This is a genomic window from Paraburkholderia bengalensis, assembly GCF_037126505.1.
Classification (GTDB): Bacteria; Pseudomonadota; Gammaproteobacteria; order Burkholderiales; family Burkholderiaceae; genus Paraburkholderia; species Paraburkholderia bengalensis.
In genome coordinates, this window is record NZ_JACFYJ010000064.1 from 1 (window position 1) to 49,699 (window position 49,699).

The window sequence follows — 49,699 nt, forward strand, 5'->3', positions numbered from 1 at the left end:
TTCTCGTCCACACAGAACACTGCCGCATGAGCGGGAGGGTTCAGATAGAGGCCTATCACGTCTGCAGCCTTGGTCTCGAAGTCAGGGTCGTTCGAGACCTCTGCGCTATCATCTCGGCCTCGTAACTCCGAACGATGACCGTTGCGCTATCGTTGTAGACGGCATTGCATATTCGTGGCGCGACGGTGAAGACGTGGTCTTTGATGAAACCTATATGCACCATGCTGCGAATGAAACCGATCACGACCGAATCATCCTGTTCTGCGACATCGCACGGCCGATGAAATATCCCTGGGCTCAGAGCATCATCAATGTAGTTGGCAATTTCCTCATGCGTGCCGCAGTGTCACCGAACGAGATCGGTGATCGTACAGGTAGGCTCAACCATGCGTTCCAGTACATCTATGTCGTTAGACGAGCGACAAAGGCGCTTAAAAGTTGGAATCGCACCGTGTACTATGTCGCCAAATGGTGCCTGTTTGGCACGATTGCCTTGGCCATTTTCTGGCGCTGAAGAGCGCGTGAACGCTCGCCCAACAATCTGCTTATTGTCGATGAGCGCCGGCTGGGATGGTTGTATGTCGCAACACCTGGCAGGTCCAGCCCTATAGGTTCTTGCTGATAAAGGCTTGCTGGACCAAGGCGAACTCGCGTTCTGCATCAGTTATAGAACAGGAGACAAATCGTGCCGCTGAGTCAATTTGACCGCCCGCCCTCTGATCGCTATTTTGAGGACTACGTCCCAGGCTTGACTTACGAGTTTGGACCAATTTCTGCTGATGAAGAGGACATCATCAATTTTGCCAAAACGTTCGATCCTCAATACATCCACACTGATCCCGTCGCTGCTGCAAATGGACCATTCCACGGCCTGATCGCAAGTGGATGGCACACTGCCAGTCTCATAACCCGACTGTTCATCGAGCATTTTCTTACATCGGTCGCGAGTCTTGCGTCACCCGGTCTGGACGAAATTCGGTGGCTCTCTCCGGTTCGCCCCGGAGACCAACTGCGACTCCAGGTAGCTGTCGTCGATAAGAGGATATCGCGATCAAAACCCGACCGAGGACTTGTTTACACGCCCCTGGAAGGACGAAACGACAAGGGCGAGTTGGTGATCACGATGAAGGGAATCAACTTTGTGCGCGTTCGCCCCTGAAAAACTGCGCACACGCTGGCTGAACGCACGTCCAGTAGCCCGGTAACATAACGGGTTTATGCTATATAGCCTGGTTCACCGGTCAACCTGTCGACATAGCGAATCTCGACGTCTTCCCCTGGCGTGCTGAGATAGTAATATGCTCTCCCGGTGCAGTCGCGCCCACCGACTGCCGTCGATTACTAGGCTTAGCCAATCACGCTGCCAAATGCGAGCGTCGACTGCAAAGCGTGGAGGCGCCTCTGCTGCACCCGCTCAAATTTAGGCAAAAAAGCGACCTGAGTTGTGGATTATCTATATACTCCAACACTCAAGGTTGCCAACGGATCGGCGCTGACGCCCGCTTCATCGATGTGGAAAATTCAGCATCACCGATATGTGTGGCAACCGCCAGAAACCACTTTATTATCGGGCTTACTATGCATCTGTTTCAAGCAATTCGCGAACGCCGGTCAATCAAGAGCTTTGATCCCGCACACCGATTCAGCAAGGACGAGGAGGATCTCTTGATCGACCTGGCTGTCCAGTCCCCTTCATCCTTCAACGCTCAACATTGGCGTCTCGTCAACGTCAAAGATGCGAGCTTGCGCGCACAGATTCGATCTGTCGCCGCCGATCAGTCACAGGTAACCGATGCTTCGCTGCTTTTTGTTGTGTGCGCTGATCTCAAAGCCTGGCAGAAAGGTCCCGAACGGTACTTCCGGAATGCACCCCAGGATATCCAGGATCTGTTAGTGCCCTGGATGGGAAAATTTTATGAATACAACGACCTGTTGCAAAGAGATGAGGGGATTCGCTCGGCAACCTTCATTGCGCACACGATGATGTTGTCGGCGAAAGCGATGGGATATGATTCGTGCCCTCTAATCGGCTTTGATCCTATCGAAGTATCCAAACTCGTTAAGCTGCCGGACAATCACGTTATAGCAATGATGCTTGCCATCGGCAAGAGTACAAAACCCGCATGGCCGAAGCCTGGTTACGTCGACCGTTCGGAAATACTCTTCGAAAATACATTCTAGTTTTTCGAACGGAGGCGGCCAGCCAATGTTGAGTTTGACCGCCCCGGATCCGATGTAATCTCCTTGAGCCACTTCGACAGCGGACTGTCGATTCTCCTGATCGGCTGAGCGTTTACAGCGAAAGCCGGTACCAACCAGGTTTCAGTTTCATTAGAATGGCTTCCCTGTTAAATAGGTTTGACAGCAAGGGAGCAGTAAAAAACTCCTAAACGGGGCAGTCTTCGACGCAAAGCGACGCCATGCTAAACGGAAGGCACGAAACGGCGGCTTTTCGTAGAATTTGTGTGTTAAACACTCGTATCGAGACAACCGTGAAAGAATCGTCCAAGCTCAGCGGCACACTATGTCCAGTCTCGCGTTCACAAGCCATCGTTGGCGATCGTTGGTCTCTCGTCATCATGCGAGAGTTGTTTATGGGTAATCGACGATTCGATAGTCTGATGGCGCAAACGCAGGCTACACCGCAGATGCTTGCGACGAGACTCAAAAAGCTCGAGAAAAGTGGGATGATTCGGCGGAAGCCGTACATGGTACGGCCCCCGCGATACGAATATCACTGCACTGAGATGGGGCAGGCTTTCTATCCAATTATTCGTGCTTTACGCGAGTGGGGGGAAAACTGGTGCAAATCGAAAGGCGAGCCGATTACCGTACGCTATACGCATAAATCCTGCGAGGGGAATGCCGGATTAGGCGCCGTGTGCGAGACGTGCGGGGAACTGCTCACGCGCGCAGATCTTATTCCAAAGCTAAGCGCTCCTTATGCGAGCGAACGCGCAGCTCGCGAGGCGGCCTAGCAGCGCATCCAACCATCATGTTGCAAGCTCCATGAGACACCGCATTCGAGTCTGCCACGCAGTGCGCCCGCCAGACGCGAGGGTCTGAGATCCCACTGGCCGCGCCACGGCCACGCTTGCCCGAACTCACATCCGGATAACGTCCATTACCGTCTTCTTCTTGTCCTTGAACTGGTAGATCGTAATTGCAGCATCTTTGAGATCACCGTTCGAATCAAACGCAATTCTTCCGATGACCCCGTCAAATTGCGTGACGGGCATCGCAGCAAGGATTTTCTGGCGATCGGTCGAGCCAGCACGCTTCATGGCGTCATAAATCACGTAAACGGCATCGTATGCAAAGGGTGCATACGCATCAATGGGAGTCTTGAAGCGAGCAACATATCTTCTGTCGAAATCCTGCCCTTTCGGCATCTTTGACAATGCGAGCCCCGCTTCTGAACACACGACGTTGTCAATTGCATCGCCCGCCAGAGCGATCATTCTGCTTGTACAAGCTCCGTCGCCGCCCAGCACGCTCGCTGTAATTCCAAGGCTGGCCGCCTGTTTTACAAGTGGGCCCGCTGTAGCATCCGAACCACCGAACATGATGACATCGGGCTGTAGACCTTTAATTCTGGTCAGGATCGCACGGAAATCTGTTGCTTTATCATTCGTCGCTTCTCTAGCGACAATCGTGCCGCCGTTCGCCTTCGCGGCCTTCATGAATTCGTCCGCGAGACCTTGCCCGTAAGCGGTCGAATCGTCGACCACTGCGATGCGGCGTGCATGCAACGAGTCGATGGCGTAACGGGCAAGCGCTGGCCCCTGAAGCGCATCTGTCGCCACCACACGGAACGTCGTCTTGTAGCCTTGGCGAGTGTACGTCGGATTTGTGGAGCCCTGCGATATCTGCACAACCTGCGCTTCGCTATATACCCGTGATGCGGGAATTGACACGCCAGAATTGATGTTGCCGACTACCGCCACTACGCCATCATCGACGAGCTTTTGGGCAACTTGCGTGCCCGTGCGCGGGTCAGCTGCATCGTCCTGCGAATCGAGCTTCAAAACAACAGGCTGCCCGCCTATCACGGGATGCTGAGCGTTAATTTCATCGATTGCGAGACGGGCTGCGTTCTCACTGTCTTTTCCCATGTTTGCAAGCTGTCCGGTGAGCGGCGCAGCGTGACCAATCAGGACCTGTTTCGTTGTCGAACCGGTCGCATGAGCGCATACGTGTACAACAGTCAGAGCAAAAATACTTGCAAGATAGCGCGATAAGGAATTCACCGATGGCCTCACTCAAATAAGGTATGTCCGGCAGCGTTTCAAGTATTTATTCTCTAGATAGCAAATAATTGCTATCCATTGTTCAATTTCAACGCCAATTCTGCGCCACAGATAACGATACCTTACGCCATCGCAATTTGTCTGCTTGTGCGCAATAAAGCTTCGATGCTTCGTCCGATCGAAAGTATGGACGCATCAGCCAGAGCGGGTCCACAAATCGAAATACCAACCGGCAGCTCATTCTCCTGGTGGCACGGCACAGTAAGCGCGCACCCATCCATAAAATTGACTACACTCGTGTTGCGCAGAACCTTGGCGTTCACGGAGAAAAAGGCCTCGTCGTCGAGCTCGACACGCGCTACTTCCGGCGGGACGACCGCAACGGTTGGCATCAGCCATGCGTCGAATTTCGCCAGGCGTGACTGTGCCTGACGCACAAATCGTTTGCGAGCAGCGAGCAACTCAATGTAGTCTGCGGCGCTGCGTCCCTCCCCGGTGCGCAGGCGCTTGAGTACCCGGGCATCGTAGCTATCCGCATCTCGCGCAACATGGTCTCGATGCCACGCCCATGCCTGAGTCGAGGTAATGCTGGCAAGCGGGAAGCGGCCACCGAGTTCAAACAACTCCGGAAATGCAAAACGTTCAATCAATGCGCCAGCGCGTCTCAACACACCAATCGCCCGGTTGAACGCAGTGCTCACCGTCTCATCCAGATCATCTCCGACGTAGTCCGATGTGATGCCGAAGCGCAGCCCCGTCAATGGACGCGCGGTCGTACCGAGGGTGTGCCCTGAGATCACACCATCCACCAGTACACAGCAGTCGACACTTCGAGCGATCGGGCCAATCGAATCGAATGATGGTGCAAGTGGGACAACGCCATCAAGCGAAACACGACGAGCGGTCGGCTTGAATCCCACGAGGCCACAAAACGCGGCCGGTATGCGAATCGATCCCCCCGTATCCGTGCCCAATGCGGCTGCGACATGTCCAAGTGCGACAGATACCGCTGCGCCAGAACTTGAACCACCAGCAAGAAGACGAGGATCAACCGGGTTGCGCGGTGTGCCGTAGTGCGGGTTCAACCCGAGGCTGGAGAAAGCAAATTCGCTCATATTTGTCCGCCCAACGAGCACAGCCCCAGCTTCGCGCATTCGTGCCACTGCGACCGCATCGCGCACCGCCGGATGTGAACTTCGTAATACCCGGGAACCCGCCGTCGTTATCTGCCCTTTTACATCGAACAGGTCCTTAACCGAAATGGGGACACCAGCGAGCACAGAGGGTACATATCCTCGCGAGCGGAAAGCATCACTGCCTGCCGCAGCTTCGCGCGCTGCCGAGCGATCGACCTGGGTGTAAGTTGCACCTCCGTGATCCGTGTCAACTTCAATAGCAGCCAGACTGGCGTCGACCAGCTCCACCGTGGACATTGCCTTAGACGCAAGCATGTTGCTAGTCTCACGAATTGTGCGCATTATTCCCCCACAATATCCACGCATAGCCACGGAAGACCCATGTTGACCGGCACTGGTCTCTAGACTGAGCCTCATCGCTTCGACGCAACGTTTCGCCCGTTCGAGGCATCTGAGCGGAGCGTGCCACTCGCGTCACTTTTTTGAATTCTTGGTGGATCAAATAAGGCTGTCCAACAAAGAAAAATTGTCACGCTCCAGAAAATTTTCTTGTCACGTGGCCACGAAAATAGAGTTAGACTGTCAGGTTATCAAAAATATTCTTGCCGAAAACCTCTATCAGGATGATGAATGAATCTTCGGTTTCTTGAGACGTTCGTCTGGCTAGCTAAGCTCCGCAGCTTTCGCCTGACAGCGGAGCGGCTACATGCGACACAGGCTGCTATTTCCAGCCGAATATCTGCGCTGGAACAGGAGCTTGGGGTACGCCTGTTTGAACGAGGGCCAAAGGATGCGACGCTCACTCAAGAGGGCACAAAAGCATTGCCGTTCGCGGAACAGATGTTAAAACTTAACCTGGCGATGGTATCCAGTGTGCGTGATCGTTCGAAGGTGTCAGGCCTGCTACGGATCGGAGCAATTGAGTCGATCGTGCATACATGGCTACCAGACCTGCTCAAACGCGTTCGGGATGAGTATCCGAATCTTACGATCGAACTGACGAGCGATACGTCGTACAATCTCTCAACGCAATTACTAAATGGTCATATTGACGTATCGTTTCAGATGACGAACGTCGGTGGCTCGGACATGGCTAACATTGCGCTCGGTAGCTTGACAATGCGCTGGATGGCAAGCCCCATGCTCAATCTTTCAGCTCAGCCTTTGACCGAAAGCGAACTTGCCGTCTTTCCCATTGTTAGTTTTGCCCGTCATTCTCCACCGCATAAGTTTTTGGAGAATCTGTTTTCTGAAAATGGCGATACACAGGTGCAAATCAATTGCGTAACGTCCGTTGCGGCGATAATCAGGCTTGTCGTCGATGGATTCGGCATCGCAGTTCTCCCCCCGGCTTCCATTGCACGGGAGCTCGAGACCTCACAATTGCAGTTCTTGCAGGTCACGCACCGCATTCCCCCGTTACAGCTGGTCGCTGCCTATCGACGGACAGCAGACAGTCTTATTCCAGAGTCCATCGCTCGCCTGGCGCTGAACGTAATGCTCGAATTCAGCCTGCAGCACGGGCCTGAGATCGCGCTATTCCCTTTCACCGACCCAGAACTCACTCGCGAGTGAGCGCGCAAGCTGTCAATCTGCGCTGGCCGAATACATCGAGATGGCGCATGCGCATATACATGATGCAATCAAAACGCCATCTCGCTAACATCAATAGCTCCGATCAAACCTCACCTCTTTCGTGGCCACATCTGGGCCGCAGACCTCCATCAGCTTACCTTTAACACGGTTTTCCCGACCAGATGCCCTTGAGGGATTTTTTCTAACGCCTCGATGGCGCGCTCCAACGGAAGGACGGACGAAACCTCAACCTTTAGCGAGCCATGGTGGATCAGGCCCGCAAGATTTTCCAGAGCGACATAATCAGGCTCCGCAACAAATGAGGAGCCTCTGACACCCAGTTTCGCTGCCGCTTCCTGAATCTCGGCTATGTTCGGCAGTTTTCTTGCACTAATGAGAAGACCGCCTTTGCGCAGCGCTTTAAGCATCGGAATGGTCGCATCCCCTCCAGCTAGCTCGATTACTACGTCCGCGTCAGTGATTTCATCAGTAACAACCGATGTCGTGTAGTCGATTAATCGATCTGCGCCGAGTTTTCGTACAAGTTCGTGCTTTTCCTTTCTTGCTACACCAACTACGTAAGCGCCCAGTGATTTGGCAACCTGAACAGCCAGGTGGCCGACACCGCCGGCAGCGCCGTTGATTAAAACTTTTGTGCCCGGCCCAACCTCAGCAACGTCCGCAAGCATCTGCCATGCGGTCAAACCTGCCAAGGCGATGGCAGCGGCTTCTTCAAAGCTCATGTTTGCAGGCTTGAGAGCGAGCTGTCTTGAAGGTGCAGCGGCATATTCGGCGTATCCCCCTACTGCTCGCGGAAAACGCGGAAAGCCAAAAACTTCATCCCCCACTTTGAAGCGAGTTGTTCCAAACCCCACCTCTTCAACAATGCCAGAAATGTCCCAGCCCGGGATATGAGGCAGCGTCAGCGCATTCATGTAGCCTCTGCCCACTGCCGTGTGGTAATCGATTGGATTGACCCCGACAGCCTTTATTCGAACGAGTACCTCTGTCGGAAGAGGCTCCGGTCGGGGGACTTCTACCAATTTCATCGAATCAAGTGAACCCCACTCAGTCTGCTGAATAGCACGCATCATCGCTTGATTGCTGGACAAGATCGCCTCCGTAAGTCAATACCTGCAACAAACAGCCACGTAACGCCAGGCAAACGGCCGTTCAGACCTATCGGCCTTCTCATTTGACTGATAGTCAAGGCATGCCCAAACTACGCACTACACTTTCGTTACAACCAACGCTTTTAGGCAAGCTTCGACCACCCACATGGCAATTGCACATTCACGCTGAGATCCTGGGATCCTTGTGACCCACAACTGAGTTCGCTATCAGTGAAACAGGGCGTAGGGAGGCTTTTGGCCGGGATGATCGCTTAGCTCACCTACCACTCTCTCTGCATCAGCCACCTCTCCCATCTCTGCAAGAAATTTATCTCTCGGGAAGTCCCCTGTTACGCAGCCTTGAATCAGGATCCATCGTTGATAGACCGTGACCCACAAGGTACTTTGTTTCCACGCTGGTAATGTCGATGACAGCCACTCCAAACGTCTGCGAGTCGCATCTGCGATTTCGTCATCGTAGTCAAATGCATTGGGAAGTCGGCAACGGCCCTCGATCCAGCAGTGGTTACCGTGCTCTATGCGATGATGCGATTGACTCATCCACTCCTCGTGGCTCACTCTTGGACCAGCAGGCTCAGGACAGTTCTTGATGGCAGCAGAAATCTGGAAAAATGGATCGTGTCCGCGATTCTCCAGGCGCTCCTGCGCACCAAGAAGAAGCGGCGAGACAGCGACTAGCATGCCTACGATACACTGGATGAAGATGGACATTTTATTGCACGCAGCAAAACGACTGGCAGCAGTCAACCACTTCCGACTCGACATACACATACGAATGCGTCTGTGCAATATACGCACGCAGATGACAGAGCAGCGTCGCTGCGATCGCATCAATCCTCAACAGGTCCGTTTGACCGGCATCACTTTCGTGCTACTGGACTGTTTTATGTTTCTCCGTCTTTTGGATATCAAACGCTATCTTGATTAGACAGCGCCGTCAAGCTGGAGATGCAGGATCTACGTCGGCGCATAGACGTGATAGCTCGCCCTCTTCATTCGACAGTGGCCAGGTTCGAGACTCACTCCACACTATCTAGTGCCCATGTCCTGGCGCGAGAATAATCGTGTGCAACCAGCGCCTCGACACATTTTCGCACCCGGCGCGGTGGTTAGAAAGCGGATCCAACTGACGGCTAGCCATCGACCACTTTCAGATGCACGTAAAATCGTTGCCGCTCCTCCTCGTTGAGTTTGCGCAGCAGTGACTCGGTCTTCTCGTTTATGAGGCGCTCGACCATCTGTGTCATCGTGCACCCGAAATAGTCGGACAGCCGTTCGACATTGCGCTTGGTCGTAATAGAGACGAAACAACTCAGGCGTTCATAACGCCCGCCGGCGCCCAGCTTACGTTTTCGATATCTACGCTGCCGCTCCGAGTTAGAAAGTGCCATTATTTGATGAGAAAGTTATCGGTCACAAAATGAGTTACATGACTTCGGCCGGCAGAATCTGACATCTATGACATCTCTCTGCCACAGGCGGAATCTGTAGTGATAAACCGAACGTATATGTGGCGCTCATGTAACATCTCGAAATATTGTGACATGTTGGCAATTTTTATGCTTTTTGAGGCCCACCTTCCGTCTCGCCCACCCCTCCTTTTCACCACGATGTGATGCGCTCGATCGACCGCATCTGCCGTAGATGCACATCAATACTTTAGTATCAGATCGCCACACATTCACATGCGGCGACCTCACGGTCACGCCGCAATCAGATTTTTTCAAGATCAACGTGATGTTCGCTCCGTGGCGAGCTGCGTTGGTTCCTTCAGCTCCTTCAGGACGGAATGACGTCGGTCAAGGCAAGCGTCCTCCACTGGCTCTGGCTCGCGCCGGCGGGATCGGTCGACGGCATTGATATTGGTCCACCGGATATCGCGTGGGTGACGACCGACGAGGTTGGCCTGTAGCCTTCGCGACCGGGGCGACCGGTCGCGACTCCCAGACTGACGCGCCCTCCACCTCTTAACTACCTTTCAGTATGCGATACCACGTCGTGGTCGGCACAGAATTCGGCAGCATCCATTCGAGAGGCTCGCTCGACGAGGTCGCTTGCACGCCCCGTCAGCGGTCGCAGTCTTACCGCTGCGCAACGCAATGTCGGGTGCGCTGTCCGTTTTGGCATGCCGCGCAGGCAGCATCATCAGGTCGGTGCCGCCCAACGGCGATCGCTGGCGCCGCATTGCGTGATATGCATATGCGTCCAACCTACCTCATTACGCTTCTGGTTCGCTGAGGCCGTTGTATGGACTATTTGATTTCAGGTAAGTCTCCGAAATCCAGTATGCAATTTTGTATTCCACGAATCACATCAATCGCTTGGGACGCTCGTCATACTGCCGCGTAGCCCAGCTGGTGGACACATGCCGTGCGGCTCAGGCGTCAGTAGTCACCCCCGTTAGCAAAAAATATCTTGACAACTTAGGAAAGAAAACTTAACTTTCGTTTAGTGAATTACACTTAACTAAACGAGTCTTCCTGAGGCGTGCGACATGGCGGCCAGCGCCGGGAAGAAAGCGAACCCAGATGAAGGCAAATTGAAAGCAATGAGCGGTTGATGTGCTTTTACGGCAGGTTGCAGGGATGAAGGCATAGACGGCGAAAAGCGGCACGGTCTGGTCGTTCGTGACGAGGAGCCGTGCGGTAACGTACCAACGACATTCGATGCAAAAATCATTTATTTCGCATTGCTACATTGGTTTATAGGTCAATTTTCGCGCAAGACGTTATTATTTTTCAGGAGATTTAAAGTGTTCACATTCACTCACCGCAATCCCGAGATGCAACTCGACAAAGGTCACACTGCACTCGTTTTGGCAGATATCCAGAATGAATTTTTGTCTGAAAGCGGAAGCTACTACCCGATGATCGAGCACAGTCTGAAGGCTAACAATGTGCCCGATCATATTGAGGAATTGTTGCGCGCCGCCAAAGAGTACGGCCTTCCAGTAATTCATTCTCCGCACTATTACTTCCCAACCGATCGCCAATGGGTAGCACCCGGCGGCGCCATCTCCGACTATCTCGCAACTCAGATCAGCTTTGTTGGCCGCAAGGACCCGGTTGATCTCGAAGGCTTCGTCGGATCCGGTGCTGACTATCCAGAGCGCTATAAGAAATATCTGCAAGATGGGAAAACCGCCAACACGTCGCCTCACAAGGGGGCGTCGGCTCGCACCAACGACCTGATCAAACAACTGCGTATGCGGCGCATCGAGAAGGTGATCATGGCAGGTCCCGTTGGAAACATCTGTCTTGAAGGTCACATGCGCGACATCATCGAAGAAGGCATGGAAGTGGCCATGGTCCGGGATGCCATCGCCGGTGGGCGAAACGAAGAAGGTGATGCTTACCTGGCCGCGATGATCAATTACCGCTATCTGGCGAACGCAGTTTGGACAACGCAAGAAGCGGTTAGCCGCATGAAAGCGGTGGCAACGGCCACGACAGTTTAATACCAGGCAAGCAAGAATTTTTTAACTAACAGAGAGAAAACATCATGTTGCTTAATGGAAAACGAGCGCTCGTTACGGGTGCAAGTCGCGGAATTGGCGCTGCTATCGCGCGTAAGCTTGCACGTGAGGGCGCGGATGTGGTTATCACCTATGAGAAAAGTGCAGATAAAGCGAACGAAGTCGTTCAGGAGTTGAAGGGGTTCGGCCGCAAGGCAGCGGCCATCCAGGCTGACAGCGCGATTCCGGCCGACGTCAAGCGCTCGGTCGCAGAGGCTCGGGAATTCCTTGGGGGTCTGGACATTCTGGTCAACAACGCAGGCATTATTCGCGTTGCTCCTGTCGAATCGATAACTGACGAAGACATCGATGCACAGCTTGGGGTGAACGTGCGCGGTCCGATCGCGGCAAGCCAGGCAGTGATCCCGCACCTCGGCAAAGGTGGCCGGATTATCACAATTGGCAGCTTCTTTGCAAACAACGTTTACTGGCCAGGCTTGGCAGTGTATTCGACGACGAAGTCTGCCCTTATTTCGTTCACCAAGGGACTCGCCCGTGAGCTGGGTGATCGAGAGATCACGGTCAATCTGGTCCAACCCGGCGCGATCGATACCGATATGAATCCCGCAAGTGGCGATTTTGCAGCGATCACGAAACCGTGGATTCCCGGTGGCCAATATGGCACAGGCGATGACATTGCAAACGCCGTGGCGTTTCTGGCAAGCTCGGATGCCAAGTATATCAACGGCACAGAGCTCACGGTCGATGGCGGTCTGACGGCTTAATCGGGCCCGGAAGGCTGTGATCGCACACTGGCAGCTGGAGTCGATGACATTCAGACCAGCCGGGTGCGGACAGGTCTGATATCAATTGTGCAGTCGAGCTGTGAGGCGGTCTGCCCATTCGGGCCAGCGACTTTTCGTGCAGTGACGTCGTTGTCCGAGTGGGCCTGCCAGTTCTCACGCTTGTCGAATTTCGCCGTATCAAGCCTGTCTCGGGTACTGCAGGTTCGACACGAAACCCGTTCAGTGGTGAAGCCAAGGCATTGAACTAATCAATTCAAAGGACTCTACTACATGTCAACGTCGTTGCCCTATCAAGACGCGAGCGCGTCACCAGCTTCGTCGTGGCTGGGCGTCTGGGCCATCGCGCTCGGTGCTTTCGCGCTCGTGGTAACCGAGTTTCTTCCCGTTGGACTGCTGCCGGGCATCATCAAAGGTTTTGGTATTTCTGAAGGAACTGCAGGTCTGACAGTGACCGCGACAGCAGTTCTGGGTTTCGTGGCAGCCCCGCTGACGGCTCTCCTTGTTGGCAAATTGGACCGTCGCGTCGTCCTTCTGAGCCTTACTGCGCTTGTAATTCTTTCGGGTGTGATGTCGGCTGCGGCGCCGAACTTTACTGTTCTGGTCGTAGCGCGATTGTTACTGGGAATTGGCGTTGGCGGCTTCTGGTCAATCTCTATTACAGCCGCTGCACGACTCGTGCCGAAGGAACAGATCTCCAAAGCTTCATCGTTAGTTTTTTCGGGAATCTCGGTTGCGTCCGTTGTAAGCGTCCCAATGGGCTCTTATATTTCGTCGCACTATGACTGGAGAGTTGCTTTTGTAGTTGCCAGCGTGCTGGCGGTGCTAGTGTTTCTTATGCAGATTTTCTCGCTTCCCAAAATCACCATGGAGCGTGGCTCAACACTCGCGGATTTCATCAGCCTCTTCAAGTCACGCAAGATCGTCGCAATCTATCTAACAATAGTCTTCATCGTCGCTGGTCAGTTCTCCGGGTACACGTATGTGACACCCTATCTTCAGCAACTCGCGAACTTCCAGTCGAACTCCATCAGCTTACTGCTCCTGGCTTATGGTGTCCTCGCCGTCTTCGGAAACTTTCTGGGTGGTGCACTAGCCGGCCGCGATCTGCATAAGACGGTCTATGGCAATGCCGTGCTGTTCTTCGCCGCATTAATCGTGATCTCGGCACTGCCGCATCACCCTGCGGTCGCTGTCACCAGCCTGCTTGTATGGGCGCTATCCTGGGGTATGGCTCCGGTGGGAACCCAGCTCTGGCTCTTTAACGAAACCCAACACGCGCCCGAAGCAGCACAGAGCATGAATACGTCGGTGTTTCAACTCTCAATCAGCCTTGGCTCTCTGGTTGGAGGCGTTGCGGTCGATCGAATCAATCTGCATGCGTCCATGTGGACAGGCGCGTCAATCTTCGCTCTCGCTGTCATGATGGTTGTTATCGTGGGTCGCATGGACACGTTGCAAGATGGCTCGCCGTCTTCGAAGTGATGCCTCCGCATCCTGGCCTGGTTGCGGTTTGCCACGACAGCCCGCCTGTGACCTGTAGCGCACGAATGAGTCCTCCGCCCGGCGCCCGGTTTCAATCCATGTAGCAAGGTCCGTTCATGAAGGCTGCCGTTTAGTTGATTTTTATTCTCTAAATCGTGCTACCATTGTTTCAAGTGGGCTGAGCAATGTCCCGGAAGGAGTGTCAATGAGGAAGTCAAGAGCAGAAACCGCAGAAACTCGCAAACATATCATCCAAATCGCGTCGAAAATGTTCAAAAGCAATGGCATTGGAGCAACGGGCGTTGGTGAAATTATGGTTGCTGCCGGTCTGACGCATAGTGCGTTCTATCGGCATTTTGCGTCCAAGGAAGAACTGGTCAGCGAAGCAAGTTCGGCGAGTATTGGTGTATTTGTCAAAGCTGCAGAGGAAGCAATGGCAGCCGGGCCAAATGCGTTCACGAATTACCTGCAGAATTACCTTTCCTCGGAGTATCGCAATGGCGAACTGGGTGGTTGTCCAGTGGTTCAGACCGGTGGAGAACTTGCTTTGGCTGACGCTCCGGTTCGCCAAGGCGTCTCCGATGGGTTGGAACGGTTGCTCGAAATTGCGCTAAATCTAACTGATGGCAGTCCTGAGGCCGAGGCAGAGACGATCTTCACTATGTCGGCAATCGTCGGCGCTATAACTATCGCGCGGTTGATCAACAACCCTCAACTCTCCGAACATATCATAGAAGTGGCGAAGCGCCGCGTGGCATTCCGGCCAGACCAGTCCTCGAAACGCCCAGAATCAGCTACCAAGCGTCATCGCGTTACAGCACACGCCTCGTAGATCACGTTCTGCGCCATGCCCAATAGTTTAGAGTTCCGCGTTCATATGTTGAACAAAGGCACGGAGCACGATCTTGTTGCGCTTAAAGCAGACGGATGCGCTCACTCTCCTAGACGTTACCAAGCCGGCACGGGTCAGAACTGAAAAATGAGCAGAAACAGTTGACTGCGCGAGCCCACATCGCCGGTCGATGGTAGCTGCGTAAACGCCTAGCTCGAGCGGTATTTCCTGATCTGGAAAGTACACCTCAGGCGTGCGGAGCCAATGCAGGATTTCACGCCGGATCGGATTCGCCAGTGCCTTGTGGATCAGGGTCACATCGATTTTTTCCATGATGAGCGTTCGCCCATGCTGACGTATGAAGCTATAACGCGGCTAGCACCGGGCAAAAAAGATTGTGATCATAATCTATCACATTTCCGATATTTTCTCCTGGCGACTACGGCGTTGTTGCCGCAAGGTTTTGAGAAAATCTCCGATGAAGAGATGCGTCAGCCACCAGGGTGGCAGCGCATCACTGCGCCAGCGCTCAGGCGTTTCCACATCCACACCGATCACTGACGAAGGCGTGTACATCGCCAGCGAATCGACCTTCGCCCGCGTGCTGCGCGAGCATGGGCAGATGACGCGCCGTGCCGTTGCCGGAGCGCCTTTGAGCGCACGGTCGCCGACCACGCACGTCGCAGCGGCGCCGCGCCAGGTGTGGTGCTGGAACATGACGTTTCTGCCGGCGACGGTACCGGCTCGATGGTTCTACCTGTATCTGATCCTGAACCTGTACAGCCGCAATGGAAGTACACGGCGACGACGCTGCCGAACATCTCGCAACGGCCGATAGCGCAAAGTACGACCAAAAATCCATCGCTGTAACCAATTCGCCTTTCTCGGCGAACTACATTGAGATCCATGCTTCACTCCAGCTGTTCATGGCGAATGTCGGTGCAATTAAGAAGACGAACAGTTGAAGCGATTGAAGTCGCGAACTCTTTCTGGTATGCACAAATCGGCTCACGCGTTTGTCTCCGAAGTGGCAATCTTCGGTGCCTACCGTGATCCGGAGTGCGAGCACTACCACCAGTGGCGCCTCCTGTGCTCTGGCGCAATTGCCATCGCTGGATTTGTAACGTCCACTGCGCTTCGCCCACTACTTTTGATGAATCAGAACAGGAACCTTTTGGTAATGAAATTTCCCATTTTGGCCGTCGCAGCCACCCTGATAGTCAGCCAGGCAGTCGACGCGGCGCCGCTTGAGTCCACATCCGCTACGATCACATACCATCGTGTGTCGGTCGATGGCGTAAATATCTTCTACAGGGAAGCCGGTCCTAAAGGCGCGCCCACGATTGTTCTGCTGCACGGCTTCCCTTCGTCGTCACGTGAGTTCGATCAGCTCATCCCTTTGCTCGCTACGCGTTATCACATTGTTGCGCCTGACTTTCCGGGGTTTGGCCAAAGTGACGCGCCGCCGCCGTCTTCGTATGCTTACACCTTCGACCACCTGGCTCAAACCACGAACGACTTTCTTGAGCAGGTTGGCGCCACTCGATACTCTCTCTACCTCCATGACTACGGCGGTCCAGTCGGCTTCCGGTTGATGGTGGCGCATCCGGAGCGCGTGCACGCACTGGTGATTCAAAACGCAAACGCCTACAAGGAAGGCCTCGGTCCGAAGTGGGCGAGCATCGCGCAGTACTGGGCTGACCGCAAAGCGCATCCCGAAGTGCTCAATGTGTTCATGTCGCCAGCGGCTACTGAGCAACGCCATACTGCTGGCACCTCACATCCAGAACGCTACAATCCGGACACCTGGACCGACGAGTCGGCCCACCTCGCACGACTGGGTCAGTATGAGATTCAAGGGGACCTACTGTATGACTACAGGACCAATGTTGCTTCATACTCAGACTGGCAAGCATGGCTGCGGACGCATAAACCTCCGACGCTCGTTCTATGGGGGCGAAATGATCCTTCGTTTTTGGCTGCCGGTGCTGATGCATTCAAGCGCGACATACCAGACGCCGAAATTCATCTGCTAGAGGCCGGACACTTCGCATTTGACGAGCAGAATGACGAAATCGCGCGGCTCATACTGACGTTTCTGGACCGACAACCGCTAGCTTGATAGTGCTTAAATGTGTCTCAACAGATTTGGGGCGCAGGAGTAACCGTGGTCCTGCTAAGGGGAACGGTGTTCCCACCGTTACCAGTGGTGTGCCCTTCGCACCCCGGCGCGGCAAGCGTCGCCGGGTGGCGAGCCAACGCTCGCGCACCACACCATTGAACGCTGCATGAACGCTGCGCCAGGCCCCCACAGGCGAATCCGCGCCTTTCCTTGCAGGAAGCACGAGGGCGTGATGACCACCCCGCACCGATACACGGATAGTCGCGCTGGAACCACGGATGGGCGCGCCGATCGTTGATGACGAACTGTGAGCATTGATCGAGCCATTGCTGCCAACGCTAAAACCAGGGCGCAAGAAGTATCCAGTCCGGCTGCCGGTTGCGAACGCGGTTGCACTGAACAGAATCCTGTCTGTTCTCAAGACTGGTATCCGCTCGCACGACCTGTCAACAAAATTGAGATTCGGCTCGGATCGGTCAATAATTTTTTTGAGGAACGGGGGAGCTGCTGGCCAGACATTGGGGCGCAACGCGATAAGGCACACGAAGCAGACGACTCGGAAGCTGACGGGGAATCGTGCTTATCGATTCCCCGCTGGTCTTGTGTAACGAGCAGTCAGGTCTCGTCACCTGTCATCGCATCAGCTTCCGCTCGCGTAGCGTCTGTTTTCTTCAAAGCGCGCCACGAAACAGGTTCAAGACGTTCACGGTTAACTTCCAGCGAGAACACATCAAAGCGGTTGTAGTATCCGACTACGTCATGAAATTGCTTGGGCTCGACGCAGCGGTTCAGATCGAACTCAGCGTATGCAATTCCCTCCTCGTCCCTGATCATGTCACCGATCTGGGCGCCTGTTGGATCGACGAACATCGTCGCTGCGCGAGGCGAGCCATCAAGCACAGCCGCAGCGGCTGGATCTCTTGCAACCAGAAAATCGCGCATCTCGGCGTCCATGAAGCCGGCGCAGATAATTCCGAATGCTTTTGCTTCAAACGAATGTGCGCCGGCGCGCAACCGGTTTGCCGCAAGATTATCGAAGTTCCCGCCTGTGACCGGTCGACGGGTCGGCCACAAGGCGGGCCAGCTTGAAATATGGATTTGCTCGCCTTGAGCGATAAGAGAGTATCGAGCAAGCGGATTAGTGTTTTCGCCGCAGATGAGACCGCCGATGCGTCCAATGCGCGTGTCCGCAACCTGCAATCCTGCGCCGTCTCCAGCTGCCCACACGAGCTTCTCATAGAAGGTCGGCACGAGCTTACGATGATGGTTGGCGATTTTGCCACTGTCGTCAATCAGGATATTCGAGTTCCACAAGCACCCAACACTTGCATGCGTACGCTCGCTAAATCCCATCGATACGAAAACGCCACAGCGCGCCGCCTCGGCCGCGATTTCCTCAATCTCTGCTCCATCCGCGTACAAACTCTCACCGGCAAATCGCTCAAAAAGATCGTGATTGTCGATGGGTGCCCACAACGAAGCCCACACCGGAAAGGCTGGTATATAAGACTCGGGAAATGCGATGAGCTGCGCTCCGTGCCGGCTTGCCTCACGAATAAGAGACACAGCTTTAGCGACTGTTGCCTGCTTGTTGAGAAATACGGGCGCCGCATGAACGGCTGCGACTTTTACAACGGGAAGATAAGACATAATGTGCACTCGCTTGTCAGAAGACGCTAGCCGCGTCAATGATCAACCGCCGTTACAGCGCCGAGACCTGTTTCCCGCCTGACCACGAGTTCTGCCCACCGGCCGCGAGCAACGGAATCGTTGGTAAGAAGGGAAACAATAATGACCAACAGAAAGCCAATAGGTATGGATATGACACCCGGGTTACGCAGAGTAACCAGCGACTCCTTGAGTCCAACGAGACTGGTCGCGTTTTCAGGGATTTTGGCTGCGGTTGCAAGCGCGCTGTCTCGTCTTTGCTCAAGCTTATAGCGCGCACTCGGATCCGTTGTTTTTTGCAGTTGTGCGTCTAACCGCAGCGCGGAAGTCAGCGCCTCTGTCCTCATGGCCTGGGGATACGACATATTGGGCGACACGAGTACGAGCACTATCGCAGTGATCGTTCCGCCAATGATACCCACGAGTATGCCCTGAGTCGTTGTGCGACGCCAATAGAGCGTAAGAACGAGCGCAGGAAGGTTCGCAGACGCAGCGACGGCGTAGCCAAGGCCGACGAGTTGTGCAACGTTCTGGCCGCGTTCGAGGATGCTAACGCCAATGGCAACCACGCCAACAGCTAGTGTTGCGATCCGGGCAGCGATAACCTGCTGGCGATCAGTCGCTATACCGTTTTTGACTGCACCTACGTACACATCATGTGCGATCGAGGATGCCGCCGCTAACGTCAGGCCTGCCACCACTGCCACGATGGTAGCGAAAGCGACAGCAGCAATGAATGCGAGCATGAGGTCGCCTCCGATACTGCCCGGCCCACCAGTCAAAGCCTGCGCCAGCAAGGGTGCGGCAAGATTGCCACCTTTGTCCATCGACGAGATTAGTGACGCCCCAACGTAGTAGGCTGCAGCAAAGCCGATCACCACGATCGCGAGGTGACAAGCACCAATTCCGAGCATGGCCCACATGACCGAATGTCGAGCCGCCTTCGCGTCCCTGACTGTGAAGAAGCGCATAAGGATGTGCGGCATGGCTGCCGTTCCCAAAACAAGCGCCAGCCCGAGCGAAAAAAGCTCGAGGGGTTTGTTCAGAAAAAGCCCTGGTTCGAGGAAACGCCAGCCCAACTCGTCGCCCTGAAGGCCGTGCGCCGCTGCCAGCGTACTCACGTGTGCTTGCACAAACTGACTGTGCACGATTGCATCCATGAACGCCGGCACTCGAAAGCCGAAAGGTAGCCACGCGAGGATCACGAGGATGAATGACGCGCCGATGAGCAGAATCGCCTTGATCACCTGCACCCACGTGGTCGCCTTCATGCCGCCGAAAGCAACATAAATGAGCATCAGCACGCCAACTCCAACTACCGACACGTTGTAATCGATTCCAACAAGTGCCTGGACAATAACCGCACCGCCGACAATCTGGGGAATCATATAGGCGAGAGCTACGACGACGCTCGATACCGCTGACACAGCCTTCGTTGACCGAAAGCGGTTGCGCATCGCGAGTACGTCTCCGATCGTATATTTACCGAGATTGCGACACGGCTCAGCGATAAACAGCAAGACAGGAATGAAAGCGGCGAAGAATCCAACGAGGTAAATCATCCCATCAAAACCGTATAGCGAGATGAGTCCCGATGCGCCGAGAAACGCAGCGGCAGACAAATAATCACCTGCGATGGCCAGTCCATTCCTCGCAGGACTGATCCCACCTCCAGCCGTATAAAAATCACCCGCTGTACGGTTCGAGCGTGAGGCAAACCACGTGATGAGAAGCGTAGAGACAATAACAAGCCCAAAAACCACAAATGTCATCAGATGATGCGTGATTGTGGTGGGAGCACCGGGTTCGGCTGCAAGTGCTGGCCCGACCAATGAAGGAAAACTGGTAATGGCCACCGCGACACGCTTAATATGCATGGCTCTTGCCTCCCATCCCAGCGGCAGGTGCGGCTTGCTCCTTGATACCTGTCGAAACCTGATCAATCCGGGCAGTCTGACGCAGAAACACGTAGGCAATCAATCCGCCGAATGGATACTGAGAGATTGCGAAAACAGTGCCAAGATTGATCCCCGATGCGAGGCGGATCGTAAAGAATGCGGGAAACCAGGCGATTAATGCGGAGATCGAGAAGTAGTAAATCGCCGCAAGCAATCCCAAACCGATAATGGTGTTTCGGCGTCGTCGCACCAGATGCCTGAAGCGCTCGCTCGCAAGCACTGCATCCCAATCTATATCCGCGTCTGCCATCGTTACCTCCGATCCAGGTTGCCGGCCGGGTAACTCCCGGCCGAGTAACGACAAGTCTACGAATGCCAGGTTTCCTTCCGAAACTGGAAAAGAATCTCTGGCGTGTGCAAATTTGCACAGCGACAATGATCACCTGTTTCTACGGAAGGTACCGATGAACCTGAATCGTATGGATTGGAACGATTTACGGGTATTTCTGGCAGTGGCGAGGGCGGGAAATCTTTCCAAGGCGGGGCGTGACCTGGGGATGGACCACGCAACGGTAGGCCGGCGGATCTCGGCGCTGGAATTTGCCCTTGAGACGCCGATCTTCGAACGTGATCGGCAGGGATACCGGCTCAATGAGCACGGTCGTGCCATGCTGGAATACGTCGAAGCCGCAGAGGCAAATATCATGACACTCGGAGATGCCCTCGACGGCAACAGCCCGGGACTGTCAGGTCATGTCCGGGTTGCGACCATGGAGGGCATCGCATCGCTTTACTTGAGCGAACAGTTTGTTGAACTGCGACGCCGCCAGCCGGGGATCACAATTGAGCTGGTCACGTCGTCGACCAGCGTTCGGATTTCACACCGGGAAGCAGATCTTTTTCTGGGGTTCTTTCAGCCAGCAGATACAAGCCTCCAAATCGACAAGATCGGCGAATTTCAGCTACATCTGTACGCGAGCTCCGGTTATCTCGACGCGCACGGAACGCCAGCATCTGTTGCGGAACTACGTAACCACAGTTTCGTCGGCTACATTGATGGCCTCATTCAACTCGACTCCGTCCGCTGGCTTGAAGATGCGATTTCCGATCCACCGGTCGTTTTTCATTCCTCCAGCATGCTGGCACAAATGTTTTCGGCATCAGCCGGTGGTGGCATCGTCATGCTCCCGACCTTTGCGCGGGCAGAGCGTTTCGGACTGGTGCAGGTGCTTCCAGGACAAATCGATGTCAGTAGGTCTATCTGGATGAGTTCGCATCAGTACATACGACGAGTCCCCCGCATCCGTGCGGTTGCCTCGTTCTTGACAGATACACTCTCGCGCGATTACCCAGTCATGGCTCGAACCGAAAGATGAGCCGCACGACTGACTCGCGCGCTTCCCGGAGCTCCTCCTGCACTTGAGACATCATACAATAGGTTGAGCGAGATTTCGCAAGCCCGGGCCCCCTAACCAGACCCCAGACCCCGTGGAAGAACCGGGTTAACCACTGCCAGTTGCTGTCGCTCGGCGAGCACGCCGTGAATCTGCGACACGACGGCCGCGCCCTCTCCAACGCCTGCCGCGACACGCTTCGTCGAGCCTGACCTCACATCCCCGATTGCGAAGACACCCGGGACACTGGTCTCCAGCGTCTGATCACCGTCGTCGGGCCGCCGATGAGCGCGGGAACCTGTCAATACAAAACCTTTTTCATCCGTCGTTACATTGCAACCCTCTAGCCATTCGGCGTTCGGAATCGCGCCCGTGAAAAGAAACAGATGTTTGACCGGGAACGAAACACGACCGCTGGCTGTTTTACCTTCCACCTGCGTCAGGCCCACCTCATCGCCAGACAGTGACGTGATTTCAGTCTCCACATGCAGGGTAACATTAGGTAGCCGCCCTATCCTGTCTGTCAGATATCGGGACATGCTTACCTCCAGGCCTCGTGCTCGAACGAGCAGATGAACATGACGTGCATGCGACGCCAGAAACACCACACCTTGACCCGCTGAGTTACCACCACCAACCACCACAATATCGAGCCCCCGGCACAGTTTTGCCTCGATCGGTGACGTACCGAAGAAGACTCCACGTCCAATGAAGCGTTCAAGCCCATCAATGTCTGGCTTCCTGTAGGTTGCTCCCGAAGCTATCACAACCGTGTGTGCTGCGATTGAGCGGCCGTCTTCGAGCTCAATTTCAATAGGCGTACGCTCACAATGTAATGCTTTCGCCTGGGATGGGATACTGATGTGTACGCCGAATTTTTGAGCCTGCACAAATGCTCTACCCGTAAGCGCCGGGCCAGATATTCCAGTCGGAAATCCGAGATAGTTTTCAATACGTGCGCTTGCACTGGCCTGTCCGCCTGGGCCGCGACTGTCAAACATGGCTACCGATAGGCCTTCGGAGGCAGCATAAACCGCTGCAGCCAGTCCAGCCGGCCCTGCTCCAACAATCGCAACATCGTAAACATGCCCAGTCTCAAAAACGGGCAGCCACCCCAACAGTGTCGCCAGATGGTTCTCGTCTGGCGCCCGTAAAACCGTGCCATCTGGGCAGACCACGATAGGAAAATCCGATTTCGATGCTGCGATCCGCTCCAGAAGCTGCAGCGCTTCTGGGTCGTCGCGAGCATCAATGACCGAATGAGGGTAGGCATTTCTTTGAAGAAGACGCTGCAGCGAAATCATGCGTGGATCAGCCGTATCACCGACCAGCACAGGTCCACTTCCGTTCTCGATCAGCGCAACGCGTCGAATAATCAACGCTCGCATGATCTTTTCTCCAATCTCGGCTTCCATCACAAGCAGGCTGCGCAGGCTCGCGGAGGCGATCACGATACCCTCGGTATCCTGGATCGCCTCACCGTCACCCAGACAGGGATGTCCGAATAGCTGTGCGATCTCACCGAGGAAATGCCCCGCGTGTTGTTCAACGACACGGTGCACCCTGCCTAGTGCATCCCGCCGCGAGACGCGTACCAGTCCGCTCAGAATGATTACCAGTCCCGGACTGGGATATCCCATTTCAAATAGCGTCTCGCCCGCTTTCCATTTAAGGACCGATCCGTACGCGCGCGCACGTTCTACCTCGCGATCAGACAGCGACGGAAACATTTGATGAAGCCGACTTGACAGCGGTGAGAAAGCTGCGTCGGCTGCGATTGCGTCTATTTCGGCAGCACTGTGCTGCGAAATAAGGTTGGACGCATCTCCGAGATAACGCCTCCCGAGGGGCTCCAGGTCATCTAGGGCAGGCCCCGAAACCAGAGATGTTACCGTCCGGTCGTCAAGATCTTGATTTGCCATGAAAATCTCTCTGAGAACTCGGAAACAACGAACACAAGGTAAATGGCAATCTCACTGCTGTACGCATGTTCGCGGTCATCAAAAGTACTAAGCAAACTTCGCTTGATCAAGATACAGTTGCGCCATTGCGGAAAACCGGACGCCATCTAAATTTGCCCGTGTCACGACGAGTGAGTCAGCAAAATACGGAATGATGACCGGCGTCTCATCCGCCAGAAGGCGCTCGATCCGGCCGGCAATGCGCTTTTGTTGCTGGACTTCCAGCGTAGACATGTAGCTTTTGACCAACTCATCGTACTGCGGATTCGCGAAGTGAGCTGCGTTCCACGCGCCACCGGTCATCAGCGGGCTCCTTAGAAACGAATCCGGTACACCCCGGTGACCGTAATCGGTCATCCCCATCGGAGAATCAAGCCAGTCCGACTTCCCGGTCACGCCTTTTCCATAGTAGGCTTCTTGCGACTCGACGCGCAGCGCGATGTTCGCGCCAATTGACTTTGCTGCGTTCTGGACGACCACTGCGAGATCGGGCATTTCAAGGAACGACTCCGTCGTAAGCGTCGTAGAGAAACCATACGAAAACCCAGCCGCAGCCAGCAGGGCCTTCGCGCCATTGACGTCCTTCGGCTTTTGCGGGATTGACGGATCGAATGTCGGGAATACCGGAGCGAAGGGGTTGTCGTTGGCCACGACACCACGACCTCCGAGTAGCCCACGCACCATCGCATCGCGATCGAGGCTGAGGGCTATCGCCTGCCGGACGCGCTTATCCTTGAATACACCTTGATCTGTGCGCATGTGAATTTGACGGTGCGTGCTCGAGCGTGTGCCCAATATCTTGAACTCAGGATTGTTCAGCAGCGCAAGCCCGCCATGCGCGGTGAAGCGCGTGAGGACGTCGACTTCCCGCCCCTGCATGGCCAGCAGCTGCCCTTGCTGCTCACCGTAAAATTTGAATTCCACTCGCGGCACACTGGCTTTCTGACCCCAATAGCTTTCATTCCGAACGAAAGAAGCTCCGACTCGCGGCTGGAAATGCTCAATCCTGTACGGCCCGGTCCCGATGAAAGAGCCTTCATATGCGCCCTTGAAGTTCGACGGCAAAATCACAGCATTGACAGTATCGGAGGAGACGTACCACGGGAATGACCCGTTTGGCGACTCCAGATGAAACTCAACTGTCTCGGCGTCACGTGCCTGGGTACCACCCTTCGACAACACGCCTTTGAACGTTCCGAGAGCTGCGGAACCGGTATCAGGGTCGGTCAGTCGATCGAACGTAGCGACTACATCAGCGGCGGTCAACGGCTGGCCATTCTGAAATCTCACGCCGCTGCGCAGTTTGAAGGTCCAAATGGTGCCGCTGGAATTCGGGCGCCAGGACGAGGCAAGCGCTGGTTGCAGGGAAACCGTCTCGCTGTTGGCATTTACAAGATATTCGCCGCTCTGGTTCAGCAGCGCAGGACTTGCAACATCAAATGCAGTAAGCGGATCAATCGCGCCCGACGGCATGGGGTGCCCTACCCGGATTGTCGCGACCGACGAAGTCGCAGCCCGTGCTGATGGCGCATTGAACAACCCTGCTCCGCCCAGCGTCCACAATCCAAGTATGCTCCCTGTCCGCAGTAACTCTCTACGGGACAGGCGCCCGGCAAGAAACTCGTCGACGACATGATTTTGGATGTCGTCCCCGTAGTCTCGAATATTTCGAAATAAATTCCTTTTATTGTTCATAATTTCTAGAATAAATTGTGCCGGACTGAAGTAGGATGACTCGATTGTAAGGTCCACACGAAGTTGAGGCTTATCAACGTCATCTAGCGCGTCGCTTACCTCTCAAGTACCAGCCTGTTAGCTGGTCGCAGCAGGCCGAGCTTGTCTCGCAAAGTGCCTTCGCTATAGCTCGATTGCGCAAGACCACGCCTTTGCAGTTCGGGCACAACGTGATACGTGAAATTTGCCAGATCCTCAGGCATTACCGGGAACATAAGGTTAAAACCATCACACACGCCTGCCCGGTACCACTCTTCCATGAAGTCCGCGATTTCGACTGCCGTACCTGCTACCACCGGGGCGGCCCCTGAAATGGACAGTTGACGTGCGACCTGTCGGATTGTCATGTTCTGTGCTTTAAACGACTTCAATCGTGCGAGATTGGTACGTTGCCCGTTGTAGCTGCCTTCATCTGGCAGGTCAGGTAACGGTCCGTCGATCGGTAGCCCGGAGAGATCCATCTCGCACCAGCTCGATACAAGGTCGACCCCCAGGCGTTCGGGTATCAGCGAATCCAGAATTTCACGCTTCTCCTGCGCTTCAGCGGCAGATGCAGCCAAAACCGGTTGTATGCCCGGCAAGATCTTCAGGCTCTGCGGGGCGCGCTCGTAGCGCTCGAGACGCTCGTTAAAATCGACGCGGTAAGCGAGACCTTCCTCGACACTGCGGCACATTGAGAAATGCAGGTCCGCGTGCGCGGCTGCGAGATTTTTTCCGTCATTCGACGAACCTGCCTGAACAATGACGGGGTGACCTTGTGGCGGCCTTGGAACGTTCAGAGGCCCGCGTACATTGAAATGATTTCCACGATGCGCGATCCGGTGTACCTTTGTCGCGTCTGCAAACTGCCCGCTCTCACGATCGAGTTTCAGGGCTTCATCTTCCCAGCTGTCCCATAACGCCTTGGCGACGTCCAGATATTCGGCCGCCCGTTCGTAGCGATGCGCATGCTCCACCGTCGCATCGCGTCCGAAATTCATCGCCTCTTCGTTCATGCCAGAGGTAACGACATTCCAGGCCGCACGACCGCCACTCAGATGATCCAGGGACGCGAACATGCGGGCAACGTTATATGGCTCGCTGTATGAAGCAGAAAGCGTGCTGATCAAACCCAGATGGCGCGTTGCCGCCGATAGCGCTGCCAGCACGGTTATCGGTTCAAGCCGGGCGTTTGCGTAATGTGCGACATTGCTTTCGTATGTGTCCCATATGGCCACGTGGTCTGCAATGAATAGCGCATCAAGGCACGCGGCTTCTGCCAGGCTGGCGATATCACGGTAGTACTGAAAGCTGAAAACTTCAAACCCGGGTGCGCTGGGATGGCGCCAGGACATTCTGTTATCGCCTTGTGGGTTGAAGAAAAATGCGCCCAGAATCATGTGCTCCCGACCCATAACTGCTCCATCTATACGTTGTAGTTTGCGATCGGCTCCGCTTATACACTGTCACGAACCTGCCTCGCGCAGAATAAAATTCAATGGCCAGTTTACATGCGCCCCGTACTGCCCGTGTAACCCGTCATCGCCAGGTAACCAGTATCCTGCCAGGCCAGAACCAGTGGTCATACTGCATACCCTGTTTAATTTTCGCGTCATGCATCTGGACCAGACTTTGTGTGAAGACATACCAAGGTTATCTCACGAGCCTCACGATCTCACAAATATTGAGCCTCAACCGATACCTTCGTCTAATTGTTCTGGTCAACAGACTGTGGCGTAATGGAACCGTCTGATCTGTCACGAGCGAGGGTTAGACGAGTGCATGGTAGGTCTGGGCGCGGAACCCCGTCCGATGCGCCCAGTGGTCATCTTGGCAACGCGAAGGAAGTCTCCTCCTGTCCTTCCCTTCCTGTGCCGGGCACGGCATTTTGCCGTGCCCTCTTTTTCCATAGAAATCTCGGTTCGCATTTCCCCTGATGGCAAATGATTCAGATACCGAAAAGATTGTTTCGGCTTATAAACCTGCGACCTTCTAATGATAGTGATCAACTGAGAAAGGTGTTACGCCCGGAAACAATCATGTACTAACGCTTCCGACGAGGTGTGCACTACACGACCGGTATCTTTCTCATTCGTACATATATGTCTGTTCGTATAGACTCATTTTGAACTGCGTCCTATCTGCAGTCACGATTCGACGGGCGACCGGACCGAATATCAACAACGCGGGGACGCACGCGGTCGGTGTCTCTATGACGCAGCGTGAATGCCACCACGGCACGTCTTCTTTGGACCTCTCAGCCGCACAAAGTGATAGGCGCACCGAAACGTGGCTGCGACTAGCTCGGCCACAGTGGCACACTAAACAGCGTCTGTTGCAATCAAACAACAAAGAGAAACTAACGCTGACAAAAGCGCCCCCAAGTTTCGTGACAAATGCCCTTCGCATCGAGGATTTCGCCCATACGCCTCATTATAGCAATTTTAACAATACATAGTTTCGATATGAGAAGCGGGTGACTTCTGCCTCGCATCTCTACACTTGCTTGTCCGGGGAGCGAGCGCGACGAGATCCTCGTGAATCGTTCGAATCGCCTCTCGCAGTGATCGTTGTGGCATTTTACAATCCCGGATTTCTGACACTCAATCTGTTCTCTCGGACTTATAACGATGAAAAAGACTCTCCTGGTTGCGGCACTTGCAGGCGTTTTCGCAACCGCTGCACACGCTCAAAGCAGCGTCTCGCTGTATGGCCTCATCGACGCCGGCATCACTTATACGAATAACCAGCGTTCGGCAACGCCAGGGCAAGGTCATAGCAACGTTCAGATGACAACGGGTCAGGTTAACGGTAGCCGCTTTGGTCTACGTGGCGCCGAAGATCTCGGTGCTGGCTTCAAGGCAATTTTCACGTTGGAAAATGGCTTTGGTATCAATGATGGCACTCTGAAGCAAAGTAGCCGTCTGTTTGGACGTCAAGCATTCGTTGGTCTCGCAAGCGACCAGTTCGGTGCCGTGACGCTCGGCCGCCAATATGACAGCATGGTTGACTACGTCGCTCCGCTGACACTGTCGGGCACCCAGTACGGCGGCACCCAGTTCGCACACCCATTCGATAACGATAACCTCAATAATTCGTTCCGGGTGAATAACGCCGTCAAGTATCAGAGTATCAACTACAGTGGCTTCAAGTTCGGCGCGTTGTATGGCTTTTCGAACCAGGCTGACGGCTTCTCAAACAACCGGGCATACAGCGCGGGCGCTTCGTACAAATTCCAGGGCTTGAATGTCGCTGCTGCATATCTGCAACTGAACAGCAACGGAGTGACGGGAACCAACGCGGCGTTTAACTCGGCCGGCGCTATCAACGGCGATAACACGTTCTTCGCGGGCCGTCAGCAATCGTGGGGCGCGGGCGCGAACTACGCTTTCGGCCCGGCGACGGTGGGTCTCGTGTACTCGCAAACAAACCTATCGAATTTTGCTGGCATCAATCAAGGTGCTTCTGGCAACCAGGGCTTGCAAAACAAGTTCGGTGGCGGCAGTGCTCACTTCCAGAACTACGAAGCGAACGCACGTTACGCACTGACACCTGCGATCAGCATCGCCGGTGCGTACACATACACACGTGCTAACCTGAGTGGCGAAGCGCTCCACTGGAACCAGGGCAGCGTGCAAACGTCGTACGCACTGTCAAAGCGTACCGACGTGTATCTGCAGGGCGAGTACCAGCAAGTTAGCGAAAACAAGCTTGGCATCAGCGCTGTCATCAATGGTCTCAACGCTTCGGCAACCGACAAGCAAGCCGCAGTCACGGCCGGCCTGCGCCATCGTTTCTAAGCAAGGTTCGGTAGGCATATTTGTAACGAGACACGTTCTGGCAGACGCTACGTCGGCGGGTTGACGCATAGATCAAAGCTGTGCTTCGAACGGAGCACAGCTTTCTTCTTATCGACATGCCGTTAGTTAGCTTGTTGCGCGATTGCGATTCGAGATGCGAAAGATGTGGGCATGCCCTTCGCATCGGAATTTCTTGCCAAATAAAAACCTCAATAACGGAACCACAGGCCAGGTCACTTATCATGCTTCAATTGATTTGTGCACGACCACGCCTTCTTGACAAACTCACTTTGAAAACTTGGAAAACTAACCATGAATGCAGTAATTGCTGGCTACGTTCGCACACCATTTACCTTTGCAAAAAAAGGCGCATTAAGGGACGTTCGCCCCGATGACCTCGCCGCAACAGCAATGTCAGCATTGCTCAAAAGAACTGACATCGACCCGATGCTTATCGAGGACGTCTTGATGGGCTGTGCGTATCCCGAAGGCCCACAAGGAAATAACATTGCACGAATCGCGGCCCTTCTCGCCGGACTTCCGATAGAGACAGCAGGTGCAACGATCAACAGGTTCTGCGGCTCCTCGATGTATGGGATTCACGTGGCAGCCGGTCAAATAGCGATCGGAGCTGGCGAAGCGTTCATAGTCGCAGGTGTTGAGAGCATGTCGATGGTTCCTCAAGGCGGGCTCAACTTCAATCCGAACCCGCGCTTTGCAAGCGCGGATAATCCGGAAGCAGAAGTCGCCATTCGCGCCTATACCTCGATGGGCGCTACAGCCGAGAACGTAGCCAAGCGGTTTGGCGTTACGCGCGAAGATCAGGAGCGGTTCGCCTTCGCATCCCATATGAAAGCCGTGAAGGCGCGCGAATCAGGGAAACTCTCGGATGAACTGACATCCGTCTTGCTAAAAGATGGAACGATCATTGATCGTGACGGTTGCATTCGCCCCCAGACAACCCTGGAAGCACTTGCGAGCCTCAAACCTGCTTTCGGGGAAAACGGAACTGTCACAGCGGGTACTGCTTCACCGTTGACAGATGGCGCGGTCGCATTGCTCATCACTTCAGAAAAATTCGCTCAAGCCCACAATCTTCCTGTTACCGCACGAATTCGAACGTCGGCCGTTGCTGGCGTGTCGCCAGAGATTATGGGCATGGGACCCGTGCCAGCCACGCGCAAAGCCCTGAGCCGTGCAGGTCTCACGATCGACGACATCGACGTCATTGAGATCAATGAAGCGTTCAGCAGCCAGGCTATCGCTTGCATGCGCGAGCTCCAGATGGATCCGGCAAAAACCAATCTGGACGGCGGGGCACTCGCGCTGGGTCACCCATTGGGAGCCTCTGGAGCACGAATCACTGCAAAGGCGGCTCAGATCATGGCGCGCGAAGATAAAAAAATCGCGCTCGCAACTCAATGTATTGGTGGTGGTCAAGGTATCGCGACCATCCTCGAGAGCGTACGGTAGAACCCGAACTTCATTCAATCGTTGTCGCATTGCCAGCGCCCAACCGGGCGCTGCACATTGCATCTGCTAGAAATGCGCTTGTCTTTCTTGCCTCGTCGTCACGCATGCGCATGAAGCGCTTGCGAGTACCAGGGCAGCTGAACACGCCACGACAATGCGAAATGCATCGACAACCGGCGAGTCGAGTAGATTCTGGATAGAGGCGTTGGCGCCCCTCATCGATACAAGCATGGACTTTTGTCGGTCAATATTGGTGAATTAACGCACCAGCCACTTGCGAACCTATAAGCAAAAAACTCCGGACGCCTGCTGAATGATTTCCCTTCAGTCCTTGAATGCCATCGCAAGCAATTGATCGATGGAGATCTTCCCCGGTCCCCAAGCTACGATACCCAAGGCCATAGCTGCCCAGGTGAGATGAATTGGCCAGCCGTCCGGGACGGTCAACTCGATTATGCATGTCATGAGTAAAATTCCGACCGCAGCAAAACGTGTTCCAAAACCCAAAACCAGCAGAACAGGAAAGAAAACCTCACCACAGCCCGACAGGAACGCGAATACAGCCGGCGCCGGAAAAGGATAGGGTCCACCCGGAAGGTGCAACTTGAACTCACCTGTAAAGAGATAAATGGCGGTTTCGTTTAGCTGAAGGAATCCGTGCCATTTGAGTATTCCGGATTTCCAGAATGGCACCGAAAGTGCGATCCTCAGAACAAGTTGCGTCAACCATGGTTGCGCGAGCGACTGTACGATGCGACTCAGCCGGCCAATAATAACAACCGGAGAAGACACATCAGGCGATGTTTCTATTCTGTTTGACATTTCAGTAGACTCAACGGTTAATAGCTGTGAACACACCTGCTGAAAGCATCCCGGCCAGGTTGGCTTGCAAATCAAAAGAAGTAAACTCTGAAAATGCTGCATCAATTGCTTGACACAGCGTCTCACCTTCTATCAGGTGGGCGAGGAACGTCGCGCCGCCTGCCGGCAGGTGAGACACAAGAACCTCATGACCAGGCCGAGTTACAAGTGCGTCTTCGCTGTCCCCAGACGAAAAATGTGGCACAGGCTCTTCCCGCCTGTTCATGGCAAATATGGATACTGCGGGGAAGCGAGATCGGATAATCCTCGTCGCCGGATGTGGTTCGAAACACAACTCACCGAGCCGCTCTGGTTCAAGGGCCGCGAGCATGTCCGCAGATATGGTCGGGAAGTCTGCCGCATGATACGCGTCGAGCCAGGCGCGCTCAATTCGGGCAACGTCGGCGAGCCAAGGCAACTCTCGCGCGAATTCGTATGCCTCAATGAATGCCGGAAAATCCTGGCCATAATTGAAGAGTAGCGGAGACGTCGGCGGTGAGGCTCGCACATGAAAGCGAGCCATTGCACGAAAAAAGTCGGTGCCGGTAATGCGTTGGATTGCCGGATATACCGAGGCTAATGCTTCGATGAGACTCACAGTGACGTTATTACGGTACACGTTATATCGCGACATACTCGAACTACCCGCCCCCGCACACACGTCAGGCGGCAAGAAAGCCAGTGGATCAAGCAACCCTTGCGCGAACGTACGCTCGGCACTGCAGGGAGACAGCGGTCGGCAACCGTCAAGAAGCATAGCGAACCTCCTCGAGTTCTCGCGCTGCTACGTATTCAAGTCGAGTCTGAGTGGCAAGCACCTCAGACCAGAGCACCGACCAGGCGGGCAGATCGCTATCCCACTCTACCAAAGTGGCAACTGGCCCGATCCGCTCCAGGATGCTCTCGTACAGCGCCCACACTTCGTCCGAGACAAGGCCGTTATGGCTATCGATTAGCAATGGCGCACCTTCACTATCCAGTTGACGCGTATGCCCGCCCAGATGAACCTCCCCGACTCGTCCAAACGGGAACGAATTCAGATAGCTCTCAGGCGAGTAACCGTGATTCGTTGCTGAAACAAACACGTTGTTCACGTCCAGCAGCAGCCCACACCCTGTACGTTCCGTCACCGCATGCAGGAACTCCGTCTCGTTCATCGTTGACGATCTGAAAGTGACATACGTAGAGGGATTTTCCAGCAGGATTGGTCGACGGATTGCTTCCTGAACCTGTTCAATATGCCTGCATACACGTTCAAGCGTCACCGATGTATAGGGGAGCGGTAAAAGGTCATTGAAGAAATTTCCACCGTGCGAAGACCAGGCCAGATGCTCCGATACGAATTCCGGCTCATACCTCAACAAGACCTGGCGAAAGCGTTCAAGATGAAGTGCGTCCAATTCATCGGCGCCTCCAATCGACATGCAAACTCCATGGATGGAGAGCGGAAAGTCACGGCGAATCGCCTCAAGCATGCGGTGCGGCGGTCCACCATCGCCCATGTAGTTTTCTGCATGGACCTCAAAAAAAGCGCCCTTCGCCCCCTCTTGCAATATCGATGAGAGATGTTCCGGTTTGAAGCTGGCACCGGCCAGCTCCAGAGCTTCCGTCGTTGGGAAACGAAGACGACGACCCTCCGCGCTTGTCGATGTGCTATTGAATAAGGTCATCAGGTCCTCCTCTCCCGAATCGAGTCGCGTTGATTACGACTTCTGAGGCGTCAGCGAACCATGACCGCCGCCAGGCACCGTGATGTTTGTGCACGTACCGCCTTGCACAAACTTCCAGGAATTGCCTTGGAAATCGACAGACGACGTGCCCTGGCAGGTCGTCCCGGGACCCGCAGCGCAATCGTTTTGACCTTTCAACGCAACGCCATAGCACTTTTCCTTATGAGCAGCGACCGCAGCTTGCGCTTCAGCCGACGTCAGTGGCGCAGCGCTCGCGACCGATGACAGAAGGCTTGCAACGGCGCCAGCCAACAAGGCTGCATTCACAACGGTTTTTGCGGACATGGATCATCTCCGGATGGATGGTTAGTTTGGGGTACCCGAGTCGAGTACACAAACTAATTCGCGCATGCAGAGTCGTGGGTTACACCGACTCGCAAATTTTCTTCGCCGCGTTCACCGGTAGCTGTGATGTTCTTCCGACCGCGACCGCCAGCCGATACACGTCGGTGAGGCAAACGTCCCGGTGACCGTGCCACGCCGTTGATTGCGGCGACGGCTGGCTCTCCCGTCGAATCGACGCCGATACATATTGATAGACACCAACAAGACTTCCCAAGGTCGTGAAGAAAGCCGCCAATGGCGGCTGTTCATGTCTCTTTCTCCGAAAGGCCTGCTTGATGCGCCAACAGACCCGCGAAACGCGAGACACGCCATAGATGACCGCCCGTATATGATTCCCCCGCTTCAATCCATGCCAGTGAAAGCAGGCTGGTCAGGACTCTATCGTCGGACGAGGAGACGGTCTTGATTCCAGATATAGCGTTCGGAGACGTGAGACTTTCATGACGTGATGGTGTTTTGCCTACCAGTGCAGTAAGCGGGGACCGAGAAGCGCGCCAAGTGCAGCCGAAAGACCCATGCCGACGACGTACCAGAGCGCCCAGAAGGCTGGACTCATTTCGGGGCAGTGCAGGCAATAGACAACGGCCCCTGTTGCCCCTGACAGCAATCCGGTGGCCGCTCCGGCAAGCCTAAGGCGCGTTGGAGCGAGGCTTTGAACGGTCCGCACAAGAGCAAAAAAACTAGGACCGGAGACGAGCGCAATGTTCAGTGCGCACGTGCGCCAGGTGCGTCCCAGAAGAACAGGAACGCGATTGTCCGACGGCGTGGCCCATAGAAGCACTGCGCCCCAAAGTAGTACGATTGCGAGAGCGGCCGCAAGCAAGATCGCAGAATATCCGAGGGCAATCCCGGGGCATGACAGGCGCGCTGATGCGATAAGAGCGAATCCCGCGAGCGTTGCCGGAAACGCCATCTTCGCCCAGAACAGCGGTGTAACCAGCATTTCGCTGATGTCGGGGCGAAGACCGCAGCAAAGTGTCACTAGACAGAATGACCCCGCGACTGCGAAGACCAGCGCTCTCGCGAAACGTCGACCAGCGACGCACCGATCGACAGGATCGACGTCTGAGGCGAGTAATGAAATTAGCGTGTCGGTCTTCATTCCAGGCTCGTGCACCTTGTCCTGCAGCAGGAATTTTCTTTGACCACGAGTGCGACCAAGATGCCATCTTTCCGGTTTGCACAAGCTACTGTTACCGCTCGGTTGAAGCTAAACCGAGCCGGATGCCCACTTAGCCTAGTTCGTTGCATTCGCCCCGAAGGTTACATGCCGATGCAACAGATTCGACCGGCCGATCAGTTATGTCGGATGTCGCACGCTGAAACGCCGTCTGGGACCCCATCACGAACTTTTCGTCCAGACTCAGGAAGCCCTTCAAGCCAACGCGCCAGCTCCGCGCCCTCGACATTCATCGACGGCAGAATGATGTTCACGCAAGCACCACGCTGCGACACATCGATATTACAACCTCGTTACCGTCAGCACAGCGTAACTGGAGCAGCAAAGCCGTGCAGGACTTGTTTCCCCTGTCTTTGGCTGTATTTTTTTGCTGGATGTAACCGGCCGAACCCCGTGCACGAACTAGTTTCGTTGGCCAGGACACCCGTGGCATCGGCCGGGGATGTTCAGACATCCATCACGCAAATGACAACGGTCCTATCTCTACAACAAAAAGGTCGTTGCAAGAAGCGTGGCGAAAACAATTTTGTCAGCGGGGTGAACATGAGGTTTCCAGCTCAAAGCGTGCGCGCGACCGTCATAACCGGCTTTGGTGTCGTGATCGTCGCCCTCTTAACATTGGCCGTGATATCCATCGTACAAGTCCAGACCATCCGCGAAAGGCTCGACGACATCATCGACCTGAATGGAGTCAAGGAGCGGTATGCAATCAACTTCCGTGGAAGTGTTCACGATCGCTCGATTGCCCTACGCGACGTGACACTGGTTGGGAAAGGTGAATTGCCCGCCGTTGTCCAGAACATCAGGAAGCTGCAGCGCGACTATGACCAGTCTGCAGAGCCTCTTGAAAAGATCTTCCTGGAGGGCTCGAATGTCAACGACGATGAAAAATCCATCTATTCAGGTATCAAGGCAGCTAAGACTCGCGCCCTCCCGTTGATCGACCGCGTCATCGACCTCCAGTCAAGCGACCGTGCAGACGAGGCTCGCAAAGTCCTGCTGGACAGCGCGCGGCCCGCATTCGTCGCGTGGCTGGCAGCCGTCAATACAATGATTGACTATGAAGAATCACTCAGCGACACGGAGGGAATCGAGGCGCGGCAAATCAGTATTAAATTCAGAATACTGATGGCTTGCTTCACGGCGGCGGCGAGCATACTAAGCCTGGGCGTTGCCTGGTACGTAACTCGCAAGATTTGGCGAACGCTCGGCGCCGATCCACGCGCGATGATCGATTTCGCCGAAGCGATTCGGGATGGTGACCTCTCCCGACGTTCTCCAGCCCGCTCGGATGATGATAAGAGCGTCATGGCAACCGTTGCAGCAATGCGCGATAGCCTCACAAGTATCGTGAATCAGGTACGCGTTGCAGCGAACGGTGTTGTGCAAGCAAGCCGGGAAATCGCTGACGGAACAACCGATCTTGGTGCGCGAACAAACAGACAAGCCGCAGCGCTTGAGCAGGCGACCAATGCATTGAGCGAATTTGACTCTAGCGTTTCTGCCAACGCCGCGAACTCCGGGCAGGCCGACGAGCTCGCGAACAAAGCTTCCCTGACTGCGGGCAACGGAGGAGACGCAGTCGGACGTGTCGTCGAAACCATGCGTGGCATCGACGCATCGTCCCGACGCATCGGCGAAATCGTTTCTGCGATTGATTCCATCGCCTTTCAGACAAACATCCTCGCCCTGAACGCAGCGGTCGAAGCCGCCAAGGCGGGTGGCCACGGAAAAGGATTTGCCGTCGTCGCGGGCGAAGTCCGGATACTGGCTCAGAAAAGCGCTGAGGCTGCCAAAGAGATCAAATCGCTGGTCAAGGAAAGCAACGCCCGCGTAAGCGATGGGGGCCGAATGGTCGAGATTGCCGGACAGACCATCGAAGAGGTGATTGTTGCTTCACGGAACGTCACTTCGATAATGAGCGAAATCAACGACGCTTGCCGACTGCAAACTCATCAGATTGGCGAGGTACGTAGCATGATCGAGCATCTTGAAGGCACCACGCAGCAGAACGTGGCCTTGGTCGAACAGTCTGGTACCGCGACCGAGGTGCTCATTGCCCAGGCTGCGAGGCTGCTTGATACCGTCAGCGTCTTCAAAACCTCAGCCGGCACCGTGGCTTGATTCACACAATCGCACGCTGTAGGCGCTCCACACCACCGCGCCGCAGCGCCTAGGTTGATCCAGTCTCGATCCCTCCTGCGAAAACTGACGCGTTCCGCAAGCAGGGGCGACGGTTTACCCTGCGAAGACAAACTACACGAGCAAATTTGGGCACCTCGAACTAGCGGCTTAGATGCAGGCCAGACAAGTGAAATCCCGCAATCTGTCCAGTCTGGACGAAAAAAAGGCACGGGAACATCCCGTGCCTTGCATGCGAGAGCCAACGCGATGGGAGACATCCTCTCGCCAAGAGGCTTCAACGACGAAGCGACTCAATTACGCCACGTGTTTCGTCGACGCGCAATCAGACCAAAGTATCGGATAGTGTCTATGGGATGAGAATGCCGGCACCCTCATTAACGAGCGCGGCTGACGGGTAGTTTGTTCCCGAGTTGAAAAACAAGCAGCTCAAATCTGCCGAGCCCGTGGCAAATTTCTGGATGCCGGGCATAGCAGTGCGGGCCGGTGCGCTTTGCGGCTTTAAGGCGACCCGTTCGAGAGACTCGGGTGGCTTAACACGACTCGAGACCAACGTCGTATCGAATACCGTCTAAATTTCTCCATCGCCGGCCATGTGTATCAGGTCCGCGAGCGATTCTGCCTCCATTTTTCGCATCACCTGTCCTCGATGGGCTTTTACAGTGATTTCGCTGATGCCAAGTTCGTCACCGATCTCTCTGTTCAAGAAGCCTCTCAGAATCAGAGAAAGCACTTCCCGCTCACGTGGCGTCAACTCACGATACTTATGCTTGATTGCTGCTTTGCGGCGCTCCCGAACCACCAAACCTTCACTACGTTCGATTGCAGCTCGAACGGCATCGAGCAAGGCATCGTCTTCGAAAGGTTTCGTCAAGAACTCCACTGCACCAGCCTTCATTGCCCTTACAACCGTCGGAGCGTCCCGTCGGCCGGTAACGAAGATGATGGGCATGGCTGGTCGCTCGACAGAAAGGGTTTTCTGTAGTTCGAGCCCCGTCAGGCCTGGCAATCCTATGTCAAGGAGCAGGCAACTTGCCCCTGTGACCTCCGGTTGCTCAAGAAACGCATCTGCACGAACGAAGCTTTTCACCTCGTACCCTTCATGCTGCAGAAGTGATTCAATCGCCTCTCGCACAGAAACGTCGTCATCAACAATGAAGACGGTCATCGGCAATGACGATGCACCCGGCAATGCTGCCCTTCGACCATCTACGTACAGCGTGTTCATGGACCTCTCCAAATCATCAACGCTCATTATCTCCGTGTCTTATTCACCGCCTTTATCAATGCATCAGACAGTTCACTATCGCTGAAGGGCTTATATAGGCACGCAATCACGCCATCTATTGACATCAGACCACGCGCAGAACTACTATGATTCGCCGTGATAAAGATGATCGGAATGTTGATATCCCTCGCTCTCAACTGGATTGCCAGTTCGTGCCCTCCCATCCCTGGCATCATGAGATCGAGAATCAGACAATCCGTATGCGCGGCTCCTCCCGATTCCAGGAACGACTCAGCTGAGTCAAATGCACGCACATCAAATCCAAACTCCCGGACAAGGTCCGGAAGCGACTCGCGCACCGACTCATCGTCATCCACTACAGAAATAAGCAGCCGTGTTTCCATCGTGCATTTCCCACACGAAGCACTGGAGGTGCCAACCACCCCAGATGGAACGCAAAAAAATGCTGCATTGCAGCAACCGAAAAGCAACTTTCCTGACAACAATCAGAAAAATAGCGCCCGTCGGCTCTGATGTCTATTAGCCTATAGTGTTGGGTCTGGATACTATTCAGTGTCGTCCGGATGGTTATCAGAATCCGTAGTGCCGTGACATGGTATCGAGAACCCGAATGTGGCACCACGCTCTTCATTTTTTCTCCCCCACAGCGAGCCGCCATGAGCCTCGACAATCCATCGGCTGACCGACAAACCGATCCCCATTCCATCCCGCTTGGTCGTGTAGAACGCTTCAAACAGCTTGTCAGCGGCTGAAATGTCAAATCCGATACCGGTGTCCTTCACACACAGGTGTGCGCAATCGTCGCGGCAACTGACGCTAACGGCAACCTCGCGCGGCCCGTCGGCGTTGGCCTGCACTGCATCGATCGCGTTTCGGATCAGGTTCAGGATTACTTGCTGCATCTGAATCCGATCGCCTACGACGAGCGAAAGCTCCGAGTCATACGACTCGGTAAGAGCAATACGATTTTTTCGCAAATCTCTCTGGGCAAGCTCTATCACCTCTCGTGTAGCGGAGACCAAATCCCACCAGCTGGTGTTGATTTCCTTTTGACTAAAAAGATTTCTCAGCCGCGCTATGACATCAGCGGCCCGGTTTCCATCGCGGATGATTCGTCGCGCGGTCTCAATCGCTCCCGCAACATTCGGTGACTCATTATTAAGCATCCGAAGAGACGTGTTCGCGTTCGTGATAATTCCGGCCAACGGCTGGTTGACTTCATGTGCGATAGAAGCCGTAAGAACCCCCAAGCTGCTCGCTCTGGCTGCCTGCGCGAGTTCGGCTCGTGCCTGAGCCAGAGCTTCTGAGGCGAGGTGACGCTCAGTTATGTCCTGCACGGTACCAACATATTCCACTTCGCCAGTTAGTGCAGTGGTGGCGTACGCGCAATATTGAAGATACTTGACGGCCCCATCTGGCATTAGAATCCGCACCTGCTCTTCAAAGGTTGCCGGGCTGTCCTTCTCATCATTGATTTTCTCAAAAATGAATGATGCATCCTCAGGATGGGTCCGGCTTTCAATCATGGCTCGCGTTATCGGCACGCCAGCTTCGAATCCGAACATTGCCTGCAGTGTGCTAGATCCAGTGATGATGTCCGAGCCTACACGCCACGAGAAGGTCCCTAGCCCAGCCAGCCGTTGAGCTTCTGCCAGCAAGGCTTCGCTGCGTCTCACCCCTTCTTCCGCCAGTTTCCGATCGTGGATGTCGGTGCATGTCACGTACCATCGCTTGATAACGCCCAATTCGTCGCGCATGGCATTTGCACGAAGCCAGAACCACCGATACTCTCCATCCGCCCGCCTGATGCGAACCTCGAACCCATTATCATCCTGGTCACCTGTCGTTGTTATCGTGCGCCAGTGTTGGGTTGTACGACGAAAATCGTCTACGTGGAGAGCTCTCGCCCATCCCCAGCCATCGCTTTGGCTGAACGAGAACCCCGTATATCTGGACCACTGCTCATTAAAGAAATCGGCATGACCGTCTGGCAAACTTGACCAGATCAGCATCGGGATGGTGTTGACGATCAAACCCAGCCGCTTTTCACTGGCAGACCAGTTTTCCTCAGCACGTTTCCGATCCTCGATATCAGTCGCAACACCATACCAGCGGACGATCTCACCGAATCTGTCACGAAATGGTTCAATGCGAAATAGAAACCAGCGATAGACGCCATCGTGGCGGCGAATCCTGACCTCGGCTTCGCTCGGTCTGCCAGATGCGGTCGATTCGTGCCACTTCTCCATCCGGTGCGCCAGATCTTTCGGATGAATGGCCACTTGCCAGCCCCAATCTTTGGATTGAGCTGCAGTCAACCCCGTATACTCGTAGTGCGCCCTGTTAAGAAACTCGCACGCACCATCGGGGAAACTGCTCCACGCCATGATGGGAAGAAGATCAAACAGTTCCCGTAGCCGCCAGTCAGGCATGCCGACCGAATGCTTGCGCTGATAGTAGCGCTCGCGAGTATCCACGCCGACAGATCCAGCAACGAAGCCAGTGCCTAGGTCGAGCCTCGTGCCCATCCGTGCTGCAAGCTGCTCCAGCGCTGATAGCGCAACCTGCCTCTGGTCGTAGGGCTGTTTTCCCAGACTACCGACGATTTTTCGCGCCGCAACATTAAGAACCAATTGCTCGGCTGGACTCGGAAATTCATAGCGCGATGCTCCTGCGATGAATACCGCTCGCATCTGATCGATGGAGAAATGAAGCTGAAAAAGTTCGGTTGACCGTATTTTTCGGAGCGACGCCGTGCCCGAGTCGTCGGCGTTTGTTGACAAAGTGCGGCTCAGCAATCGACGAAGGTCACCAACCTCGCACCTATGGCAGTCGGTTCGCGCCTGATCGATGATTTCGAAGCGCACATGCTGCGATGCGTCTTGCATTCGAAAGCAAACAAAATCAAGACTTAATATTTCAATAAGCCTACGGAACAAGATCTCCAAAAGCGTCCTTTCCTCTCCTTCATGACTCGAGGGATGCATGAAGAGAAGATCAAGGATTTCATCCAGCGCAGCCACTGAGCTACTGACGGCATCCATACGCCTCGTGTCACCAAGAATTTGTCTAAATTCAGCAGATGACGGCATCGCACCACCTCCAGAACCGGCCTTCTGCGCTCCCATGTTCAATCTTCTTGCCATCGGCCCGCGTCGTATCGCGCTTCGGTAGCAAAGTTGTCTGCACGACCAGTTATCCCAGCATCAAATATCAGTCTTCCCATCCTCGAAGCAAAAGCTACATTGTTGGTATCTGCCAAACTTTCGCACTCGGTTCACTGGGCGGGGTTCGCTACCCGCTTCACGTTGTCAAACCCCACCCGCACTCGGCCGCATTCAGGTAAAAGATACGTAATTACTACATCTATCTTCGTGTGCCGCACACACATGCTTCCTAGATGAGGATAGCACGCATTCGCTATCTAGATTTCGTTTAAGCGCCCGTTTGCCTTATGAATTTTTCTGAATTGCTTCCGCGATGCAGCCTGCTACCAGCAAGTACAGGCCCAGTTTCCGATACCTTTGTCTACTTGTTACAGGACACGCTCCATGGCGTAATGCATTCAAACGTAAGCATTGAGGGCAGCAAAAATGCCCGATTTGTCGCTTTGATCTTCAACAGCCCTCTGAAGGGTAAGTCCGTCGGAGGAACGAAGCTTATGTCATGGATCGCTTGATTTCCTGGTGAGCCTATGCGGAGCCTTTTGCTGGCCATCGGTGGCGTTTTTGGGCAAGAGTGTGAAACTCTTGCACCTAAAGAATTATCCTGCCGCACTATCTCCGGGTGATTCTCTTATCTAGTTCAGAAGCCTGATTTTTCGGCTTTGTGCGGCGAAAAGACTCTGCTGAAAGCAGCGCACAGACGTGGTTACATCGAGTACTCTGCGAAGGCGCGCATCCGACGTTGTCGCTTTCTCGCCAAGCAAACTGCGCCGCAGCAATGCTAACGCGTAATCTTGCCACTGTACTTTCCCACGAGTACTGACCCATGATACCGAGATCTGTAAGAACTGTGCTTGTCATCCAAGCGCGAGACCAGTATCACCACTCGTATCAGCAAGCTGACCGAAACCGCGTTCGCAGATCCAGATGTCTTCACATGACAGCGTGCGATACAAATTTGGTTACCAGATAATTATCGAGAGCTTCCGTACCTCCTTCTGATCCGTAACCGCTTGCTTTCACTCCACCATAAGGGGTCTCGGGTAGTCCCAGCCCCAAATGATTGATAGATAGCATTCCGGTCTCGAGCTCAGAAGACAGATGGTCCGCAATCGCGTTACTGCGGGTGAAAGCATACGATGCAAGCCCATGAGGGACACGATTCGCCTCTTTGATCGCTTGCTCGACTGTTTCAAATTCGCTTAGTAGCGCCACGGGGCCGAACGGTTCTTCGTTCATGATCCGCATGTCAACTGTTACATTGGACAGCACGGTTGGCTCCAGAAAGTGCCCAATATCGCCGATCCGCTTACCGCCAAGCTCAACCGTAGCCCCACGCTCGATTGCGTCGTCAATCAGATCTTGCACAAAACGAAGACGCTGCTCAGTGGTCAATGGTCCCATCGTGGACCCGGGTGAAATCCCGTTGGCGACGTGGATACGCTTAACCTCGGCTATGAACTGATCTTTAAAGTCATCGTAGACGCCGGATTGAACAAGAAACCGGATTGGAGACACGCACGCTTGCCCGCTATTGTAATATTTGGCGAAGGCGAGAAGTTTCGCTGCCGCATCGATCTCCGCATCGTTGAAAATTATCGCTGGAGCATGACCGCTGAGCTCCATTAAGCATCGCTTCATGTGCATCCCTGCAATTGCCGCGACTGCCTTGCCTGTTTGCATCGCTCCAGTAAACGACACAAACCTGATCACGGGGTGCGAAATAAGGTGCTCTGAGATCTCGGTTGGATCGCCGTACAGCAGGTTAAGTGCTCCCGGCGGCAACCCCGCGTCACGAAAAACATCAGCGAGCACCGAGGTAGTCGCTGCTGTTTCCTCTGCGGGTTTAAGCACTATGGAACATCCTGCTGCCAAAGCCGGCCCAATCTTGCGTACTGCCTGGGCAATAGGAAAATTTGAGGGAGTAAAGGCGGCGACAGGCCCGACCGGTACGCGCGACACCACTTGACTCACACCTGGCACGCGCGCGGGGATCATCCGCCCATACGTGCGACGGCCTTCTTCTGCGAACCAGTCAAGAAGGTCTGCCGAGAGCGCTATCTCGCCTCCGGCTTCTTTAAGTGGTTTTCCCTGCTCGCGTGTCATCAGTCGCGCAATCTGCGGTGCACGCTCTCTGAGAAGGTTCGCTGCTGAGCGAATAATTTTGCATCGGTGGAAAGCCGACCGGTCCCGCCAAACGACAAAGCCGGCACGGCTCGCTTCGACGGCTGCCCGAAGATCCTTCTCGCTCGCATGAACGACTTTGCTCACAAATTTGCCTGTAACTGGGTCACACACTTCCGTGTGCCCATGACCAGTCGCATCTATCCATGCACCGTCGATGAACAGGCGACGATGCGTTCGCACGCTGCTCTCTGCAACGATCTCATTCTCTTCGCTATGAAGTATGTGTGCCATTGTCTATCGCACGCAGCCATTCATTCAATTGCCTTACATTATCGCCTTAAATCCATAACCCAGCACGCAAAAATAAGTGCTCGACATGCCAGCATCGTCATGATCCGTTTGTAATCCACACCGAGCAGACCTGTTCAAGAACTTCGATGTGTCATGATTCGCGATCAGGTTTCCTATGCCCGACTCAGGATTCGCAAACATCCGCCTTTCGGCGATGAGCAGCGCCGGCAAAAAATTTATTATAGATGATGCACGTCATCCATCCCACGATTTTAGACGCATGCGTATGATAACGCGAATCATGCTTGATGTCAGATCATTGCTCGCCAGAAGTTAGCGACCCGATTCATCTTGATTTATGCTACTCCGTGCCTCGTCTTCACTGGATGTTGCGGCTCTACTCAGAGTTTGAATGCAGTTCGAGGCGCTGAGGAACCATAGCGGAGTCAGGCGCAACGTTATTGCAAAGTCCACATGCCTTCGCTTGATCTACATGACAAGCTACGGTCATACCTGCTGTCATGTAGCAGCCAAAGAACAGCAACAGATTAATGACACAGCAGTGAATCATGGTGGCGTGACATTGAAATTACTGTTGCGGTAAGCTGCCGCCTCTGTCTTATTCGGGCGCACCATAGCGATGCTGAGGCGCCATAGTAGTGCACAACCTTCTCGTGCATTGCTGCTTCGGCCGTGATTGGCATTCTTCCGCCCTTAACCTTCGGCTGCCCGCTAGCGGGCCTTGCCGCAGTGCCTGTCTATCGCGATGCACCGGCCGTCGCTGGTCGTGGCGGGTTCATTCACACCGAGACCGATGTCGCCCGCCTTCAACTCTGCCCGCTGCAAGCTCCAGCGCCTTTCCGTATTGTCGCGTTGACGTAACACCGGCCGCAGACGTCTCCGCCGATGCTCCCCGCGCCGAGCTTACACCTCGACAGACCGTGGCTGCCTCACAGCGGCGGTGCGGCGTTGACGAAGAGCGCCATCGCTGCAGGCGGCCGCAGCGCATCATTCGTCACATTGGGGTCAGTCAACGCTGTAGCGTCGGTTGATAAGAGTCGTATGCAGGCATTTAGCCTTCGTCAAGCAGACGATCTATGTCATGTACGTCGCCTCTGAACCGGGGAGCCTAGCTAATCACTTCTATCGTCGCAACCACAACGGCACGCGCTAGAAGTTATATTGAAAATATATCTGACTAAAATTTATACCAGGGTTTGGATGCTTGATGCCAGCATTCGATAAATGTTGGAATCGAAAGCCTGCCTGATAGCTCTGATGCTCACCAAACTGCGCGCCCACGCCCGCCATGTCCGCGAATTGAAAAAACGAGGATAGCGTCCGATCTTCTGTTTCTCGCACGTGTGACAACAGGCGCACTCCAACTCCTGCTTCTACGTATGGACGTATCCGACCCGTGCTCTTGATGACCCGGAATACAGGTGTCAATCCAAACTCCCATATGTTTGAATGAGTGGCGCCCCGCTCCCAAATGTCCCAATAGGCAACATGGGCTTCGCCGACCAGCGTGAAGTAATACCCCCCAACTTCCCACCACCCTAATCCGGGATCCCACACTCCTCCGATATCTGCTTTCCTCACCCCGTGGTCTGCAACACCCGCTGCAAACTGAAAGCCGTAATGAGAATCTGCTGGAGCATCCTGTGCGGCGCTTGCAACGGAAGCAAAAATTGTCAATGAAATCAGGTTACGAACAACGGCATTCCTAGTGTTACGCATGAATCTCCCACGATCGGATTGCTTTTTTCTCACACGCCTAGTGCTTCAGCGACCAGCGCGAGTCGTAGAATTGCGCACGATGCTTCACCAGCCTTCTGTCGCTAGCGCGATATCGATAAAGCGCACGGTCTCGCGAAGGCATAGTGTATTTCACGTGGGAGAACTGTGCATTCAAATGACTTATTTCACATGCTGTGAATGCCTGAGAAAGACATGAGCCCGCTCCTTCATTTTGCTTGCGTCAGAAAACAATCGGTAAATCGCCAGATTTTTTGCCTACTTGGTCCTGAGCGGCCCTATATGGTTGTCATTTCAGATTGCATCCATTCGATAAAATTTGGCATAGAACAATCGACGCCCAAGTTATCCCCATATTTTGTTAGCAACACTGTGGATATCTTCTTTCGATCTTGCCTTAAGCCGTTGATATACCAGGCAAAAGATCACCCGCAGCAAGACCGAGGCGCGCCATGGCAAGTTACAGTGAGGCACTAGCATCCTGGGGCGGAATCTCTGCAGCCCGCAGCACCCTCATTATTCTGTTTTTACCAAACGCTTCGTATTTTATTCCTATAAACAAGACCAATCAAAACGAAAATTGTTCACGACCGCTGCAAGATTAGCGCTATCATCTAGTTCACGCTGCATTGCATGAACATTACATGTTGCGATAGCGTCTCTATCGATGGGGAAGAACAATGAGCATATCTGCCGAAGACACAACCAATCGTCATTCGCTCGAAAGTCTACTGTCCTTCACTGTCTATTCTGCTAACCTGGCGTTGGGCAAGGCCTACAGACCCATTCTGAATAAACTACAACTAACCTACACCCAGTACGTCACAATTATCGCTCTTTGGGAAGCAGGCGAGCAAACGGTAGGCTCACTCGGCGAAAAGCTATACCTTGAATCAAATACGCTCACGCCTATCCTAAAGAAGCTCGAAGCGATGGGATACGTAGAGCGGAAGCGCGATACGCAGGATGAACGGCAAGTCAACGTCGTGCTCACTCATCGTGGACGTCGCTTGTACGAATCCGCATCGAGTATCGATATAGTCGAACATTGCGGTCTCTCAAAAGGCGACTTTTTGGAGCTTCAACGTTCAGTCGTGATGCTCCGTCAGAAGTTGTTAAAAATCGCAGATAAGAGTGATGATCAAATCGTGCCGACTCGTGGGTAAAAGTGGCGATCTTCCGCTCTTCATGAAACCGACCCGGCTTCCACTTCAAGCGCAACAATTCCGCAGCTGTCCAATTCGCTGCCCCTCTCTCTGTAGGCCGTTATATGAGTGTAAGTCAGACGCATCTCGGCTCGCCCCCAGCTGATGCCAATCCACGCCTGCGTGTGATGTTGGATGCGCCCATTGTTCCCATGCTGGCACGCATGAGTTCGCCAAACATCCTCATGATGCTCGCACAATCCTCTACGGGACTAATCGAAACATGGTGGCTCGCAAAGCTGGGGACGAACGTACTGGCTGGTATCGCAGTGGTCGTCCCCGTGTTGATGTTGATGCAAAACATGTCTCAAGGTGCGATGGGTGGTGGCATATCAGCCTCAGTCGCCCGTGCTTTGGGCACTGGTAATTCTGATCTTGCTAATGAACTGGCCCTTCATGCCGTTGTACTAACTGGCGTTATCGGCCTGGTGTTTGCGATCGCTCTGACCGTCCTGGCCCGGCCCCTTTTTGAAATGCTCGGTGCACATGATGCGGCGCTGATGGCCGCGACCGCATATGGTCACGTTTTATTCGCCGGCCTGCCTTTGATGTGGGTCATGAATGCTCTAGCCAGTATTGTCCGAGGCACCGGAAACATGGTGGTGCCCGGTATAGTGATCTGTGCGGGAGCAGTCATTCTCATCCCTCTGTCACCGTGCATCATATTTGGGATTGGCCCGTTCCCCCAGCTTGGCGCAGCAGGCGGTGCTTGGGCGCTTGTGGCGTACTATGCAGCTGGCACTGCGGTGTTGGGTTGTTATTGCATGAGCGATCGCAATGCCGCGCGTCTACGCTTTGGCAAGCTCAGTTTCGCACCGATTCGCCGTATTTTCGCGATTGGTGGTCTTGCGTGCGTAAATCCCATCTTGACGAATTCAATCGTGGGTCTCACGGGCGCAGCAGTTGCAGCTCATGCAGGGACAGCCGCCCTCGCTGGCTACGCAACTGCCGCGCGACTGGAATACGTTTTGATGCCGATAGCTTTCGGCCTTGGAGCGCCGATGGTGGCACTGGTCGGAGCGAACATTGGCGCAGGTCAGCACAGGCGTGGCAGAAATATCGCACTGACTGGAGGCGCAATGGCGTTTTTGATCGCCGAAACACTGGGTATCGCCGCGTCAATATGGCCAAGCCGCTGGCTACTGTTGTTTGGCGGAAATGAGCAGCTGCTCGAGACTGGGTCCACCTACCTTCATATCGTCGCCCCGTTCTACGGCTTCTTCGGGCTTGGTTTTGCGCTTTATTTTGCTTCGCAAGGCGCCAGTCAACTGCGCTGGCCTTTGATCGCTGGGGGGCTGCGGCTCGTTATATTTGCCGGGATCGGGACTCTAATCCTTCAGAGTGGTGGATCTCTCAAACTCTTCTTCGCGGCGGGCGCTGTCGGGATGTTGGTGTATGGCATAACAGTCGCATGGTCTGTTTCTGCCTGGCGATCGACATCATCTAGCGTTGACTAATTTGTGATCTCTCTTGTGCTGGCAGCGGAATAAGGCTGCACCTTGCATACTCAGCCGACGAGGATAACGCTCATCGAATTCGACTGATCATGTAGTTTTCGATCGGCTTTGAAATAAAAGATCGTTCAACGACCAAGGCGAGCCAATCATCGGAAACATGCACGTAATTTTCAAAAAACGACTTGTCCGCATCACGCACTGCCATGATTGCATGGGCCATCCATATGTATGGTGTAAAGGATGATTTCATCTTTGCTACCACCAGTTCTTTGCTAGAAGCCAGTTCGCCCTCCAGCAATTTTGTGAAACGGTGCATGGTTCGGTATTTGCTGCTATATATCGGATCATCTAGCGAGACGATTAGGCGACTACTCTCTGAATATCGGATTCCTTCTCCGGGCGTATATCCTCCAACAAGCACGCGGCGGTCTTCAATTGCATTTAAATTGATCAACGCTAGCGTACTTTCCAGTCGCGAAAGGAATTTCGCTGCCTCACCGCGATTGGGCGACCGGAACTCTTTGCGCCAACGATTCAGCTGGCTTATGCGATAGCCGGCTTCAGTTGCAGAAAAAGCAACATGGCCAATGCTAGATTCGATGCCCATTGTGCAAGCAACGTGTGCTTCGCGCTTGATAGCATGAGCGCTGAACGAAGATCGTGAGATCGATATCAACGCGTTGGGCTGCTTGAGCGCAGCAAGCGTGACGGGATTACTATCGGTCTTCGTAGATTTCATTTATCGTCTGTGACGCAAGCCCTCCGTGCACGCGAAACTCGAAGTGCTGCTGAAGTGCGGTTTGCGGGCATCGAAAAACACTTGCAGCCTGAATCGTTATACTTGCTGACAAGCTATTGTGAGCGTAGTGTACTACACAAGAATCGAGTCTTCGTCTCTGATGCATCGAATTGAAAAGCGACCACTTCTCCGTGTCATAAGGCGTCTCAACATCCTCCGTCAACGACCACAGAGAACAATGGCTAGCGATAAGGCACGCCATTAACGCCATGTGTGTGCCGATCAGCGTCGTGCTGTCTACTGGTTGCGCGACGCCGTAGCCTGCGATGCATTTTTCTCCGCCAGGATATTCACTTCGACCTGTGAGCTGTCAGTCGATGTGCCATCCAACTTCATCGCATCACGCTCAAATAATCGCAGCATTCCGGCCTTTCTGCACCGTTTCGCCCGAAGAGTGATTCCACCATTGATCGTGATAGGACCCGGCTCGCCCAATTCCGTTACCTTGCGCGAAAGCCGGCGTGCTAAATGCCGCGAAGAAAACCAGACCTGCAACGAAGCTACTTTTCATGAAAACACCTCTTCCTGTCTGCTGGGTTGCGACGCCACCTTGGCTAACGCGACAGGAGGAAATGTAGACCTTGGCGATCAGCTAGTGAACTACCCCGGCCTGAAGGCCGGAGCTTCCCCTTGAAGCGCCATTTTCAATGGAGCCGTGTAAAACTCCGCTACCGGTGTAAGGGATTCAGTTAAA

39 protein-coding genes and 3 pseudogenes are annotated in these 49,699 nt (G+C 54.3%); 19 read left to right on the top strand and 23 right to left on the bottom strand.

Translation table 11 applies throughout. The annotated features are described in order from the left end of the window. Positions 1 to 100: 100 nt before the first annotated feature. The 4 genes and pseudogenes from H3V53_RS29145 to H3V53_RS29160 form a co-directional block, all read left to right on the top strand. A pseudogene (locus tag H3V53_RS29145) lies at positions 101 to 514 on the top strand (aspartyl/asparaginyl beta-hydroxylase domain-containing protein); the annotation flags it as partial. A 171-nt stretch (positions 515 to 685) separates the two neighbouring features. Beyond that, entirely contained in the window at positions 686 to 1,159 is a 474-nt protein-coding gene (locus tag H3V53_RS29150) for a MaoC family dehydratase (RefSeq protein WP_336600869.1), read from the top strand. 230 nt (positions 1,160 to 1,389) lie between these two features. Next, positions 1,390 to 2,181, top strand: a complete 792-nt coding sequence (locus tag H3V53_RS29155) for a nitroreductase family protein (protein ID WP_336600870.1) — start codon at positions 1,390 to 1,392, stop codon at positions 2,179 to 2,181. A 239-nt stretch (positions 2,182 to 2,420) separates the two neighbouring features. Next, positions 2,421 to 2,978, top strand: coding sequence for a winged helix-turn-helix transcriptional regulator (locus H3V53_RS29160; protein WP_336600871.1), 558 nt, complete (start codon positions 2,421 to 2,423; stop codon positions 2,976 to 2,978). A gap of 126 nt (positions 2,979 to 3,104) precedes the next feature. Here H3V53_RS29160 and H3V53_RS29165 read toward each other — a convergent pair whose 3' ends face one another. After that, positions 3,105 to 4,220 (bottom strand): branched-chain amino acid ABC transporter substrate-binding protein, encoded by a 1,116-nt coding sequence (locus tag H3V53_RS29165; protein ID WP_336600904.1) that lies wholly within the window; start codon positions 4,218 to 4,220, stop codon positions 3,105 to 3,107. Positions 4,221 to 4,372: 152 nt separating this feature from the next. Next, complete coding sequence (locus H3V53_RS29170) at positions 4,373 to 5,728, bottom strand: amidase (protein ID WP_336600872.1); 1,356 nt, start codon at positions 5,726 to 5,728, stop codon at positions 4,373 to 4,375. Between the two features lie 288 nt (positions 5,729 to 6,016). On the opposite strand from H3V53_RS29170, the gene H3V53_RS29175 reads away from it, so the two are divergent. Further along, positions 6,017 to 6,961, top strand: coding sequence for a LysR family transcriptional regulator (locus H3V53_RS29175; RefSeq protein WP_336600873.1), 945 nt, complete (start codon positions 6,017 to 6,019; stop codon positions 6,959 to 6,961). A 149-nt stretch (positions 6,962 to 7,110) separates the two neighbouring features. On the opposite strand, the gene H3V53_RS29180 is transcribed toward H3V53_RS29175, so the two are convergent. The 3 genes from H3V53_RS29180 to H3V53_RS29190 all read right to left on the bottom strand — a co-directional run bounded on the left by H3V53_RS29180 (position 7,111) and on the right by H3V53_RS29190 (position 9,485). Next, the gene (locus H3V53_RS29180) at positions 7,111 to 8,073 is read right to left on the bottom strand and encodes an NADP-dependent oxidoreductase (protein WP_336600874.1); all 963 of its coding nucleotides are present in this window, start codon (positions 8,071 to 8,073) and stop codon (positions 7,111 to 7,113) included. A gap of 228 nt (positions 8,074 to 8,301) precedes the next feature. After that, on the bottom strand, positions 8,302 to 8,805 hold the full coding sequence (locus tag H3V53_RS29185; protein ID WP_336600875.1) for a BON domain-containing protein: 504 nt from the start codon (positions 8,803 to 8,805) through the stop codon (positions 8,302 to 8,304). 422 nt (positions 8,806 to 9,227) lie between these two features. Then, on the bottom strand, positions 9,228 to 9,485 hold the full coding sequence (locus tag H3V53_RS29190; protein WP_336600876.1) for a hypothetical protein: 258 nt from the start codon (positions 9,483 to 9,485) through the stop codon (positions 9,228 to 9,230). A gap of 1,361 nt (positions 9,486 to 10,846) precedes the next feature. Between H3V53_RS29190 and H3V53_RS29195 the strand changes: the two genes are divergently transcribed. The 4 genes from H3V53_RS29195 to H3V53_RS29210 all read left to right on the top strand — a co-directional run bounded on the left by H3V53_RS29195 (position 10,847) and on the right by H3V53_RS29210 (position 14,668). Next, entirely contained in the window at positions 10,847 to 11,551 is a 705-nt protein-coding gene (locus tag H3V53_RS29195; protein WP_336600877.1) for an isochorismatase family protein, read from the top strand. Positions 11,552 to 11,592: 41 nt separating this feature from the next. Then, positions 11,593 to 12,333, top strand: coding sequence for an SDR family NAD(P)-dependent oxidoreductase (locus tag H3V53_RS29200; protein WP_336600905.1), 741 nt, complete (start codon positions 11,593 to 11,595; stop codon positions 12,331 to 12,333). A 291-nt stretch (positions 12,334 to 12,624) separates the two neighbouring features. Then, positions 12,625 to 13,836, top strand: a complete 1,212-nt coding sequence (locus tag H3V53_RS29205) for an MFS transporter (RefSeq protein WP_336600878.1) — start codon at positions 12,625 to 12,627, stop codon at positions 13,834 to 13,836. A 205-nt stretch (positions 13,837 to 14,041) separates the two neighbouring features. Further along, positions 14,042 to 14,668: a TetR/AcrR family transcriptional regulator gene (locus H3V53_RS29210; RefSeq protein WP_336600879.1), complete on the top strand. Its 627-nt coding sequence runs from the start codon at positions 14,042 to 14,044 to the stop codon at positions 14,666 to 14,668. 27 nt (positions 14,669 to 14,695) lie between these two features. On the opposite strand, the gene H3V53_RS29215 is transcribed toward H3V53_RS29210, so the two are convergent. Continuing rightward, positions 14,696 to 15,001 carry an ArsR/SmtB family transcription factor gene (locus H3V53_RS29215; RefSeq protein ID WP_336600880.1) on the bottom strand — a complete coding sequence of 102 codons (306 nt, stop codon included), beginning with the start codon at positions 14,999 to 15,001 and terminating at the stop codon, positions 14,696 to 14,698. A 220-nt stretch (positions 15,002 to 15,221) separates the two neighbouring features. Here H3V53_RS29215 and H3V53_RS29220 point away from each other — a divergent pair. From H3V53_RS29220 to H3V53_RS29230, 4 genes and pseudogenes are all read left to right on the top strand, one after another. After that, positions 15,222 to 15,455: pseudogene (locus H3V53_RS29220) on the top strand (IS3-like element ISAzo10 family transposase); the annotation flags it as partial. Position 15,456: 1 nt separating this feature from the next. Beyond that, a complete protein-coding gene (locus H3V53_RS43755; RefSeq protein ID WP_419539591.1) occupies positions 15,457 to 15,633 on the top strand; it encodes a hypothetical protein in 177 nt (58 codons plus the stop codon). Between the two features lie 188 nt (positions 15,634 to 15,821). After that, a complete protein-coding gene (locus H3V53_RS29225) occupies positions 15,822 to 16,790 on the top strand; it encodes an alpha/beta fold hydrolase (protein WP_419539590.1) in 969 nt (322 codons plus the stop codon). Positions 16,791 to 17,104: 314 nt separating this feature from the next. Then, positions 17,105 to 17,260: pseudogene (locus tag H3V53_RS29230) on the top strand (IS5/IS1182 family transposase); the annotation flags it as partial. A gap of 145 nt (positions 17,261 to 17,405) precedes the next feature. Here H3V53_RS29230 and H3V53_RS29235 read toward each other — a convergent pair. Genes H3V53_RS29235 through H3V53_RS29245 form a run of 3 tightly spaced genes read right to left on the bottom strand, consistent with a single transcriptional unit; the run spans position 17,406 to position 20,666 of the window. Continuing rightward, the gene (locus H3V53_RS29235) at positions 17,406 to 18,440 is read right to left on the bottom strand and encodes a carbon-nitrogen hydrolase family protein (protein ID WP_336600882.1); all 1,035 of its coding nucleotides are present in this window, start codon (positions 18,438 to 18,440) and stop codon (positions 17,406 to 17,408) included. Positions 18,441 to 18,475: 35 nt separating this feature from the next. Beyond that, positions 18,476 to 20,335, bottom strand: coding sequence for a solute symporter family protein (locus H3V53_RS29240; protein WP_336600883.1), 1,860 nt, complete (start codon positions 20,333 to 20,335; stop codon positions 18,476 to 18,478). After that, on the bottom strand, positions 20,325 to 20,666 hold the full coding sequence (locus H3V53_RS29245; RefSeq protein ID WP_336600884.1) for a DUF485 domain-containing protein: 342 nt from the start codon (positions 20,664 to 20,666) through the stop codon (positions 20,325 to 20,327). Before H3V53_RS29245 ends, H3V53_RS29240 begins: the two co-directional genes overlap by 11 nt. A gap of 154 nt (positions 20,667 to 20,820) precedes the next feature. Here H3V53_RS29245 and H3V53_RS29250 point away from each other — a divergent pair, with 154 nt between their 5' ends. Further along, a complete protein-coding gene (locus H3V53_RS29250) occupies positions 20,821 to 21,732 on the top strand; it encodes a LysR family transcriptional regulator (RefSeq protein WP_336600885.1) in 912 nt (303 codons plus the stop codon). A gap of 92 nt (positions 21,733 to 21,824) precedes the next feature. Here the strand turns inward: H3V53_RS29250 and H3V53_RS29255 are convergent, their stop codons facing one another. From H3V53_RS29255 to H3V53_RS29265, 3 genes are all read right to left on the bottom strand, one after another. After that, positions 21,825 to 23,672 (bottom strand): FAD-dependent oxidoreductase, encoded by a 1,848-nt coding sequence (locus H3V53_RS29255; RefSeq protein ID WP_336600886.1) that lies wholly within the window; start codon positions 23,670 to 23,672, stop codon positions 21,825 to 21,827. An 87-nt stretch (positions 23,673 to 23,759) separates the two neighbouring features. Then, a complete protein-coding gene (locus tag H3V53_RS29260; protein ID WP_336600906.1) occupies positions 23,760 to 25,406 on the bottom strand; it encodes an ABC transporter substrate-binding protein in 1,647 nt (548 codons plus the stop codon). Between the two features lie 95 nt (positions 25,407 to 25,501). Further along, positions 25,502 to 26,824: an LLM class flavin-dependent oxidoreductase gene (locus H3V53_RS29265; RefSeq protein ID WP_336600887.1), complete on the bottom strand. Its 1,323-nt coding sequence runs from the start codon at positions 26,822 to 26,824 to the stop codon at positions 25,502 to 25,504. A 1,230-nt stretch (positions 26,825 to 28,054) separates the two neighbouring features. Here H3V53_RS29265 and H3V53_RS29270 point away from each other — a divergent pair. Continuing rightward, on the top strand, positions 28,055 to 29,224 hold the full coding sequence (locus H3V53_RS29270) for a porin (RefSeq protein WP_336600888.1): 1,170 nt from the start codon (positions 28,055 to 28,057) through the stop codon (positions 29,222 to 29,224). A 312-nt stretch (positions 29,225 to 29,536) separates the two neighbouring features. Further along, on the top strand, positions 29,537 to 30,697 hold the full coding sequence (locus H3V53_RS29275; RefSeq protein WP_336600889.1) for a thiolase family protein: 1,161 nt from the start codon (positions 29,537 to 29,539) through the stop codon (positions 30,695 to 30,697). A gap of 324 nt (positions 30,698 to 31,021) precedes the next feature. Here H3V53_RS29275 and H3V53_RS29280 read toward each other — a convergent pair whose 3' ends face one another. From H3V53_RS29280 to H3V53_RS29300, 5 genes are all read right to left on the bottom strand, one after another. Beyond that, positions 31,022 to 31,519, bottom strand: a complete 498-nt coding sequence (locus H3V53_RS29280; RefSeq protein WP_336600890.1) for a DoxX family protein — start codon at positions 31,517 to 31,519, stop codon at positions 31,022 to 31,024. 10 nt (positions 31,520 to 31,529) lie between these two features. After that, on the bottom strand, positions 31,530 to 32,315 hold the full coding sequence (locus H3V53_RS29285; protein ID WP_336600891.1) for a DNA-binding domain-containing protein: 786 nt from the start codon (positions 32,313 to 32,315) through the stop codon (positions 31,530 to 31,532). After that, on the bottom strand, positions 32,305 to 33,228 hold the full coding sequence (gene bufB / locus H3V53_RS29290; protein ID WP_336600892.1) for an MNIO family bufferin maturase: 924 nt from the start codon (positions 33,226 to 33,228) through the stop codon (positions 32,305 to 32,307). The genes H3V53_RS29285 and bufB overlap by 11 nt, the downstream gene beginning before the upstream one ends. A 33-nt stretch (positions 33,229 to 33,261) precedes the next feature. Next, positions 33,262 to 33,573 carry a BufA1 family periplasmic bufferin-type metallophore gene (locus H3V53_RS29295; protein WP_336600893.1) on the bottom strand — a complete coding sequence of 104 codons (312 nt, stop codon included), beginning with the start codon at positions 33,571 to 33,573 and terminating at the stop codon, positions 33,262 to 33,264. Between the two features lie 520 nt (positions 33,574 to 34,093). Beyond that, on the bottom strand, positions 34,094 to 34,735 hold the full coding sequence (locus tag H3V53_RS29300; protein WP_336600894.1) for a DUF1109 domain-containing protein: 642 nt from the start codon (positions 34,733 to 34,735) through the stop codon (positions 34,094 to 34,096). 504 nt (positions 34,736 to 35,239) lie between these two features. Here H3V53_RS29300 and H3V53_RS29305 point away from each other — a divergent pair. Then, on the top strand, positions 35,240 to 36,937 hold the full coding sequence (locus tag H3V53_RS29305; RefSeq protein ID WP_336600895.1) for a methyl-accepting chemotaxis protein: 1,698 nt from the start codon (positions 35,240 to 35,242) through the stop codon (positions 36,935 to 36,937). 589 nt (positions 36,938 to 37,526) lie between these two features. Here the strand turns inward: H3V53_RS29305 and H3V53_RS29310 are convergent. The 5 genes from H3V53_RS29310 to H3V53_RS29330 form a co-directional block, all read right to left on the bottom strand. Beyond that, positions 37,527 to 38,183, bottom strand: coding sequence for a response regulator transcription factor (locus H3V53_RS29310; RefSeq protein ID WP_336600896.1), 657 nt, complete (start codon positions 38,181 to 38,183; stop codon positions 37,527 to 37,529). Positions 38,184 to 38,209: 26 nt separating this feature from the next. Continuing rightward, positions 38,210 to 38,587, bottom strand: a complete 378-nt coding sequence (locus H3V53_RS29315; protein WP_336600897.1) for a response regulator transcription factor — start codon at positions 38,585 to 38,587, stop codon at positions 38,210 to 38,212. 162 nt (positions 38,588 to 38,749) lie between these two features. Continuing rightward, a complete protein-coding gene (locus H3V53_RS29320; RefSeq protein ID WP_336600898.1) occupies positions 38,750 to 41,332 on the bottom strand; it encodes a PAS domain-containing sensor histidine kinase in 2,583 nt (860 codons plus the stop codon). A 969-nt stretch (positions 41,333 to 42,301) separates the two neighbouring features. Further along, positions 42,302 to 43,786, bottom strand: coding sequence for an NAD-dependent succinate-semialdehyde dehydrogenase (locus H3V53_RS29325; RefSeq protein WP_336600899.1), 1,485 nt, complete (start codon positions 43,784 to 43,786; stop codon positions 42,302 to 42,304). A 1,170-nt stretch (positions 43,787 to 44,956) separates the two neighbouring features. Then, complete coding sequence (locus H3V53_RS29330; RefSeq protein ID WP_336600900.1) at positions 44,957 to 45,526, bottom strand: acyloxyacyl hydrolase; 570 nt, start codon at positions 45,524 to 45,526, stop codon at positions 44,957 to 44,959. Between the two features lie 698 nt (positions 45,527 to 46,224). Here H3V53_RS29330 and H3V53_RS29335 point away from each other — a divergent pair. Then, positions 46,225 to 46,710 carry a MarR family winged helix-turn-helix transcriptional regulator gene (locus H3V53_RS29335; RefSeq protein ID WP_336600901.1) on the top strand — a complete coding sequence of 162 codons (486 nt, stop codon included), beginning with the start codon at positions 46,225 to 46,227 and terminating at the stop codon, positions 46,708 to 46,710. A gap of 104 nt (positions 46,711 to 46,814) precedes the next feature. Beyond that, the gene (locus tag H3V53_RS29340; protein ID WP_336600902.1) at positions 46,815 to 48,206 is read left to right on the top strand and encodes an MATE family efflux transporter; all 1,392 of its coding nucleotides are present in this window, start codon (positions 46,815 to 46,817) and stop codon (positions 48,204 to 48,206) included. A gap of 70 nt (positions 48,207 to 48,276) precedes the next feature. Here the strand turns inward: H3V53_RS29340 and H3V53_RS29345 are convergent, their stop codons facing one another. Then, positions 48,277 to 48,945 (bottom strand): hypothetical protein, encoded by a 669-nt coding sequence (locus H3V53_RS29345; protein WP_336600903.1) that lies wholly within the window; start codon positions 48,943 to 48,945, stop codon positions 48,277 to 48,279. Positions 48,946 to 49,699: the final 754 nt, after the last annotated feature.

What these genes read in the sequence shown, in the direction of transcription:
- H3V53_RS29245 (WP_336600884.1), bottom strand. Translation starts at nt 20,666, where the DNA reads ATGGCAGACGCGGATATAGATTGGGATGCAGTGCTTGCGAGCGAGCGC.
- H3V53_RS29280 (WP_336600890.1), bottom strand. Translation starts at nt 31,519, where the DNA reads ATGTCAAACAGAATAGAAACATCGCCTGATGTGTCTTCTCCGGTTGTT.
- H3V53_RS29265 (WP_336600887.1), bottom strand. Translation starts at nt 26,824, where the DNA reads ATGATTCTGGGCGCATTTTTCTTCAACCCACAAGGCGATAACAGAATG.
- H3V53_RS29295 (WP_336600893.1), bottom strand. Translation starts at nt 33,573, where the DNA reads ATGTCCGCAAAAACCGTTGTGAATGCAGCCTTGTTGGCTGGCGCCGTT.
- H3V53_RS29285 (WP_336600891.1), bottom strand. Translation starts at nt 32,315, where the DNA reads ATGCTTCTTGACGGTTGCCGACCGCTGTCTCCCTGCAGTGCCGAGCGT.
- H3V53_RS29300 (WP_336600894.1), bottom strand. Translation starts at nt 34,735, where the DNA reads ATGAAGACCGACACGCTAATTTCATTACTCGCCTCAGACGTCGATCCT.
- H3V53_RS29325 (WP_336600899.1), bottom strand. Translation starts at nt 43,786, where the DNA reads ATGGCACACATACTTCATAGCGAAGAGAATGAGATCGTTGCAGAGAGC.
- H3V53_RS29255 (WP_336600886.1), bottom strand. Translation starts at nt 23,672, where the DNA reads ATGGCAAATCAAGATCTTGACGACCGGACGGTAACATCTCTGGTTTCG.
- H3V53_RS29225 (WP_419539590.1), top strand. Translation starts at nt 15,822, where the DNA reads ATGAATCAGAACAGGAACCTTTTGGTAATGAAATTTCCCATTTTGGCC.
- H3V53_RS29260 (WP_336600906.1), bottom strand. Translation starts at nt 25,406, where the DNA reads ATGAACAATAAAAGGAATTTATTTCGAAATATTCGAGACTACGGGGAC.
- H3V53_RS29160 (WP_336600871.1), top strand. Translation starts at nt 2,421, where the DNA reads ATGCTAAACGGAAGGCACGAAACGGCGGCTTTTCGTAGAATTTGTGTG.
- H3V53_RS29345 (WP_336600903.1), bottom strand. Translation starts at nt 48,945, where the DNA reads ATGAAATCTACGAAGACCGATAGTAATCCCGTCACGCTTGCTGCGCTC.
- H3V53_RS29335 (WP_336600901.1), top strand. Translation starts at nt 46,225, where the DNA reads ATGAGCATATCTGCCGAAGACACAACCAATCGTCATTCGCTCGAAAGT.
- H3V53_RS29310 (WP_336600896.1), bottom strand. Translation starts at nt 38,183, where the DNA reads ATGAACACGCTGTACGTAGATGGTCGAAGGGCAGCATTGCCGGGTGCA.
- H3V53_RS29215 (WP_336600880.1), bottom strand. Translation starts at nt 15,001, where the DNA reads ATGGAAAAAATCGATGTGACCCTGATCCACAAGGCACTGGCGAATCCG.
- H3V53_RS43755 (WP_419539591.1), top strand. Translation starts at nt 15,457, where the DNA reads ATGGAAGTACACGGCGACGACGCTGCCGAACATCTCGCAACGGCCGAT.
- H3V53_RS29240 (WP_336600883.1), bottom strand. Translation starts at nt 20,335, where the DNA reads ATGCATATTAAGCGTGTCGCGGTGGCCATTACCAGTTTTCCTTCATTG.
- H3V53_RS29235 (WP_336600882.1), bottom strand. Translation starts at nt 18,440, where the DNA reads ATGTCTTATCTTCCCGTTGTAAAAGTCGCAGCCGTTCATGCGGCGCCC.
- H3V53_RS29340 (WP_336600902.1), top strand. Translation starts at nt 46,815, where the DNA reads ATGAGTGTAAGTCAGACGCATCTCGGCTCGCCCCCAGCTGATGCCAAT.
- H3V53_RS29210 (WP_336600879.1), top strand. Translation starts at nt 14,042, where the DNA reads ATGAGGAAGTCAAGAGCAGAAACCGCAGAAACTCGCAAACATATCATC.
- H3V53_RS29190 (WP_336600876.1), bottom strand. Translation starts at nt 9,485, where the DNA reads ATGGCACTTTCTAACTCGGAGCGGCAGCGTAGATATCGAAAACGTAAG.
- H3V53_RS29320 (WP_336600898.1), bottom strand. Translation starts at nt 41,332, where the DNA reads ATGGGAGCGCAGAAGGCCGGTTCTGGAGGTGGTGCGATGCCGTCATCT.
- H3V53_RS29185 (WP_336600875.1), bottom strand. Translation starts at nt 8,805, where the DNA reads ATGTCCATCTTCATCCAGTGTATCGTAGGCATGCTAGTCGCTGTCTCG.
- H3V53_RS29330 (WP_336600900.1), bottom strand. Translation starts at nt 45,526, where the DNA reads ATGCGTAACACTAGGAATGCCGTTGTTCGTAACCTGATTTCATTGACA.
- H3V53_RS29315 (WP_336600897.1), bottom strand. Translation starts at nt 38,587, where the DNA reads ATGGAAACACGGCTGCTTATTTCTGTAGTGGATGACGATGAGTCGGTG.
- H3V53_RS29250 (WP_336600885.1), top strand. Translation starts at nt 20,821, where the DNA reads ATGAACCTGAATCGTATGGATTGGAACGATTTACGGGTATTTCTGGCA.
- H3V53_RS29205 (WP_336600878.1), top strand. Translation starts at nt 12,625, where the DNA reads ATGTCAACGTCGTTGCCCTATCAAGACGCGAGCGCGTCACCAGCTTCG.
- H3V53_RS29270 (WP_336600888.1), top strand. Translation starts at nt 28,055, where the DNA reads ATGAAAAAGACTCTCCTGGTTGCGGCACTTGCAGGCGTTTTCGCAACC.
- H3V53_RS29275 (WP_336600889.1), top strand. Translation starts at nt 29,537, where the DNA reads ATGAATGCAGTAATTGCTGGCTACGTTCGCACACCATTTACCTTTGCA.
- H3V53_RS29170 (WP_336600872.1), bottom strand. Translation starts at nt 5,728, where the DNA reads ATGCGCACAATTCGTGAGACTAGCAACATGCTTGCGTCTAAGGCAATG.
- bufB (WP_336600892.1), bottom strand. Translation starts at nt 33,228, where the DNA reads ATGACCTTATTCAATAGCACATCGACAAGCGCGGAGGGTCGTCGTCTT.
- H3V53_RS29175 (WP_336600873.1), top strand. Translation starts at nt 6,017, where the DNA reads ATGAATCTTCGGTTTCTTGAGACGTTCGTCTGGCTAGCTAAGCTCCGC.